This window comes from Bisbaumannia pacifica (genome assembly GCF_007989625.1).
GTDB lineage: Bacteria > Pseudomonadota > Gammaproteobacteria > Pseudomonadales > Halomonadaceae > Bisbaumannia > Bisbaumannia pacifica.
The window spans coordinates 54,097-110,186 of the sequence record NZ_BJUK01000004.1; the positions used below are offsets into that span (position 1 = coordinate 54,097).

The 56,090-nt window shown below is 66.5% G+C and carries 54 protein-coding genes (2 of these 54 only partly in view); 42 read left to right on the top strand and 12 right to left on the bottom strand.

Features of this window, described 5'->3' with window-relative positions:
* From purD to coq7, 5 genes are all read left to right on the top strand, one after another.
* Positions 1 to 501, top strand: the final stretch of a protein-coding gene (purD, locus tag HPA02_RS02445) for a phosphoribosylamine--glycine ligase (RefSeq protein WP_146801488.1). Its footprint begins 795 nt before the window's first position; 501 of the gene's 1,296 nt are visible here — the last part of the coding sequence; the start codon falls outside the window, past its left edge; the stop codon is at positions 499 to 501.
* 43 nt (positions 502 to 544) lie between these two features.
* Entirely contained in the window at positions 545 to 985 is a 441-nt protein-coding gene (locus HPA02_RS02450) for an acyl-CoA thioesterase (RefSeq protein ID WP_146801489.1), read from the top strand.
* A gap of 2 nt (positions 986 to 987) precedes the next feature.
* A complete protein-coding gene (locus HPA02_RS02455) occupies positions 988 to 1,860 on the top strand; it encodes a phosphoribulokinase (RefSeq protein ID WP_146801490.1) in 873 nt (290 codons plus the stop codon).
* Positions 1,861 to 1,885: 25 nt separating this feature from the next.
* The gene (locus tag HPA02_RS02460) at positions 1,886 to 2,227 is read left to right on the top strand and encodes a histidine triad nucleotide-binding protein (protein ID WP_146801491.1); all 342 of its coding nucleotides are present in this window, start codon (positions 1,886 to 1,888) and stop codon (positions 2,225 to 2,227) included.
* 207 nt (positions 2,228 to 2,434) lie between these two features.
* Positions 2,435 to 3,073 (top strand): 2-polyprenyl-3-methyl-6-methoxy-1,4-benzoquinone monooxygenase, encoded by a 639-nt coding sequence (coq7, locus tag HPA02_RS02465; protein ID WP_146801492.1) that lies wholly within the window; start codon positions 2,435 to 2,437, stop codon positions 3,071 to 3,073.
* 83 nt (positions 3,074 to 3,156) lie between these two features.
* Here coq7 and HPA02_RS02470 read toward each other — a convergent pair whose 3' ends face one another.
* The 3 genes from HPA02_RS02470 to HPA02_RS02480 all read right to left on the bottom strand — a co-directional run bounded on the left by HPA02_RS02470 (position 3,157) and on the right by HPA02_RS02480 (position 5,413).
* A complete protein-coding gene (locus tag HPA02_RS02470) occupies positions 3,157 to 3,576 on the bottom strand; it encodes an OsmC family protein (protein ID WP_146801493.1) in 420 nt (139 codons plus the stop codon).
* 60 nt (positions 3,577 to 3,636) lie between these two features.
* Positions 3,637 to 4,308, bottom strand: a complete 672-nt coding sequence (gene murU, locus HPA02_RS02475) for an N-acetylmuramate alpha-1-phosphate uridylyltransferase MurU (protein WP_146801494.1) — start codon at positions 4,306 to 4,308, stop codon at positions 3,637 to 3,639.
* 82 nt (positions 4,309 to 4,390) lie between these two features.
* A complete protein-coding gene (locus HPA02_RS02480; protein ID WP_146801495.1) occupies positions 4,391 to 5,413 on the bottom strand; it encodes an aminoglycoside phosphotransferase family protein in 1,023 nt (340 codons plus the stop codon).
* A 232-nt stretch (positions 5,414 to 5,645) separates the two neighbouring features.
* On the opposite strand from HPA02_RS02480, the gene HPA02_RS02485 reads away from it, so the two are divergent.
* The 8 genes from HPA02_RS02485 (at position 5,646) to HPA02_RS02520 (ending at position 13,791) form a co-directional block, all read left to right on the top strand.
* Positions 5,646 to 8,081 carry an LPS-assembly protein LptD gene (locus HPA02_RS02485; protein ID WP_146801496.1) on the top strand — a complete coding sequence of 812 codons (2,436 nt, stop codon included), beginning with the start codon at positions 5,646 to 5,648 and terminating at the stop codon, positions 8,079 to 8,081.
* Positions 8,082 to 8,153: 72 nt separating this feature from the next.
* On the top strand, positions 8,154 to 9,155 hold the full coding sequence (locus HPA02_RS02490; protein ID WP_146801497.1) for a peptidylprolyl isomerase: 1,002 nt from the start codon (positions 8,154 to 8,156) through the stop codon (positions 9,153 to 9,155).
* Positions 9,156 to 9,162: 7 nt separating this feature from the next.
* Entirely contained in the window at positions 9,163 to 10,209 is a 1,047-nt protein-coding gene (gene pdxA / locus HPA02_RS02495) for a 4-hydroxythreonine-4-phosphate dehydrogenase PdxA (protein WP_146801498.1), read from the top strand.
* Between the two features lie 41 nt (positions 10,210 to 10,250).
* Positions 10,251 to 11,054 carry a 16S rRNA (adenine(1518)-N(6)/adenine(1519)-N(6))-dimethyltransferase RsmA gene (rsmA, locus tag HPA02_RS02500; RefSeq protein ID WP_146801499.1) on the top strand — a complete coding sequence of 268 codons (804 nt, stop codon included), beginning with the start codon at positions 10,251 to 10,253 and terminating at the stop codon, positions 11,052 to 11,054.
* Positions 11,055 to 11,059: 5 nt separating this feature from the next.
* Positions 11,060 to 11,452 carry a Co2+/Mg2+ efflux facilitator ApaG/CorD gene (apaG, locus tag HPA02_RS02505; protein WP_146801561.1) on the top strand — a complete coding sequence of 131 codons (393 nt, stop codon included), beginning with the start codon at positions 11,060 to 11,062 and terminating at the stop codon, positions 11,450 to 11,452.
* 21 nt (positions 11,453 to 11,473) lie between these two features.
* Positions 11,474 to 12,283 carry a symmetrical bis(5'-nucleosyl)-tetraphosphatase gene (locus tag HPA02_RS02510; RefSeq protein ID WP_146801500.1) on the top strand — a complete coding sequence of 270 codons (810 nt, stop codon included), beginning with the start codon at positions 11,474 to 11,476 and terminating at the stop codon, positions 12,281 to 12,283.
* Between the two features lie 27 nt (positions 12,284 to 12,310).
* Positions 12,311 to 12,640, top strand: coding sequence for a thiosulfate sulfurtransferase GlpE (gene glpE / locus HPA02_RS02515; protein ID WP_146801501.1), 330 nt, complete (start codon positions 12,311 to 12,313; stop codon positions 12,638 to 12,640).
* A 2-nt stretch (positions 12,641 to 12,642) separates the two neighbouring features.
* Positions 12,643 to 13,791, top strand: coding sequence for a tRNA nucleotidyltransferase/poly(A) polymerase-related protein (locus HPA02_RS02520; protein WP_276508196.1), 1,149 nt, complete (start codon positions 12,643 to 12,645; stop codon positions 13,789 to 13,791).
* Here the strand turns inward: HPA02_RS02520 and folK are convergent.
* Positions 13,788 to 14,303 (bottom strand): 2-amino-4-hydroxy-6-hydroxymethyldihydropteridine diphosphokinase, encoded by a 516-nt coding sequence (gene folK, locus HPA02_RS02525; RefSeq protein WP_146801502.1) that lies wholly within the window; start codon positions 14,301 to 14,303, stop codon positions 13,788 to 13,790. The two genes, HPA02_RS02520 and folK, sit on opposite strands and share 4 nt — an antisense overlap.
* Positions 14,300 to 14,656, bottom strand: coding sequence for a dihydroneopterin aldolase (gene folB, locus HPA02_RS02530; RefSeq protein ID WP_146801503.1), 357 nt, complete (start codon positions 14,654 to 14,656; stop codon positions 14,300 to 14,302). Before folB ends, folK begins: the two co-directional genes overlap by 4 nt.
* A 98-nt stretch (positions 14,657 to 14,754) precedes the next feature.
* Between folB and plsY the strand changes: the two genes are divergently transcribed.
* Positions 14,755 to 15,345, top strand: a complete 591-nt coding sequence (gene plsY, locus HPA02_RS02535) for a glycerol-3-phosphate 1-O-acyltransferase PlsY (protein WP_146801504.1) — start codon at positions 14,755 to 14,757, stop codon at positions 15,343 to 15,345.
* A gap of 243 nt (positions 15,346 to 15,588) precedes the next feature.
* On the opposite strand, the gene tsaD is transcribed toward plsY, so the two are convergent.
* Positions 15,589 to 16,626 carry a tRNA (adenosine(37)-N6)-threonylcarbamoyltransferase complex transferase subunit TsaD gene (gene tsaD, locus HPA02_RS02540; protein WP_146801563.1) on the bottom strand — a complete coding sequence of 346 codons (1,038 nt, stop codon included), beginning with the start codon at positions 16,624 to 16,626 and terminating at the stop codon, positions 15,589 to 15,591.
* A 260-nt stretch (positions 16,627 to 16,886) separates the two neighbouring features.
* On the opposite strand from tsaD, the gene rpsU reads away from it, so the two are divergent.
* The 3 genes from rpsU to rpoD all read left to right on the top strand — a co-directional run bounded on the left by rpsU (position 16,887) and on the right by rpoD (position 21,101).
* Positions 16,887 to 17,102, top strand: coding sequence for a 30S ribosomal protein S21 (gene rpsU, locus HPA02_RS02545; RefSeq protein ID WP_016416934.1), 216 nt, complete (start codon positions 16,887 to 16,889; stop codon positions 17,100 to 17,102).
* 126 nt (positions 17,103 to 17,228) lie between these two features.
* On the top strand, positions 17,229 to 19,052 hold the full coding sequence (gene dnaG / locus HPA02_RS02550; protein ID WP_146801505.1) for a DNA primase: 1,824 nt from the start codon (positions 17,229 to 17,231) through the stop codon (positions 19,050 to 19,052).
* A gap of 216 nt (positions 19,053 to 19,268) precedes the next feature.
* Positions 19,269 to 21,101, top strand: coding sequence for an RNA polymerase sigma factor RpoD (rpoD, locus tag HPA02_RS02555; RefSeq protein WP_146801506.1), 1,833 nt, complete (start codon positions 19,269 to 19,271; stop codon positions 21,099 to 21,101).
* A 77-nt stretch (positions 21,102 to 21,178) separates the two neighbouring features.
* Here rpoD and HPA02_RS02560 read toward each other — a convergent pair whose 3' ends face one another.
* Positions 21,179 to 21,811 carry a hypothetical protein gene (locus tag HPA02_RS02560; protein ID WP_146801507.1) on the bottom strand — a complete coding sequence of 211 codons (633 nt, stop codon included), beginning with the start codon at positions 21,809 to 21,811 and terminating at the stop codon, positions 21,179 to 21,181.
* Between the two features lie 62 nt (positions 21,812 to 21,873).
* Positions 21,874 to 22,797, bottom strand: a complete 924-nt coding sequence (locus HPA02_RS02565) for a LysR substrate-binding domain-containing protein (RefSeq protein ID WP_146801508.1) — start codon at positions 22,795 to 22,797, stop codon at positions 21,874 to 21,876.
* A 180-nt stretch (positions 22,798 to 22,977) separates the two neighbouring features.
* Here HPA02_RS02565 and HPA02_RS02570 point away from each other — a divergent pair, with 180 nt between their 5' ends.
* The 12 genes from HPA02_RS02570 (at position 22,978) to HPA02_RS02625 (ending at position 35,324) form a co-directional block, all read left to right on the top strand.
* Positions 22,978 to 24,357, top strand: coding sequence for an L-serine ammonia-lyase (locus HPA02_RS02570; protein ID WP_146801509.1), 1,380 nt, complete (start codon positions 22,978 to 22,980; stop codon positions 24,355 to 24,357).
* Between the two features lie 376 nt (positions 24,358 to 24,733).
* Positions 24,734 to 25,504 carry an ABC transporter ATP-binding protein gene (locus HPA02_RS02575; protein WP_146801510.1) on the top strand — a complete coding sequence of 257 codons (771 nt, stop codon included), beginning with the start codon at positions 24,734 to 24,736 and terminating at the stop codon, positions 25,502 to 25,504.
* Positions 25,501 to 26,253: an ABC transporter ATP-binding protein gene (locus HPA02_RS02580; protein WP_244945844.1), complete on the top strand. Its 753-nt coding sequence runs from the start codon at positions 25,501 to 25,503 to the stop codon at positions 26,251 to 26,253. The genes HPA02_RS02575 and HPA02_RS02580 overlap by 4 nt, the downstream gene beginning before the upstream one ends.
* Positions 26,254 to 26,307: 54 nt before the next feature.
* Positions 26,308 to 27,525 (top strand): ABC transporter substrate-binding protein, encoded by a 1,218-nt coding sequence (locus HPA02_RS02585; RefSeq protein WP_146801511.1) that lies wholly within the window; start codon positions 26,308 to 26,310, stop codon positions 27,523 to 27,525.
* A gap of 60 nt (positions 27,526 to 27,585) precedes the next feature.
* Entirely contained in the window at positions 27,586 to 28,473 is an 888-nt protein-coding gene (locus HPA02_RS02590; RefSeq protein ID WP_146801512.1) for a branched-chain amino acid ABC transporter permease, read from the top strand.
* Positions 28,473 to 29,456, top strand: coding sequence for a branched-chain amino acid ABC transporter permease (locus tag HPA02_RS02595; protein WP_146801513.1), 984 nt, complete (start codon positions 28,473 to 28,475; stop codon positions 29,454 to 29,456). Before HPA02_RS02590 ends, HPA02_RS02595 begins: the two co-directional genes overlap by 1 nt.
* Positions 29,457 to 29,954: 498 nt before the next feature.
* Positions 29,955 to 31,004, top strand: coding sequence for a linear amide C-N hydrolase (locus HPA02_RS02600; RefSeq protein WP_186809908.1), 1,050 nt, complete (start codon positions 29,955 to 29,957; stop codon positions 31,002 to 31,004).
* 908 nt (positions 31,005 to 31,912) lie between these two features.
* Positions 31,913 to 32,299, top strand: a complete 387-nt coding sequence (locus HPA02_RS02605; RefSeq protein WP_146801514.1) for a RidA family protein — start codon at positions 31,913 to 31,915, stop codon at positions 32,297 to 32,299.
* A gap of 85 nt (positions 32,300 to 32,384) precedes the next feature.
* Positions 32,385 to 32,996 carry a hypothetical protein gene (locus HPA02_RS02610; protein ID WP_146801515.1) on the top strand — a complete coding sequence of 204 codons (612 nt, stop codon included), beginning with the start codon at positions 32,385 to 32,387 and terminating at the stop codon, positions 32,994 to 32,996.
* Between the two features lie 90 nt (positions 32,997 to 33,086).
* Positions 33,087 to 33,635, top strand: coding sequence for an AbiU2 domain-containing protein (locus tag HPA02_RS02615; protein WP_146801516.1), 549 nt, complete (start codon positions 33,087 to 33,089; stop codon positions 33,633 to 33,635).
* A gap of 109 nt (positions 33,636 to 33,744) precedes the next feature.
* The gene (locus tag HPA02_RS02620) at positions 33,745 to 34,317 is read left to right on the top strand and encodes a hypothetical protein (RefSeq protein WP_146801517.1); all 573 of its coding nucleotides are present in this window, start codon (positions 33,745 to 33,747) and stop codon (positions 34,315 to 34,317) included.
* Positions 34,318 to 34,346: 29 nt separating this feature from the next.
* A complete protein-coding gene (locus HPA02_RS02625; RefSeq protein ID WP_146801518.1) occupies positions 34,347 to 35,324 on the top strand; it encodes a DUF4917 family protein in 978 nt (325 codons plus the stop codon).
* A gap of 115 nt (positions 35,325 to 35,439) precedes the next feature.
* On the opposite strand, the gene HPA02_RS02630 is transcribed toward HPA02_RS02625, so the two are convergent.
* Positions 35,440 to 36,348 (bottom strand): LysR family transcriptional regulator, encoded by a 909-nt coding sequence (locus HPA02_RS02630; protein ID WP_146801519.1) that lies wholly within the window; start codon positions 36,346 to 36,348, stop codon positions 35,440 to 35,442.
* A 169-nt stretch (positions 36,349 to 36,517) separates the two neighbouring features.
* On the opposite strand from HPA02_RS02630, the gene HPA02_RS02635 reads away from it, so the two are divergent.
* From HPA02_RS02635 to HPA02_RS02695, 13 genes are all read left to right on the top strand, one after another.
* Positions 36,518 to 37,627: an S-(hydroxymethyl)glutathione dehydrogenase/class III alcohol dehydrogenase gene (locus HPA02_RS02635; RefSeq protein ID WP_146801520.1), complete on the top strand. Its 1,110-nt coding sequence runs from the start codon at positions 36,518 to 36,520 to the stop codon at positions 37,625 to 37,627.
* A 54-nt stretch (positions 37,628 to 37,681) separates the two neighbouring features.
* A complete protein-coding gene (gene fghA / locus HPA02_RS02640; RefSeq protein ID WP_146801521.1) occupies positions 37,682 to 38,539 on the top strand; it encodes an S-formylglutathione hydrolase in 858 nt (285 codons plus the stop codon).
* Positions 38,540 to 39,032: 493 nt separating this feature from the next.
* Entirely contained in the window at positions 39,033 to 40,154 is a 1,122-nt protein-coding gene (gene gbdR, locus HPA02_RS02645) for a choline metabolism transcriptional regulator GbdR (protein WP_146801522.1), read from the top strand.
* A 104-nt stretch (positions 40,155 to 40,258) separates the two neighbouring features.
* Complete coding sequence (mtgA, locus tag HPA02_RS02650) at positions 40,259 to 40,966, top strand: monofunctional biosynthetic peptidoglycan transglycosylase (RefSeq protein WP_146801523.1); 708 nt, start codon at positions 40,259 to 40,261, stop codon at positions 40,964 to 40,966.
* Between the two features lie 323 nt (positions 40,967 to 41,289).
* Positions 41,290 to 42,267 (top strand): dipeptidase, encoded by a 978-nt coding sequence (locus HPA02_RS02655; RefSeq protein ID WP_146801524.1) that lies wholly within the window; start codon positions 41,290 to 41,292, stop codon positions 42,265 to 42,267.
* A gap of 52 nt (positions 42,268 to 42,319) precedes the next feature.
* The gene (locus HPA02_RS02660; RefSeq protein WP_146801525.1) at positions 42,320 to 42,865 is read left to right on the top strand and encodes a DUF5943 domain-containing protein; all 546 of its coding nucleotides are present in this window, start codon (positions 42,320 to 42,322) and stop codon (positions 42,863 to 42,865) included.
* Positions 42,866 to 42,890: 25 nt separating this feature from the next.
* Positions 42,891 to 44,963 (top strand): dimethylglycine demethylation protein DgcA, encoded by a 2,073-nt coding sequence (dgcA, locus tag HPA02_RS02665; protein ID WP_146801526.1) that lies wholly within the window; start codon positions 42,891 to 42,893, stop codon positions 44,961 to 44,963.
* A gap of 108 nt (positions 44,964 to 45,071) precedes the next feature.
* The gene (locus HPA02_RS02670; RefSeq protein ID WP_146801527.1) at positions 45,072 to 47,045 is read left to right on the top strand and encodes a (Fe-S)-binding protein; all 1,974 of its coding nucleotides are present in this window, start codon (positions 45,072 to 45,074) and stop codon (positions 47,043 to 47,045) included.
* Positions 47,045 to 48,313, top strand: coding sequence for an electron transfer flavoprotein subunit alpha (gene etfA, locus HPA02_RS02675; protein ID WP_146801528.1), 1,269 nt, complete (start codon positions 47,045 to 47,047; stop codon positions 48,311 to 48,313). The genes HPA02_RS02670 and etfA overlap by 1 nt, the downstream gene beginning before the upstream one ends.
* The gene (gene etfB / locus HPA02_RS02680) at positions 48,303 to 49,109 is read left to right on the top strand and encodes an electron transfer flavoprotein subunit beta (RefSeq protein ID WP_146801529.1); all 807 of its coding nucleotides are present in this window, start codon (positions 48,303 to 48,305) and stop codon (positions 49,107 to 49,109) included. The genes etfA and etfB overlap by 11 nt, the downstream gene beginning before the upstream one ends.
* 198 nt (positions 49,110 to 49,307) lie before the next feature.
* Positions 49,308 to 49,694 (top strand): DUF4168 domain-containing protein, encoded by a 387-nt coding sequence (locus HPA02_RS02685; protein WP_146801530.1) that lies wholly within the window; start codon positions 49,308 to 49,310, stop codon positions 49,692 to 49,694.
* A 177-nt stretch (positions 49,695 to 49,871) separates the two neighbouring features.
* On the top strand, positions 49,872 to 51,782 hold the full coding sequence (locus HPA02_RS02690; RefSeq protein WP_146801531.1) for a DUF294 nucleotidyltransferase-like domain-containing protein: 1,911 nt from the start codon (positions 49,872 to 49,874) through the stop codon (positions 51,780 to 51,782).
* Between the two features lie 10 nt (positions 51,783 to 51,792).
* Complete coding sequence (locus HPA02_RS02695; RefSeq protein WP_371832413.1) at positions 51,793 to 52,506, top strand: 3'-5' exonuclease; 714 nt, start codon at positions 51,793 to 51,795, stop codon at positions 52,504 to 52,506.
* A gap of 81 nt (positions 52,507 to 52,587) precedes the next feature.
* On the opposite strand, the gene HPA02_RS02700 is transcribed toward HPA02_RS02695, so the two are convergent.
* The 3 genes from HPA02_RS02700 to HPA02_RS02710 form a co-directional block, all read right to left on the bottom strand.
* Positions 52,588 to 54,258, bottom strand: coding sequence for a BCCT family transporter (locus tag HPA02_RS02700; RefSeq protein ID WP_146801533.1), 1,671 nt, complete (start codon positions 54,256 to 54,258; stop codon positions 52,588 to 52,590).
* A gap of 30 nt (positions 54,259 to 54,288) precedes the next feature.
* A complete protein-coding gene (locus HPA02_RS02705) occupies positions 54,289 to 54,705 on the bottom strand; it encodes a universal stress protein (RefSeq protein ID WP_146801534.1) in 417 nt (138 codons plus the stop codon).
* Between the two features lie 144 nt (positions 54,706 to 54,849).
* Positions 54,850 to 56,090, bottom strand: partial view of a BCCT family transporter gene (locus HPA02_RS02710; protein ID WP_146801535.1) — the 3' portion only. 331 nt of this gene lie beyond the right edge of the window; only the last 1,241 of its 1,572 coding nucleotides appear in the window; the start codon falls outside the window, past its right edge — the gene reads right to left on this strand; it ends in the stop codon at positions 54,850 to 54,852.

The following is a 56,090-nucleotide window of genomic DNA, read 5'->3' on the forward strand; positions in this document are numbered from 1 at the left end:
TACACCGGCTTCCTCTACGCCGGCCTGATGATCGACGCCGATGGCAACCCCAAGGTCATCGAGTACAACTGCCGCTTCGGCGACCCGGAGACCCAGCCGATCATGCTGCGCCTGCGCTCCGACCTGGCCGAGCTGTGCCTGGCCGGCGCCCGGGGCGAGCTGGCCGGCAAGGCCTGCGACTGGGACCCGCGCGCCGCCGTGGGCGTGGTGCTGGCCGCCGAGGGCTACCCCGACAGCTACCGCAAGGGCGATCCCATCGAGGGCCTGGCCGAGGCCGAGGCCACCGGCTGCAAGGTGTTCCACGCCGGCACTCGCCACGACGACCAGGGTCGCGTAGTCACCAGTGGTGGCCGGGTGCTCTGCGTCACCGCCCTCGGCGAGGGCGTCTCCGCCGCCCAGGCCCTGGCCTATCGGGGCGTCGAGGCGATCCGCTGGCAGGGCGTCTTCTGTCGCCGCGATATCGCCCATCGGGCCATCGCCCGGGAGCAGGCCCAGGGCTGATTCCCCGCTCCGACCCAACAATAACCACGAGGGAGCCGCCACCATGGAACGTGTTCGCCTGGAATTTCCCGCCGAGGCCTGGACGCATCGCCACCCGCTGGCGGTGCGTATCACCGACATGAACTATGGCCGCCATCTGGGTCATGACGCCTTGGTATCGTTGCTCCACGAGGCGCGTACCCAGGCCTTCGCGGCCCTCGAGGTGGCGGAGTGGGATATCCACGGCCACCCCAGCGTGGTGGCCGACCTGGCCATCCAGTACCAGGCCGAGGCCCGCTGGCCCGAGCTCCTGGAGGTCCAGACCGCCCTGCCGGTGCCCGATGGCAAGGCCCTGGTGGCCTTCCAGCGGGTGGTGCGCCCCGCCGACGGGGTGCAGGTCGCCCTGGCGCGGCTCAATCTGCTGCTGCTCGATCCCGCCAGCGGCCGTCCGGTGGCGGTGCCCGAGGCGCTGCGTGAGCGCCTGACGCGTCGAGAGGGGGGCTAGGCATGTCCCGTGAATACCCGATCATCGCCGTGACCGGCTCCTCCGGGGCCGGTACCACCACCGTCCGCCGCACCTTCGAGCGCATGTTCGTGCGCGAGGACGTGCATGCCGCCACGGTCGATGGCGACGCCTTCCACCGCTACACCCGGGCCGAGCTGGCGCGCATCTTCCGCGAGGAGCCGGAGCGCAAGGACGAGCTCTCCCACTTCGCCGTGGAGGCCAACCTGCTCGACGAGCTGGAGGCGCTGTTCCTGGAGTACGGCGAGCAGGGCAGCGGTACCTATCGGCACTATATCCATGCCGAAGACAAGCGCATGATCGAGAGCGGCTACCAGGTGGGCACCTTCACCGAGTGGCAGCCGCTGCCCTGTGGCACCGACCTGCTGTTCTACGAGGGGCTGCATGGCGGCCTGGTCACCGCCGATCACGATATCGCTCGCCACGTGGACCTGCTGGTGGGGGTGGCGCCGACCATGAACCTGGAGTGGATCCAGAAGATCGATCGCGACACCAAGCTGCGGGGCTACTCCCAGGAGGCGGTGATCGACACCATCCTGGGGCGCATGAACGACTATGTGCGCTATATTCAGCCGCAGTTCTCGCGCACCCATATCAACTTCCAGCGGGTGCCCACGGTGGATACCTCCAACCCCTTCGAGGTGCAGGATATCCCCACCGATGCCGAGTCCTTCGTGGTGATTCGTTTCCGCGACCCCTCCACGGTGGACTTCCCCTACCTGCTGGCGATGATCCAGGATTCCTTTATGAGCCGGCCCCACACCCTGGTGGTGCCCGGCTCCCGGATGCCGCTGGCCATGGAGCTGATTCTCGCGCCCCTGGTGCGCCACCTGTTGGCCCAGCGGCGCTTCCGCTGATCGACCCCGAGCCCGAGGAGGCCGCATGGATTGCCTGTTCTGCAAGATCATCAACCGCGAGATTCCCGCCGATATCGTCTACGAAGACGAGCATGTGCTCGCCTTCAACGACATCAATCCCCAGGCCCCGACCCATATGCTGATCATTCCCAAGACGCATATCGCCACCCTCAACGATCTCGAGGAGGCGGACCTGGCCCTGGTGGGGCGCCTGCAGTACACCGCCGCCAAGCTGGCCAAGGAGGCCGGCTTCGCCGAGGAGGGCTATCGGGTGCTGATGAACTGCAATGAAAAGGGCGGGCAGACGGTCTACCATATACATATGCACCTGATGGGCGGTCGCCGCTTCACTTGGCCGGCTGGCTAGCCGGCGCCCTGCGACCAAGCGCTCGGGGTTGCCGAGTATCGGGCCCTCTGCGTGTCGCGCCTTCTTGTCGCGTTGCGACGCATCGGTGCATCTTCTCTCGAGCCGGGGTCTGGCCCCGGCTCGATTCGTTTCGTCCAGGGCATGATCCGGGTTGGGGGGCGAAAGGCACTGGGGTAAACTGAGCCCAGTTGTCACGAGGCTTATCCCATGCGTCACCTGACCCCCAGCGACCGCCTGATTCACCAGTTCGATACCGTGCTGCGTACCCTGGTGCCCCATGCCGCCCAGCCCTCGCGCCCCTCGCCGTCGATGGGGGTGGACGACGAGCCCCTGGACGAGCGAGAGCGCGAACGCGCCATCGGCCTGATGCGCATCAACCATACCGGTGAGGTCTGCGCCCAGGCCCTCTACCAGGGCCAGGGGCTGACCGCCAAGCTGCCGGATACCCGCGAGCAGATGGAGCAGGCCGCCCAGGAGGAGATCGATCACCTGGCCTGGTGCGACGAGCGCCTGGAGGAACTGGGCGGACGCACCAGCCTGCTCAACCCGGTCTTCTATGCCGCCTCCTTCGGCCTGGGCGCGGTGGCCGGCGCCGTGGGCGACCGGGTCAGCCTGGGCTTCGTCGCCGCCACCGAGGAGCAGGTGGGCAAGCACCTGGACGAGCACCTGGAGACGCTGCCCGCCGGCGACCGTCGCTCCCGGGCGGTGCTGGCGCAGATGCGCGAGGACGAGGCCCACCACGAGCGCTGGGCCCTGGAGGCCGGCGGCGCCCGCTTCCCGGCTCCGGTCAAGCTGGGCATGCGGCTGATGTCCAAGGTGATGACCAAGAGCGTGTATAAGCTCTAACCCGGAAGCTCGACGCCGGAAGAAAAATCGCCCCCATGGCCATTGCCATGGGGGCGATTTGCTTGGGAAGCCGGTCGCCGACGTTAGTCCTCGACGATGGTATAGGAGTGGCTGATCTCCACGCCGCCCTTGCCGAGCATGATGGAGGCGCTGCAGTACTTGTCGGCGGAGAGTTCCACCGCCCGCTGCACCTGCTTCTCCTTGAGGTTCTTGCCGCTCACCGTGAAGTGCACATGAATCTTGGTGAAGACGCTGGGCACGCTGTCGGCGCGTTCCGCTTCCACCTTGGCCACGCAGTCGTGCACGTCGGCCCGGGACTTCTCGAGGATCTCCAGCACGTCGAAGGAGGTGCAGGCGCCCAGGCCCATCAGCAGCATCTCCATGGGCCGGGGCCCGGTGTTGCGGCCGCCATGGTCGGGGGGACCATCGATCACCACGCTATGGCCACTGCCGCTCTCGGCAACGAATTGACGACCGTCGGTCCACTTGACGCTGGCTTGCATGGGTAGGTTTCCTCAAAGCAGTCGATAAAAGGGCCAGCATAGCAGCTGGCCGGGCAGGGCTCAGCCTCGCAGGGTGCTAAGGCGACGATCCAGGGCCGTCAGGCGCTCGGGGGTGCCCACGTCGACCCAGTCGCCGCGGTGGTGGCTGCCCGCCACCCGTCCCGCCGCCATGGCCCGGCGCAGCAGCGGCGCCAGGGGAAAGGCGCCGGGGGCCTCGTCGGCCACCAGGGCCGGAGCCAGCAGGCTCAACCCGGCGAAGGTCAGGCGTGGCTCGCCGTGTTCCTGTGCCCGACCCCGCGGATCCAGGTGGAAGTCGCCACTCGGGTGATGGTCGGGGTTATCCACCAGCACCAGATGGGCCAGGTCCTCGCCCAGGGGCGGCAGCCGGCGTGGGTCTAGGTCGCACCAGATATCGCCATTAACCAGCAGGAAGGGGGCCTGGCCCAGCAGCGGCAGGGCCTGGCGGATGCCGCCGCCGGTCTCCAGGGGGGCGTCCTCGCGGCTCCAGGCGATGCGCACGCCCAGGGCCGAACCGTCCCCCAGCGCCGCCATGATCTGCTCCGCCCGGTAGCTGACGTTGATCACCACTTCGCTGATGCCGGCCGCCGCCAGGCGCTCCAGGTGATGGACGATCAGCGGCTTGCCGGCCACCGGCAGCAGCGGCTTGGGGCAGTGGTCGGTGAGGGGGCGCATGCGGGTGCCGAGGCCGGCGGCCAGGATCATCGCTTTCATCTGTCGCGCTCCTCCCGGGCCAGGGCGTCTCTTAGTACCGGGGCGAAATCGCCCTCCAGCCAGGCGCTCGGAATCATCGCCGTCATGCCACTCCCTCCCGGGCCAGGGCGGCGCTGAGTGCCGGGGCGAAATCGCCCTCGAGCCAGGCGCGGAAGTCGCCGTGTGCCGGCAGTCCGGCCAGACTGTCGCGCAGGTGATCCAGGAAGTGGGGCAGGCGCGCCAGGTAGCCGGCCTTGTGGTCGCGGTGGGTCAGGCGGCAGAAGATCCCCAGCACCTTGAGGGCGCGCTGGGCGGCCATGGCGTCGACCTGGTGGCGCCAGGTGGCGGCCTCCAGGTCGGCCGGCAGGCGCCCTTCGGCCTGGGCGCGTTCCCGGAAGTCGTCCACGAAGGCGGCGAAGGTCGCGGCGTCGAAGCGCTGGTAGCGGCCCCGTAGCAGCGAGATCAGGTCGTAGCTCGGCGGGCCCGCCACGGCGTCCTGGAAATCGATCAGCGTTAGGGTCTTGCCCTGGACCATCAGGTTCATGGCATCGAAGTCGCGGTGCACCGCCACCCGCAGCTGGGCCAGGGCCGCGTCGATCAGCACCTGGCGCAGGGCCGGCCAGCTCGGCGGCGTGGGCAGCCCCAGCCAGCTTAGGCACCAGTCGGGAAAGAGGTCCAGTTCGCGGCCCAGCAGGGCGGCATCATAGGCCGGCAGCCCCTCGGTCGGGGCGGCCGCCTGCAAGCGGTGCAGCAGCTCGATGGCTCGCTTGTGCCAGGCCAGGGCGGAGGCCTCGTCATCGAAGTAGGCCGACAAGGGGGTATCGCCCAGGTCCTGCAGTTCCAGGAAGCCGGCCTCGAGGTCGACGCCGTAGAGGTGCGGTACCGGCAGGCCGGCGGCCTCCCAGGCCTCGGCGATGGCCACGAAGGGGCGGCTATCCTCCTGGGCGGGCGGGGCATCCATCAGGATCCGCGTCTCGCCGCCCGGGAGGCCGGCGCGGTAGTAGCGGCGAAAGCTGGCATCGCCGGCGGCCAGGGTCGGGTCGCAGGCCTCGAGGGCCAGGCCGTGCCGGGCGGCGAACCAGTGACGAAGGCGATCGAGACGCGGCGCGGAAGCGGCCGGGGGCATAGGAACTCCTTGCTGGCGGGCGCTCGTCCCTGGGACGGCGGGATCGTGGCGGCGAAGTTGACGCCTTGGGGACGGCGCCGCATGCTGGGCGCTGCTTGCGCGAGACGGGGCCGGCGTCGCAACCTCCGAGTCCCCTTGCCGGCTCGCCATGCTGCCGGGCGCCGCCCCGCGCAGCAGAGCCGAAATACGCGCTGTATAATACCGATTTCATTCGCCAAGGACACCGACGACGATGGGCAAGCGACTCACCCGGACTGCCCTGGCCGGCCTGGTCGGCGCCACCTCCCTGTGGGGGCTGGCCCAGGCGGCCCCTCCCGAGCCGCTGGCGGCCAGCCAGCTCGACTGGCACCCCTGGGGGGATCAGCGCCCCGCCGACGCCCTGTGCCGGGGCCGCTACCTGATGCCCGACTATCGGCTGCCCGCTGGCGCCACCCCTGAGGAGGTGGTGGGTAGCTCGGAGCAGGCCAACTATGGCGCCGATGGCGAGGTGATCCTCGGCGGGGAGGTGGTGCTGCGGCGTGGCACCAGCCAGCTGGAGTCGCCGCGGGTGCGGGTCACCGCCGAGCGCGATCTGGCCCTGGCGGACGGCCCCTTGGCGCTGCGCGATGCCGGCCTGCTGGTCCGCGGCGAGGCCGCCGAACTCTCCCTGGTGGACGATGGCGCCAGCATCGACCAGGCCCACTACGTGGCCCACGAGCAGCGCCTGAGGGGCGGCGCCCAGCGCCTTGAACGCCTCGCCGATGGCCGCTTCCGCCTGGCCTCGGCCAGCTTTACCCGCTGCGAGCCCGGCAGCGAACTGTGGCGGCTGGTCACCGGCGACCTGCTGCTGGATCGCGAGAGCGGCTTCGGCACCGCCCGCCATGCGCGCCTGGAACTGGGTCGGGTGCCGGTCTTCTACTGGCCCTGGCTGCGCTTCCCCATCGACGATCGCCGCCATACCGGCTTCCTGTGGCCGGTGCTGAGCGTCTCCGGCGATGGCCTCGACTATGCCCAGCCCTATTACTGGAACATCGCCCCCAACCGTGACGCCACCCTGACCCCGCGCTGGATCAGCGACCGTGGCCTGCTGCTGGGGGGCCAGTACCGCTATCTCTACGCCAGCGATGCCGGCCAGCTCGACGGCGCCTTCCTGAGCGGCGACGACGGCGGCAGTGGCCCGGCGGGCGGCGCCGGGCGGCGCTTCGAGGGCGAGGATCGCTGGTATGTCGATTTCCGCCATCAGGGGCGCGCCTCGGAACGGCTGCGCTATGAGCTGCGCTACGGCGCCGCCAGCGACGGCCGATACTTCGACGATTTCGGCGGCGACTTCGGCGAACGCACCACCACCTATATGCCGCGCCTGGCGCGCCTCGACTACCGCGGGGATGTCTGGCGCCTGGAGGCGCGGGCCCAGGGCTTCCAGCGTCTCGACGAGCCGCTGCTCGATCGCGACAAGCCCTTCTATCGCCTGCCCAGCCTGACCGCCGATGCGCGCTGGCAGCAGGGGGGCTTCTATCAGCAGTGGCACTCCAACCTGACCCACTTCTGGCGCGACGTGGACCCCGGCGCGGTGCCCCTGCGCGAGGCGGCCACCGGCACCCGGCTGCACCTCGCGCCGGCGGTGGGCTGGCGCCTCGACCCGAGCTGGGGCCACCTGGAGCCGCGCCTGGAGTGGCTGCACACCGCCTATGACCTGGATTATGACGGCCTGGCCACGACCCGCGACCGGCGCCCGGATCGCAATGTGCCGGTGGTCTCGGTGGATGGTGGCCTGGTCTTCGAGCGCCCCCTGGCATGGGGCGACAGCGGCTACCGTCAGACCCTGGAGCCGCGCCTCAACTACGCCTATGTGCCGGCCCGGGACCAGCGCGAGCTGCCCGACTTCGACGCCAGCGAGCGTCCCTTCTCCTGGCAGCAGCTGTGGTCCCCCTACCGCTTCTCCGGCGCCGATCGGGTCGGCGACCTCAATCGCCTCTCCTATGGCCTGAGCAGTCGCCTGCTCGAGGACGCCAGCGGCCGCGAGCGCCTCGGCCTGCACCTGGGCCAGGCCCTCTACTTCGAGGATCGCCATATCGACCTGGAGGGGGATCCCGATACCCTGCCGCCGGCAGCGGATTTCCAGCGTCACCACAATGCCACCCGCGATCGCTCGCCCCTGGTGGCCCGCGCCGACTGGCGCCATGGCGCCCGCTGGAGCAGCTACTACGAGCTGCTCTACGACGACCAGCTGGAGCGCACCGAGAAGGCCAGCGCCGGCCTGCAGTATCGTGATCCCCGGGGGCATGTGTTGAACCTCGGCTATCGCTGGGAGCTCCAAGGCTTCGATCCCTCGGTGGAGGTGAGCGATGACGCCTTCCGCGATTTCGACCGCGAGGAGTTCGACGTCTCCTTCGCCTGGCGCGCCAATGCCCGGGTCGACCTGATCGGTCGCCTGCTCTACGACAACACCAACGACCGGACCCTGGATCAGCTCGCCGGGGTGCAGTGGAACGACTGCTGTTACGGCGTGCAGCTGGTATGGCGGGAGTGGGTGGATGACAATGACACCGGGATCCTGGCCGACGACTTCAGCGACCGTGGCGTCTTCCTGCGCTTCGTGCTCAAGGGGCTCGGTGGCGTGGGCGGCGATGCCGGCGGCTATTTCGAACAGGCGATTCCGGGCTATCGGCCGACCGACCTGTCGCTTTAAGCCGCTGCCCGTCGCTAGGGAGCCAGAGACGAGATTGGAATTTCGATGATCAAGACACTCAATGAGGTAGCTATGCGCAGTCGTTTCTCCGCCACCCTGGGCGTGGCGTTGTCGCTGCTGGCCCTGCCCGCAGCGGTCCAGGCCCAGAGCGCGTCCCTGGGGGATTTCCCGGCGCAGTCCGTCGAGCGCCAGGCGCTGGATCGGATCGTGGCGGTGGTCAACCAGGGCGCCATCATGGACAGCGAGCTGGAGGCTCGCCTGGCCCAGGTGCGCGGCCAGTTGGCCGGGCGCGGCATTCAGGCCCCCGGCGAGGCGGCGCTGCGCGAGCAGGTGCTGGAGCGCATGATCGTCGAGGAGATTCAGCTGCAGCGGGCCGAGGAGGCCAACCTCAGCGTCGACGAGACTGAACTCAATCGCGCCGTGCGCAGCGTGGCCCAGAGCAATGGCATGGGCCTCGAGCAGTTCGCCGATGCCCTGGAGGCGGATGGCCTGAGCCTGGCCCAGGTGCGCGAGGACATTCGCCGCGAGCTGCTGCTGCGCGAGCTGGTCCAGCGTGAGGTGGCCAGCCGCATCACCATCAGCGAGCGCGAGGTGGACCGCTTCCTCGAGCAGCAGGGCGAGGCCGGCGACGTGCGCTATCGCCTGGGCCATATCCTGGTGGCCCTGCCCCAGTCGCCGAGCAGCGATCGGGTCCAGGCCGCCCAGCGCGAGGTGCGTCGCCTGGCCGAGGAGCTGGCCGGCGGGGCGGATTTCGCCGCCCTGGCCGCCGCCCACTCCGACGGGGGACAGGCCCTGGAAGGCGGCGACCTGGGCTGGCGCGCCGCCGGCGAGCTGCCCAGCCTGTTCGTCGACGTGGTGCCGGGGCTCGCCGTGGGCGAGGTCAGCGAGCCGCTGCGCAGCCCCAGCGGCTTCCACTTGGTCAAGCTGGTGGAGCGCCAGGGCGGTCAGGGCATGGCCGCCGAGGCGCAGCGTCAGCAGGCCCGGGAGCGGCTCTTCCAGCGCAAGGTCAACGAGGAGATCGAGACCTGGCTGCAGGAGATTCGCGGCCAGGCCTTCGTCGATGTGCGCCTCTGAGGCGGCCATGGGCGAGCCCGTCCTGGCCCTGACCTGCGGCGAGCCCGCCGGCATCGGTCCCGACCTGGCGCTGATGCTGGCCGCCGACCCGGCGCCCCTGCCGAGGCGCCCGGTGGCCATCGGCGACCCGGCCCTGCTCGCCGAGCGCGCCCGCCAGCTGGGCCTGGCGGTGCGGCTCCGCGAGCTGGCGCCCCACGAGGCCCCGGGGCCCCGGGTGGTCGGTGAGCTTGCCGTCTGGCCGGTGCCCCTGGCGGTACCCGTGACCGCGGGGCGGGTCGACCCGGCCAACGCCGACTATGTGCTGGCCTCCCTGGACCTGGCCATCGCCGCCTGTCGGGACGGCCGCGCCCAGGCGATGGTCACCGCCCCTTTGCACAAGGGGGCGATCATCGAGGGCGGGCACCCCGGCTTCACCGGCCATACCGAGTACCTGCGCGACGCCTGCGGCGTCGACGAGGTGGTGATGATGCTGGCCACCGACGCCGCCCTGCATGGCCGGGTGCTGGGTGAGGCCCAGTGCCCGCTGCGGGTGGCCCTGGCCACTACCCACCTGCCCCTGCGCCAGGTGCCCGATGCCATCACCGCCGCCGGGCTGACCCGGGTGCTGCGGCGCCTGGCGGCCGGCCTGCGCCGCGACTTCGGCCTCGCCGCGCCGCGCATCCTGGTCTGCGGCCTCAACCCCCACGCCGGGGAGGACGGCCATCTGGGCCGCGAGGAGATCGAGGTGATCACCCCGACCCTGGAGGCGCTGCGCGGCGAGGGCCTCGACCTGGTGGGACCGCTGCCGGCGGACACCCTCTTCACCCCGCGGCATCTCGAGGGGGCCGACGCGGTGCTGGCCATGTATCATGATCAGGGACTGGCGGTGCTCAAGTACGCCGGTTTCGGCCGCGGCGCCAATATCACCCTGGGCCTGCCGCTGGTGCGCACCTCGGTGGACCACGGCACCGCCCTGGACCTGGCCGGCAGCGGCCGCGCCGACCCCGGCAGCCTGCGGGTGGCCCTGGCCCTGGCGGCGCAGATGGCCGAGGCCCGCGCCCGTCGCCCGGCCTAGCCGACACTCGACTCTTCTTGCAGCAAAGGATCCTAACGCGCATGTCATCTCGACCCCCGATGCATCGGGCCCGTAAACGTTTCGGGCAGAACTTCCTGCGCGATGCCGGCATCATCTCGCGGATCGTCCGCGCCATCGGCCCGCGTTCCGGGGAGCGCCTGCTGGAGATCGGCCCCGGCCAGGGGGCGCTCACCGGCCCCCTGCTGGAGGCCGCCGGCGCCCTGGAGGTGATCGAGCTGGATCGCGACCTGATCCCCGGCCTGCGGGTGCAGTTCTTCAACTACCCCGATTTCGTGATCCACGAAGGCGACGCCCTCAAGTTCGACTTCCGCGCCCTGCGCCGTGAGGGACCGGCGCTGCGGGTGGTGGGTAACCTGCCCTACAACATCTCCACGCCCTTGATCGTGCACCTGCTCGGCGCCGGCGATGCCATCGCCGATATGCACTTCATGCTGCAGAAGGAGGTGGTGGAGCGCCTGGCCGCGAGCCCCGACAGCGCCGACTGGGGTCGCCTCTCGGTGATGGCCCAGTACTACTGCCGCGTCGACTCGCTGTTCGTGGTGCCGCCGGAGGCCTTCGTGCCACGCCCCAAGGTGGATTCGGCCATCGTGCGCCTGACTCCCCACGAGCGCCTGCCGCACCGGGCCCGCGACGAGGCGCTGCTCTTCGACCTGGTGCGCGAGGCCTTCGGCCAGCGACGCAAGACGCTGCGCAACAACCTCAAGGGGCGCATCTCCGCCGAGGCGCTGAGCGAGCTGGGCATCGACCCGGGTCGGCGTCCCCAGACCCTGAGCGTCGAGGAGTTCGTGCGCATCGCCAATTCCCTGGCCGAGGAGGGCGCTTGAAACCCATGGGCGAGAGCGAGTCACTGACCCAGGCCATTCGTATCGACGTGGAGCCCAGCTTCCAGGCGGAGGAGTCGTCGCCGGCGGAACAGCGCTATGTGTTCAGCTACACCATCACCGTGCACAACCACTCCCGGCACAGCGTGCAGCTGCTGGCCCGCCACTGGAAGATCACCCAGGGCAGCGGCCAGGTCCAGGAGGTGCGTGGCAAGGGCGTGGTGGGCAAGCAGCCGCTGATCGGCCCCGGCCAGACCTTTCGCTACACCAGCCGAGCGGTACTGGATGGCCCGGTGGGGGTGATGGAGGGAGCCTATACCTGCATCGAGACCGCCACCCAGACCCACTTCGAGGTGCCCATCGCCCCCTTCCGGTTGGCCGGCCCCAACCAGGTCCACTGATCGACGGCGCCAGGAGCCACCATGACCACCTATGCCATCGGCGACCTTCAGGGCTGTCACGACGAGTTCGTCGCGCTGCTGGAGCGCCTCTCCTTCGACCCGCGCCGTGACCGGCTGTGGCTGGCCGGCGACCTGGTCAATCGCGGCCCGGGCTCGCTGGCCTGCCTGCGCGAGGTGGCCGCCCTGGGCGAGGCCGCCCGGGTGGTGCTGGGCAACCATGATTTGCACCTGCTGGCGGTGGCCCGGGGCGATGCCGGCCTCAAGCGCAGCGATACCCTGGACGCGATCCTCGCAGCCCCGGATCGCGAGGCGCTGCTCGACTGGCTGCAGTCCCGGCCGCTGCTGGTGCGTGGCGGCGAGGACGTCATGAGCCATGCCGGTCTGCCGCCCCACTGGTCGCTGGCCCGGGCCGAGGCCCTGGCCGCCGAGGTGAGCCAGGCCCTGGGGAGCGAGGCCAGCGGCGCCTTCCTGCGCGACATGTACGGCAACCGCCCGGCCTGCTGGCGGGATGACCTGGAGGGCATCGAACGGCTGCGGTTGATCGTCAATACCCTGACCCGCATGCGCTTCATCGATGCCCGGGGCTGCCTCGACTTCTCCGCCAAGGAGGGCCTCGACTCGGCGCCGCCGGGCTTCGCCCCCTGGTTCCAGTACCCGCGCGGCGACGCGCCGCGCATCCTCTTCGGTCACTGGGCGGCCCTGGAGGGCCACACCCCCGGCAGCCGCGTCGATGCCCAGGCCCTGGACACCGGCTGCGTCTGGGGCGGCCACCTCACCGCCCTCGACCTGGCCAGCGGCGAACGCCATAGTGTCCCCAGCCGGCAGCGCTGACCTCTCCCCACGATTTTCGGAGTCACCATGAACCAAGCCCCCTTCGAGCACCTCGACGTGGACACCCTGGCCGGCTGGCTGGCCGACCAGGCCCCCCTGACCCTGGTGGATATCCGCGACCCCCTGAGCTTCTCCCAGGGCCATATCCCCGGCAGCCGCCACCTGGACAACACCAGCGTGGCGGCCTTGCTGGAAGAGGCCCCCAGGGAGCGTCCCCTGGTGGTGGTCTGCTACCACGGCAACTCCAGCCAACAGGCCGCCGCCTGGCTGGGCGGCCAGGGCTATGAGCGGGTCTACAGCCTGGATGGCGGTTTCACCGACTGGGCCGCCCGCCATCCCGAGCGGGTGGCGCGCTAGCCATGGATGCCTTCCTCGAGGGCCTGGAGGTCTACTGCGTGGGCGGCGCGGTGCGCGACGCCCGCCTGGGCTGGCCGGTCACCGACCGCGACTGGGTGGTGGTGGGGGCGACCCCCGAGGCGATGCGCCGGCGCGGTTTCAGGCCGGTGGGCCGCGACTTCCCGGTGTTCCTGCACCCCGAGACCCATGAGGAGTACGCCCTGGCCCGCACCGAGCGCAAGGCCGGTCATGGCTACACCGGCTTCGTGGTGCATGCCAGCCCCGAGGTCACCCTGGAGGAGGACCTGGCGCGCCGCGACCTGACCATCAACGCCATGGCCGAGGCCCCGGACGGCCGCCTGGTGGACCCCTACGGCGGCCTGGCCGATCTCGAGGCGCATAGCCTGCGCCATGTCTCGCCGGCCTTCGTCGAGGACCCGCTGCGGGTGCTGCGCACGGCGCGTTTCCTGGCCCGCTACTGCGGCCTGGGCTTCACCATCGCCGAGGAGACCCGGGCGCTGATGAGCCGACTGGTGGCGGATGGCGAGCTGGCCCACCTGGTGGCGGAACGGGTCTGGGTCGAGACCGAGAAGGCCCTCGGCGAGCCCCATCCCGAGGCCTATTTTCAGGCCCTACGGGCGTGCGGCGCCCTGGCGGTGTGGTGGCCGGAGCTGGCCGCCGATGAGGCGGCCCTGGACGCCGCCCTGGATCGCCTGCCGTGCCTGCCGGAGGATGACGCCGAACTCAGCCTGTGGCGCTGGGCGCGGCTCGTCGAGCACCTGGACGACGACGAACGCGCCCGGCTCGGCGAACGCCTGCGGCTGCCCAAGGCCTATGCGGCCCTGGCCCGCCAGGCGGCGCTGACCCGGGCGCTATGGCAGGCCGCCGAGGCGGGGCCGCTGACGGCGGCACGGGTCCAGGCCTGGCTGGACGGGGTCGACGCCTGGCGCCGCCCGGAGCGGGTGCCGCCGCTGCTGGCACTGGTCAGCCTGGAGCATGCCGAGCTGGCCACCGACCTGTCGCTGGCCTGGCGCCTGGCCGGGCAGGTGGTGCCCAGGGCGCTGATGGAGGAAGGCTTCAAGGGCAAGGCCCTGGGCGAGGCCCTGGCCCGGCGCCGTCAGGAGGCGATCGCCGCGGCCCTGGCCGGCGAAGCGGGGGAGTCGACGGCTTAATCCGGCCAGGAGATCCGCCGGCCCCGCCAGGTAAAGTCCACCGGCCGCAGGCTCTGGTCGCGCTTGTCGAAGGCGGCCCAGAGCTCGTCGTAACGGCGGCCATCCCGCGGATGGCGCGCCGCGGGGAGTAGCTCGGCGAGGGGCCAGAGCACGAAGGCGTGGTGGAGGATCTCGTCCCGGGGCAGGGGCACGCCGTCATGCGTCCCGGTCAGCTCGCCCACCGTCAGCAGGTCGATATCCAGGGTTCGGGGGCTGAACTTGGGGCTGTCCTTGCGCCGCCCATGGGCGAACTCCAGGCGCTTGCACCAGGCCTGCAGCTCGCCCACCGAGGCGTCGCTGTCGAAGGCCACCACCAGGTTGTAGAAGTTGCGGCCATCCTCGAAGCCCACCGGTTCGCTGTCGAAGACCCGCGAGATCTCCAGCTCGCCGAAGGCCTCGGCCAGGGCATCCAGGCAGCGGCGCACATGGTGGTCGCGGTCGATATTGCTGCCGATGCTGGCGGTGACCCTCATGCCCGCTGCCCCCGCTCGATGGTTACGCCCACCGCCGCCGCCTGAGGCACGGCGCCGGGCTTGCGCACGGTCAGCCGCAGCCAGGGGATGCCGAACTCCGCACGCAGGGTAGCGGCCAGGCGCTCGGCGAAGGTCTCCACCAGCTCGAAATCGTGGGCCGCGGCGAAGGCGGCGATGCGCTCGCTGATGGCGGCATAGTCCAGGGTCTGGCTCAGGTCGTCGCCGGCCGCCGCCGGACGGATATCGGTGGCCAGGGCCAGGTCCAGTAGCAGCCGCTGCTGGATGCTGCGTTCCCAGTCGTAGACGCCGATCACGGTGTCCACTGCGAGTGCCTCGATCAGCACGAGATCCATTCCCTACCCCTGCCTTGGTCGTGGTGGTGTGGCAAAGGCTCGATTGTACGCGACTCGCCAGGCAGAATCATGGTGTCGCCTCGCTTCGGGAACCGTTCATGTCGTCCACGACACTGGCCCTGCTGCCCGCCCTGATGGGGCTAGGTTACCTGTGCGGTTCCTGGCTGGGGTCGCTGACCGTCTGCCGCCTGGCCGGGGTGGGGGACCCCCGCTTCGCCGGCTCTCGCAATCCCGGCTTCTCCAATGTGCTGCGCCTGCATGGCATGCCCCTGGCCCTGGCCACCCTGGCCCTGGATGCCGGCAAGGGCATGCCGGTGCTATGGCTCGGCATGGCCCTGGGGCTGGCGCCCTGGGCCCTGGGGCTGGTGGGACTGGCGGTGCTGCTGGGGCACAGCTACCCGCTATGGCACCGCTTTCGCGGTGGCAAGGCGGTGGCCAGCGCCTTCGGCGTGCTGCTGGTGCTGGTGCCGCCGGTGGCGCTGCTCTGCGCCCTGTGCTGGGCCCTGCTGGCCTGGCGGGTACGTACCGCGGCGGTGGCCTCGCTGAGCAGTGCCCTACTGGCGCCCCTGGCCAGCCTGTGGCTGGCGCCGGACTACGCCCTGGTGGTCACCGGCTTCGCCCTGCTGGTGCTGGCCCGCCACTTCTGGAACCTGCGGCGGCTGCGCAGCGGCGAGGAGCCAGGGCTCTAACGCTGGAAGCTGGAGGCCGGACTCCCACAACCCCCTTGGCCACTCAAGCTGACTGTGGGAGCGCGGCTATGCCGCGCGATATCGCCCGCAGGGCGTTGGACGTTACCCAGGGCGACTTCGTCGCCCAATCGCCGAGACGTCGGACCGTCGGCATAGCCAAACTCCCACAATAGCGAGCCGGAAATAGGCTATGTCGAGGCTTCACGCTGTTCTGAGGAGGCTCAGAATTCTAGCCGGCGGGCCTTAGTTGGTTTCAGGTGGGGTCAGGGTATCCATCGGCCAGCGGGGGCGGGCGGCGAAGACGCCAGGCTCGTCGCGTTCGCCGGCGAGCAGGCGCTGGGCGCCTACGTAGGCGATCATGGCGCCGTTATCGGTGCAGAAGCGTCCCCGCGGGTAGTAGGCCCGGGCGTCGCGCTTGGCGCACTCGTGCTCCAGGCGCTCGCGCAGGCGCACATTGGCGCTGACCCCGCCGGCCACCACCAGGCGCTTGAGGCCGGTCTGGTCCAGGGCGCGGCGACACTTGATCACCAGGGTGTCCACCACCGCCTCCTCGAAGGCGCGGGCGATATCGGCGCGGGCCTGATCGTCCAGGGGGCCCTCCGCCTCGAAGGCGCGCAGGGTGGTCAGGGTATGGGTCTTGAGGCCGGAGAAGCTGAAGTCGAGGCCCGGGCGGTCGGTCATGGGCCGTGGGAAGCGCAGTCGCTTGGGGTCGCCCTGTTCCGCCAGCTTGGCCACCCGGGGGCCGCCCGGGTAGTCGAGGCCGAGCATCTTGGCGGCCTTGTCGAAGGCCTCGCCGGCGGCGTCGTCCACCGACTCCCCCAGCAGTTGGTAGCGGCCGATGCCCTGCACCTCCACCAACTGGGTATGGCCGCCGGAGACCAGCAGCGCCACGAAGGGGAAGGCCGGGGGCTCGTCCTCCAGCATGGGGGCCAACAGGTGGCCCTCCATATGGTGCACGCCGAGCACCGGCCGCTCCAGCGCCAGGGCCAGGCCATGGGCGGTGGCGGCACCCACCATCAGGGCGCCGGCCAGCCCCGGGCCGGCGGTATAGGCGATGCCGTCCAGGTCGCCCCGGGTCAGGTTCGCCTCGGCGAGCACCTCGTCGACCAGCGGCAGCAGCTTGCGGGTATGGTCCCGGGACGCCAGCTCCGGCACCACGCCGCCGTAGTCGGCATGCATGGCCACCTGGCTGAAGAGGGCATCGGCCAGCAGGCCGTGCTCGGTATCATAGAGGGCGACGCCGGTCTCGTCGCAGGACGTCTCGATCCCCAGTACACGCATGATGGTCAAAGGCTCGCTGGCTCCAAAGAGGGGAGATATTCTACGCACTTGCCCGCGACGCGTCAGCGTCATTTGCAAAGCCGGGTCACCACGTCTAGAATACTGTGCGCTGTAAGACTGGGTCGTGCACCCGGATTCCCGCTTCCCCACATTTGTCTGCTCACGGTCGTGTCTCGACCGCGTCAGTGTCTGCGACGGAATCGAGTCCTCAGGGTGTGCGTATCATCCGAACTCATGATCCTAAGGTAGGTGAGTGCTTAATGCCTTCTGTCAAAGTACGTGACAACGAGCCGTTCGACGTCGCACTGCGTCGCTTCAAGCGTTCCTGCGAAAAAGCCGGTGTTCTCTCCGAAGTTCGCCGTCGCGAGCACTACGAGAAGCCGACTGCCGAGCGCAAGCGCAAGGCGGCTGCCGCCGTCAAGCGTCACGCCAAGAAGCTGCAGCGCGAGCGCAAGCGTTTCGAACGGCTGTACTGATCCGTACTGGGGGCGATGAGGGCGCCTGGCGCACATCGTCCCGGAGGGATGCCAAGCGGCCGCCATTCGGTGGCCGTTTGTTTTTGCTGGACGACATGACCTGCCGGTCTCTCGGGCGACTCAGCCATGGGACAGATTCCCCAACGCTTTATCGATGATCTCCTGGCCCGCGTCGACGTGGTCGAGGTGGTCGGGGAGCGCGTTCAGCTCAAGAAGGCGGGGCGCAACTTCAGCGGCCTCTGCCCCTTCCATCAGGAGAAGACGCCGTCGTTCACCGTCAGCCAGGACAAGCAGTTCTACCACTGCTTCGGCTGCGGGGCCCACGGTAACGCCCTGCGTTTCCTGATGGAGTACGACAAGCTGCGCTTCCCCGAGGCGGTGGAGCAGCTGGCCGGCCGGCTGGGCATGGAGGTGCCCCGGGAGGGCGCCGACGACCCGCGGGCCCAGGCCCGGGAGCGCAAGCGCCAGGAGGGTGTCAACCTGCTGGAGCTGGCGGCGAGCTTCTTCCGCGAGCGGCTGAAGATGCCCGAAGCCCAGGCGGCCCGCGGCTACCTGGAGCGGCGCGGGCTGTCGCCGGAGGTGCAGGGCGACTTCGGCATCGGCTATGCCCCGGACGCCTGGGAGGGCCTCAAGCGCCACCTGAGCGAGCGCGGCGTGCCCGAGTCGGTGCAGGTCGAGTATGGCCTGCTGGTGCATCGCGAGGAGAGCGGGCGCACCTACGACCGCTTCCGCGACCGGGTGATCTTCCCGATCCGCGACTTCAAGGGGCGCACCATCGCCTTCGGCGGGCGGGTGCTGGGCGACGCCAAGCCCAAGTACCTCAACTCCCCGGAATCGCCGGTGTTCCACAAGGGGCGCGAGCTCTACGGCCTCTACGAGGCGCGCCAGGCCAATCGCCAGCTGGAGCGCCTGGTGATCGTCGAGGGCTATATGGACGTGGTGGCCCTGGCCCAGTTCGGCATCCGCAACGCGGTCGCCACCCTGGGCACCTCCACCAGCGAGGAGCACCTGCAGCGGCTGTTCCGCCTGGTGGGGGAGGTGGTGTTCTGCTTCGATGGCGACCGCGCCGGCCGCCAGGCCGCCAGTCGCGCCCTGGAGACGGTGCTGCCGCTGATGATCGACGGTCGCCAGGCGCGTTTCCTGTTCCTCCCCGAGGGCGAGGACCCGGATACCCTGGTGCGCCGCGAGGGCCCCGAGGCCTTCGAGGATCGCATCACCTGCGCCAGCCCGCTCTCCGAGTTCCTCTTCGAGGAAGCCGGGCGCGGCCGGGACCTGGCCCGGGTGGAGGATCGCGAGCGCTTCGCCACCACGGTGCTCAAGGCCCTGGAGAAGCTCCCCGAGGGGGTGCTCAAGTCGCTGCTGCTGGGCGAGCTGGCCAAACGCACCGGCGTCGAGGCGGGGCGTTTCCAGGCGCTGATGAAGGCGGCGGAACCGGCCCCGGCCGAGGCCCCGCCGCCGCTGCCCGAAGCGCCCCCCGGGGAGTGGGGCGAGCCCGAGCCGGCGGCGACGCCGCGACGCAAGGGGGCGCCGCTCAGCCTGCTGGGGCGTGCCCTGCAGCTGCTGGTGCACGAGCCACCCCTGGTGGCGCGGCTGCCCGAGGAGGGCGGCTGGTGGCCCGCGGATGACCCGGATGCGGCCCTCCTCGGCGAGGTGATTCGCCTGCTGCGGGCCGGCGGTTATCGCAGCGGCCAGGTGCTGCTGGCCCATTTCCATGGGCGCCCCGAGGGGCAACGCCTGGCGGAGCTGGTGCGTCGCGAGCTGCCGATTCCCCGGGAGGTGCGCGGCGAGGAACTGGAGGGGTTGGTGGCGCATTTTCGTCGCCAGCACCAGCAGCGCTCGCCGCAGAGCGAATTCGAGGCCCTGTTGTCAAAGGAACGTAATGGCGAACGGCTCAGTCGAGAAGAGAAACAGCGCCTGAACGAGCTGGTGCTGACACTGAGTCGTCGTTAATCGGGCGGGCAGGACTTGAAAAGTCGCCGGTCACCTCCATCTAGGGGGCAGCCGGGAGTTTCCATCGGGGAACCGTACAACCTAACACACCTGAACGACGGCGCAAATGGAGCGCTGGCGGATTGGCGGGGTCAGACGCTATACTGTTTGGCTTTATGGATTTTCGACGCCTGAGCGTTCGGGTGCTTCATTCTTCTTCGTCGAGATAGGGTATCTATGGCTGGAAATGCGCAGCAACAGTCGCGTCTCAAGGAGCTGATCGCGCGCGGCAAGGAGCAGGGTTACCTGACCTATGCCGAGGTCAACGATCACCTCCCCGAGGATATCGCCGACCCGGATCAAGTGGAAGACATCATCGGCATGATCAACGACATGGGCATCAGCGTCGTTGAAGTCGCGCCGGATGAAGACACCCTGATGATGTCCGACCACTCCACCGATGAGCATGCGGCCGAAGAGGCCGTGGCCGCGCTGGCTGCCGTGGAAAGCGACGTGGGCCGCACCACCGACCCGGTGCGCATGTACATGCGCGAGATGGGCACCGTGGAGCTGCTGACCCGCGAGGGCGAGATCGAGATCGCCAAGCGGATCGAGGAGGGCACCCGCGAGGTGATGTCGGCCCTGGCCTACCTGCCGGGGGCCGTGGAGTCGATCCTCGAGGCCTATGATCTGACCCAGGACGAGGAGGCCCCGGGCCGTCTCTCCGACCTCTTCTCCGGCTTTATCGACCCGGACGAGGGCATCCCCGGCGTGGCCGAGGCCGATGTCCCCGAGGAGGAAGAGAGCGCTTCCGTCGACGACGAAGACGAGGACGCCGAGGAAGAAGAGTCCGGCGGTGGCCCGGATCCCGAGGAGGCGCGTGCCCGCTTCGAGCAGATCCGCGAGCAGAACGCCCTGGTCAAGGCCGCGGTCGAGAAGCACGGTTACGGCTCCGCCGAGGCCCAGGCCGAGCAGGCGCGCCTGGCCGAGCTGTTCTCGCCGATCAAGCTGGTGCCCAAGCACTTCGAGCGCCTGGTGGGTCAGGTGCGCATCAGCGTCGAGCAGGTGCGCGCCCAGGAGAAGGCGATCATGCAGGTGTTCGTCAAGCGCGGCAAGGTGCCCCGCAAGGCGTTCATCAAGTCCTTCCCCGGCAACGAGTCGCGCGCCGAGTGGATGGACGAGTTCCTCGCCGACAACGCCAAGTACGCCGATCGCCTGGAGCCCTTCCGCGGCGACGTGCAGCGCGCCCAGCGCAAGATCTCCTTCGAAGAGGACATGGTCCAGCTGCCGGTGGGCGAGCTCAAGGAGGTCAACCGTCGCCTCTCCATTGGCGAGGCCAAGGCGCGGCGCGCCAAGAAGGAGATGGTCGAGGCCAACCTGCGCCTGGTGATCTCCATCGCTAAGAAGTACACCAATCGTGGCCTGCAGTTCCTGGACCTGATCCAGGAGGGCAACATCGGCCTGATGAAGGCGGTGGACAAGTTCGAATACCGTCGCGGCTACAAGTTCTCCACCTACGCCACCTGGTGGATTCGTCAGGCGATCACCCGCTCCATCGCCGACCAGGCGCGCACCATCCGTATCCCGGTGCACATGATCGAGACCATCAACAAGCTCAACCGGGTCTCCCGGCAGATGCTGCAGGAGATGGGCCGCGAGCCGACCCCGGAAGAGCTCGGCGAGCGCCTCGAGATGCCCGAGGACAAGGTGCGCAAGGTGCTGAAGATCGCCAAGGAGCCGATCTCCATGGAGACGCCCATCGGCGACGATGACGACTCCCACCTGGGCGACTTCATCGAGGACGGCACCATGCTGCTGCCCATCGATTCCGCCACCGGCGAGGGGCTGATCGAGGCCACCCGCAACGTCCTCGGCGGCCTCACCGCCCGCGAGGCCAAGGTGCTGCGCATGCGCTTCGGCATCGACATGAACACCGATCACACCCTCGAGGAGGTCGGCAAGCAGTTCGACGTGACCCGTGAGCGGATCCGTCAGATCGAGGCCAAGGCGCTGCGCAAGCTGCGTCACCCGTCCCGTTCCGAGCCGCTGCGCTCCTTCCTGGACGAGTAAGGCGGCTCACCCCGCCGATAGAAAACGCCCGCGGCCTTGGCCGCGGGCGTTTTCGTTGATGCCGGTGACTGAGGGCCTCAGGCCCGGGTGCGGCGCCAGTGGCGGGCCAGGATCACCAGCTCGATCATGGCGATCAGGATCAGGCCGTATCCGAGCAGCTCCACCACCTCCTCGGCGGCGTCCTTGAAGGTACGCAGGTACTGTTCCTGGAGGATCGCCTCCCAGAAGTCGCTGCGGCCGTAGAGTCGCGAGAAGACATAGGTGGTCAGGAAGCCGGCGGCGAACAGGCCGAAGGAGAGGCTGTTGGCGTAGTCGGCGAACTCCTCGGCGAAGCGGTGGCGCCGCCGCAGCACCCAGTAGAGGCAGGGCAGCATCACCACGGCCGCCAGCAGCTGCCAGGCGCCGTCGAAGACATAGGTGTCGAGCCAGTAGTCCTGCTCGCGGATAAAGGAGCCGAAGGTGAAGGCGAACAGCAGCAGGGTGACATTGGGCAGCAGGCCCAGCCCCTGGCGGGTGTAGAGCAGCAGCAGGGAGGCGCCGAGCAGCAGGCTGCCCTGGGCCAGCTCGGTAAAGCCGCGCTCGGTGAAGCGCCACTCGGGCAGGTGGCTGGCCTCCCAGAAGGCACCCTGGGCGAGCAGGGCCACCAGCAACAGGTAGAGGAAGGCGCGCAGGGCCAGGGACGGCAGGCGGTAGGGGGATGGCGTGGGCATGGCTCGATCCATCGATGAAAAGCCTTAATTATACCTGCGCGGCGAGTATTTGGGCAGGCGGCTCACTCGCCGCGGCCGCGCCGCGCCTCCTCCACTAGCCAGTCATGCACCGCCGCCACCCGGCGGTCGTCCAGGGCCCCCGGCGAGTAGACGATGCCGTACTGCTTGCCGGTGGCGACCCGCTCGGCGAAGGGCGCGATCAGGGCGCCGCGCTTGAGCTCGTCGGTGATCAGGGTGCGCCGGGCGATGGCCACCCCCATGCCGGCGATGGCCGCCTCCATGGTCAGCTGGTTGCGGTTGAAGGTATAGCCGCGGCGCACATTGACATGGGGCGCGGCGATGGCCTCCAGGTAGTGCTCCCACTCCGCGTAGTCGTGGCTGCCCCGCCAGGCGGTGACGTCATGCAGCAGCGGGTAGTAGGCCAGGTCCTCGGGGCGCCGCAGCGGCGGCTTGCCGCGCATCAGCGACGGCGCGCAGACCGGGAAGATCAGCTCGTCCATCAGCGGCGTGATCGAGAAGCCCGGGTAGTGGCCGTCGTTGAGGTCGAGGGCCAGGTCGAAGTCGCCATCGCGCAGCGAGATATTGCTGTCCTCGGCGATCACCTGCACCTCGATGTCCGGGAAGCGCGCCTGCAGCCGGGGCAGGCGCGGCATCAGCCACTTGGCCAGGAAGGAGGGCACGCTGCGCAGGCGCAGGATGCCGCTCATCACCCCCGAGCGCAGCCGCCGTACCTCCTGGCCCACCGCCTGGTAGGCCTCGTCCACCACCGCCGCCAGGCGCCGCCCCTCGTCGGTCAGCTCCAGGCGCCGCGGCAGGCGGCGGAACAGCTTGAAGCCCAGGCGCTCCTCCAGCTGCTTGATCTGCTGACTCACCGCGCCGGTGGTCACGTGCAGCTCCTCGGCGGCGCGGGTGAAGGAGAGGTGGTGGGCGCTGACCGCGAAGACCTTTAGCCAGGCATGGGTCTGGGCATTGAGGTGTCGGCTCATGGTTGAGTTTTACTAAATCCAGGAGAAGATATTTTCGATTGTCTCGCGAATCCATCGCCGTGAACATAGCGCAAACGCCTCGACGAGGCAGCCCATAATGTCCGATGCTTTAGTCAGATTGATGCGTTGCGACGAGATAGTCTGAATGGCGACGGTCGACGTCGCCCGGGGGTAAGCGAGATGTCCATCAGTGTGTTCGACCTCTTCAAGATCGGCGTGGGGCCGTCCAGCTCGCATACCGTGGGGCCCATGCGCGCCGCCTACGACTTCGTCGAGAGCCTGCGCGCCCAGGACCTGCTGGAGCGGGTGGCCCGGGTCGAGGTGCAGCTCTACGGCTCGCTGTCCGCCACCGGCATCGGCCACGGTACCGACCGGGCGGTGATCATGGGGCTGATGGGCGAGCGCCCCGATCGCATCGACCCCAAGATCATCTCGCCCTGCATCGAGGAGCTGCTGGAGTCCCAGAGCCTGCTGCTCGACGGCCGCCTGGCGATCCCCTTCCTGTGGCCCCGCGACATGCAGCTGCTGGAAGAGAACCTGCCCCATCACCCCAACGCCATGCGCCTGATCGCCCACGGCCATAGCGACGAGCTCTACCGCAACACCTACTACTCGGTGGGCGGCGGCTTCGTGGTCGACGAGGCCCAGGCCCAGCAGGGCGACCTGGATACCGACACCACGCCGCTGCCCTACGACTTCAACTCCGCCGCCGAGCTGATGGCGCTGTGCCGCATGCATGACCTGCGCATCAGCGAACTGATGCTCGAGAACGAGAAGGCCTGGCGCGACGAGGCCGAGATCCGTGGCGAGCTGTGGGCCATCTGGCAGGCCATGCAGGAGTGCGTGGACAACGGCCTGGCCGCCGAGGGCATCCTGCCCGGTGGGCTCAACGTCAAGCGCCGCGCCAATGCCCTGCATCGCCGCCTGGAGGCCATGGAGGACAGCTCCAGCCTGATCGCCTCCACCTTCTCCGCCATGGACTGGGTCAACGTCTTCGCCCTGGCGGTGAACGAGGAGAACGCCGCCGGCGGGCGCATGGTCACCGCGCCCACCAATGGCGCGGCGGGGATCATCCCGGCGGTGCTGCACTACTACATGAAGTTCCAGCCCGGCGCCTCCGAGCGCGACGTGGTGGACTTCCTGCTGGCCGCCGGCGCGGTGGGCATCCTGTGCAAGAAGAACGCCTCCATCTCCGGCGCCGAGGTCGGCTGCCAGGGCGAGGTGGGCTCCGCCTGTGCCATGGCCGCCGCCGGCCTGGCCGAGGTGATGGGCGGCTCGGTGGGTCAGGTGGAGAACGCCGCCGAGATCGGCCTTGAGCACAACCTGGGGCTGACCTGCGACCCGGTGGGGGGCCTGGTGCAGGTGCCCTGCATCGAGCGCAACGCCATCGCCTCGGTGAAGGCGATCAACGCCGCCCAGATGGCCCTGCGCGGCGACGGCGAACACTTTATCTCCTTGGACAAGGTGATCCGTACCATGCGCGACACCGGTCGCGACATGCAGGACAAGTACAAGGAGACCTCCCGCGGCGGCCTCGCGGTCAACGCCATCGAATGCTGATGTAACCTTCTCTCTCTCGTATCAACCCTTTGGGCGCTCTCTCGGGCGCCCTTTTTTTGTTGGTCGTCTGAGCATCAGACAGCCAGAGGGAGTCCTTCGGCCTCCAATCGCTCGGCGGAGCCGAGCTCCCACGCGAGGCCTGGTGGCCACGGGTTCTGTGGGAGCGTGGGTTTCCCGCGCGATTGGGCGACGGAGTCGCCCTGGCGATATCGCCCGAAGGCCCCAGCTCTACACCCTTGGTCGAGTTCAACGTTTCGGTGGTTGAACGGCTGGGTCGATCTGTTCTAGCTTACGTTAACGTAAAGTGATGGCGTCCTCCGCCGTCGCTCGCCAACAACAACAAGAGCCGGGCGCAGCAGTGCCCAGAGGACACCCTATGACCCAGGAGTTCATCCTCGAGACTCGGGGGTTGACCAAGGAGTTTCGCGGCTTCACCGCGGTGGACGGCGTCGACCTCAAGGTCCGGGAGGGGCATATCCACGCCCTGATCGGCCCCAATGGCGCCGGCAAGACCACCGTCTTCAACCTGCTCACCAAGTTCCTGCCGCCCACCCGCGGCGAGATCCTCTACCGGGGCGAGGCGATCACCGCCATGAAGGCCAACCAGATCGCCCGCATGGGCCTGGTGCGCTCCTTCCAGATCTCCGCGGTGTTCGGCCATATGACCGCCCTGGAGAACGTGCGCGTCGCCCTGCAGCGGCCCATCGGCACCTCCTTCCATTTCTGGAAATCGGCGAAGAGCCTCGACCACCTCAACGATCGCGCCCTGGCACTGCTCGACGAGGTGGGCCTGGTGGAGTACGCCGACGTGCTCACCGTGGAGATGCCCTATGGGCGCAAGCGCGCCCTGGAGGTGGCCACCACCCTGGCCCTGGAGCCGACCCTGATGCTGCTCGACGAGCCCACCCAGGGCATGGGCGCCGAGGACGTGGACCGCATCGTCGAGCTGATTCGCCGCGTCGCCAAGGGCCGCACCGTGCTGATGGTGGAGCACAACCTCAGCGTGGTCAGCCGGCTGTGCGACCGCATCACCGTGCTGGCCCGGGGCGCCGTGCTGGCCGAGGGCGACTACGCCACGGTCTCCGCCGACCCGCGGGTGCGCGAGGCCTATATGGGCAGCGAAGCCGAAGAGGAGGTCAGCGCATGACGCAACTCGCCGAAACCCTGGAGACCTCCGGCTACCGCGATCATGACGGCGCCGAGATGCTCAGGATCAGCGACCTGCATGCCTTCTACGGCGAGTCGCATATCCTCCACGGCGTCGACCTCGACGTGAAGCGCGGCGAGCTGGTGACCCTGCTGGGCCGCAACGGCGCCGGGCGTAGCACCACCCTCAAGGCGATCATGAGCCTGGTGGGGCGGCGCACCGGCTCCATCGTCATCAACGGCACCGAGACCCTGGCCCTGAAGCCCCACCGCATCCCGCGCCTGGGGGTCGGCTACTGCCCGGAGGAGCGCGGCATCTTCGCCAGCCTCGACGTGGAGGAGAACCTGCTGCTGCCGCCCACGGTGCGCTCCGGGGGCATGAGTCTCGACGAGATCTACGAGATGTTCCCCAACCTCTACGAACGGCGCCGCAGCCAGGGCACCCGCCTCTCCGGCGGCGAGCAACAGATGCTGGCCATGGCGCGCATCCTGCGCACCGGCGCCCGGCTGCTGCTGCTCGACGAGATCACCGAGGGCCTGGCCCCGGTCATCAACCAGGCCCTGGCCGAGGTGCTGCTCAAGCTCAAGGCGCGCGGCATGACCATCGTGCTGGTGGAGCAGAATTTCCGCTTCGCCGCGCCCCTGGCCGACCGCCACTTCGTGATGGAGCACGGTCGCATCATCGAGGAGATCAGCGCCGCCGAACTGCCCGGCCGCCGCGACCACCTCAACCGCCTGTTGGGGGTCTGACCCCCGTCTTATCCGACCAACAACAATAACGGGCCCACGCCCATGGAGAATTGCATGACCCTAACCAAGAAGTGCCTCGCCAGCAGCATCGCCCTCGCCACCGCCCTGGCCGCCGGCGGCGCCCAGGCCGAGATCAGCGACGACGCCGTGCGCATCGGCTACCTGGCGGACATGTCCGGCACCTACCGCGACCTGGCCGGCCCCGGCGGCCTGGCCGCCCTGGAGATGGCGGTGGAGGATTTCGGCGGCAGCGTCAACGGCACGCCCATCGAGGTCTTCAGCGCCGACGACCGCAACAGCGCCGACGTGGGCGCCAACACCGTCCGCGAGTGGGTCGACCAGCGCAACGTCGACATGGTGGCGGGCATGGTCGCCTCCTCGGTGACCATCGCCGTGACCCAGGTGCTGGAGCAGTACGACAAGCTGGGCCTGGTCTCCGGCTCCGCCGCCTCCAGCATCACCAACGAGCACTGCACCCCCAACCATATCCACTGGGTCTACGACACCTACCCGCTGGCCAACGGCACCGCCCGGGCGGTGGTCGACCAGGGCGGCAGCGACTGGTTCATGCTGACCGCCGACTACGCCTTCGGCCACGCCCTGGAGGGCGACGTGGAGAAGGTGGTCACCGAGAACGGCGGCAGCATCGTCGGCCGGGTGCGCCACCCCTTCCCGACCAGCGATTTCTCCTCCTATATCCTCCAGGCCCAGGGCTCCGGGGCGCAGATCGTCGGCCTGGCCAACGCCGGCGCCGACACCGTCAACGCCATCAACACCGCCAGCCAGTTCGGCCTGACCCAGAGCGGCCAGCAGCTCGCCGGCCTGCTGGTGTTCCTCAACGACGTCCATGCCATGGGCCTCGACGCCACCCAGGGCCTGCTGCTGACCACCGGCTGGTACTGGAACATGGACGACCAGGCCCGCGAGTGGTCCGAGCGCTACTACGAGCGAGTCGGGCGCATGCCGACCATGGTCCAGGCGGGCATCTACTCCAGCACCATGCACTACCTCAACGCCGTGGAGGCCACCGGCAGCGACGACACCGCCACCGTCCGCGAGCACATGATGTCGCAGCCGATCCACGACTTCTTCGCCCGCAACGGCCATATCCGCGCCGACGGCCGCATGGTCCACGACATGTACCTGGCCCAGGTAAAGACCCCGGAGCAGTCCGAGGGCGAGTGGGACCTCTACCATATCCTCGCCACCATTCCCGCCAATCAGGCCTACCGCCCGCTGGCCGAGAGCCAGTGCGACCTGGTGCAGAACTAACCACCGGCCCGGCGGCCCCGGCGGGGCCGCCGCCTTCCCGCTGGCGAGGAGATTCCTACCATGACGATGATATTCGGGGTGCCCCTGGCGGTATTCATGGGGCAGCTGCTGCTGGGGCTGATCAACGGCGCCTTCTACGCCCTGCTCAGCCTGGGCCTGGCGGTGATCTTCGGCCTGCTGAAGATCGTCAACTTCGCCCACGGCGCCCAGTACATGCTGGGCGCCTTCGTCGCCCTGCTGGGCTCCCGCTACCTGGGGCTCGACTACTGGCTGGCGCTGCTGCTGGTGCCGCTGGTGGTGGGCGGCTTCGGCATGCTGATCGAGCGGCTGCTGCTGCGCCGCATCGCCCACCTGGACCACCTCTACGGGCTGCTGCTGACCTTCGGCCTGGCGCTGATCTTCGAGGGCGCCCTGATCAACCTGTTCGGCGTCTCCGGGGCCAGCTACCCGATTCCCGAGGCGCTGCAGGGCGGCGTCAACCTGGGCTTTATGTTCCTGCCCATCTACCGCGGCTGGGTGCTGGTGGCGGCCCTGGCGGTGTGCCTGTTCACCTGGTTCATGATCGAGCGCACCCGCCTCGGCGCCTATTTGCGCGCCGGCACCGAGAACCCGGCGCTGATGCAGGCCTTCGGCGTCAACGTGCCGCTGCTGATCACCCTCACCTACGGCTTCGGCGTGGCGCTGGCCGCCTTCGCCGGGGTACTGGCCGCGCCCCTCTACCCGGTGTCGCCGACCATGGGCTCGAGCCTGCTGATCGTGGTCTTCGCGGTGGTGGTGATCGGCGGCATGGGCTCCATCCTCGGCGCCGTGCTCACCGGCCTGGCCATGGGCCTGATCGAGGGGCTCACCAAGGTCTATTACCCCGAGGCCGCCAACACCGTGATCTTCCTGGTGATGATCCTGGTGTTGCTGCTGCGCCCCGCGGGACTCTTCGGTAAGGAGGCATGATGGACACCACCCAGACCCTTTCCCCCACCCGGCAGCGCCAGCGCCGCGCCCAGTGGCGCCGCCAGGCGCTGACCCTGGCGCTGCTGGCCGTGGGCCTCGTGGCCCCCTTCGTCGCCTACCCGGTGTTCCTGATGAAGGTGCTGTGCTTCGCGCTCTTCGCCTGCGCCTTCAACCTGCTGCTCGGCTATGCGGGGCTGCTCTCCTTCGGCCACGCCGCTTTCCTGGCCACCGGCGGCTATGTCACCGGTTACCTGCTGGCCAGCTACCCGGGGCTGACCCCGGAGCTCGGTATCCTCACCGGCACCGCCGCCGCCGTGGCGCTGGGAGCGCTGTTCGGGGTGCTGTCGATCCGTCGCCAGGGCATCTACTTCGCCATGGTGACCCTGGCCCTGGCCCAGCTGATGTTCTTCGTCTTCGTGCAGTCGCCCTTCACCGGCGGCGAGGACGGCCTGCACGGCGTGCCCCGGGGCGAGCTGTTCGGGCTGATCAGCCTCAACAGCAACCTGGCCATGTACTACTTCGTCTTCGCGGTCTTCCTGATCGGCTTCGCCATCATCCAGCGCGCCGTGCACTCGCCCTTCGGCCAGGTGCTCAAGGCGATCCGCGAGAACGAACCCCGGGCGGTGTCGCTGGGCTACAACGTCGACGCCTACAAGCTGCTGGCCTTCGTGCTCTCCGCGGGCCTCGCCGGCCTGGCCGGCTCCACCAAGACGCTGGTCTTCCAGCTCGCCTCGCTGACCGACGCCCACTGGCACATGTCCGGCGAGGTGATCCTGATGACCCTGCTCGGCGGCGTCGGCACCCTGTTCGGCCCCCTGGTCGGCGCCGGCCTGGTGGTCAGCCTCCAGCACCTGCTCGCCCAGTCGCCGCTGGGCAACTGGGTCAGCGTCATCCTCGGCCTGATCTTCGTCGTCTGCGTGCTCAGCTTCCGCAGCGGCATCGTCGGCGAAATCCTCAAGTCCTACCGCAAGAACTTCAAGTAACTCCCCCATGCCTCAAGCTTGGCGCCCCAAGGGCGCCTTTTTTCTGCAACCACCACCGGCCTTCGGGATCGCCACTAGTCTTGGGGGGCTGCTGGTTTCTGTGAGAAGGACTCTGGTTTTGTGGGAGCGCGGATTCCGCGCGAATGACCCGCAGGACACCAGGCCATGGCCACCAGCCTTGGGGGAGGGCTGCTTGGCCTCTGTGGGACCGCCACTGGTGGTGCTTTTGTAGGAGCGCGGATTCCGCGCGATATCGCCCGAAGGGCGATCCTGGCTGCCCAGCCTTTGCACCCCCAATTTCCCTTGCCTACGCTAATTCACGATTACCGCTGAGACAGTCAGGGATGGCAACCAGCCCTCAGGGACTACCGCATGGATCGCGGCCGCCACCGTAAGACGCAGAGTACTGCCACCAACCATGCGGCATGGCCAACGACCGCCGGGGTCGTTGAGGCAGGGAAGCCATCAACATCACGTATCACCAGGAGGAAACGTGACATGAAGCAAAAATGGACTTTGACCGGCGCATTCATGGCCACAGCAGCCGTGCTTATGCCTCTTCAATCCGTCGATGCTTGCACGCGTGTGCTATGGAACGACAACGACCTGGCCGTCGTGGTCGGGCGCACGATGGACTGGCCGGAATCCACGGAGCCGGTGCTGACCGTTATGCCACGGGGCATGGAGCGTGACGGTGGTCGCACCGGTTCCACGGTCACGGTCGAGGAGAACCCGGCGCAGTGGACATCCCAGTACGCGAGCATGGTCACCACGATTTACGGAGTCGGCTCGGTCGATGGCTTCAATGAGCGGGGCCTGGCGGGCCACCTGCTTTACCTGAACGCCGCCGACTTCGGCGAGCGCGATCCTAGCAAGCCGGGCGTGCAGGCGGGGCTGTGGCTGCAGTTCGTGCTCGATAATGCGGCAACCGTGGCCGAGGCCATCGAGGCGCTCGATACGGTGCAGATCGTCATGACCGAGGCCGCGGGCCACAAGTCTTACGTTCACATGGCCATCGAAGACGCCAACGGTGACTCCGCCATCATCGAATATATCGACGGCGAGCCGGTGATCCACCATGGCCAGGAATATCGGATCATGACCAACGACCCGACCTATGACGAGCAGCTGGAATTGCTGGCGCAGCTGGACTTCTCCGACCCCAGCAGTGACACGCCGTTGCCGGGCAACGTCAAGGCCACCGACCGCTTCCAGCGCGCCGCCTACTATTCGGCGATGTTGCCGGAGCCTAGCAATGAGCGTGAAGCGATCGCCGGAATTCTGGCGATTGCACGCAATGTTTCCGTTCCCTTCGGCGCCCCCTACAAGGACTTTGGTATCTACAACACGGAATATCGTACGGCCATCAACCTCACCGACAGGCGCTACTTCTTCGAGCTGACCACCAGCCCCAACGTGATCTGGGCGGAGCTCGACGGCTTCGGCCTGGAGGCCGGTGCGCCGGTGATGACGCTGGACCCGGACGATATCGACCTGGCAGGGGACGTCACGGCCAGCTTCCAACCGGCTGAGAGCGCTCCCTTCTGAGGCAGCTCGCCTGATCGCTGCATTTGAGAGTCCCCATAGGCCGCGCCGCAGGCGCGGCCTATGGGCAATGCCACCAGACTTGGGAAAACCACCACCCCCTACCAATCTCCAATCCCTTTCCACCCCCCAACCTTTGCATCCCCCACCCCCCTTGCTTACTCTTGATACTTAAGGCCGCTGAGAGGGTCAGGAACAACAACAAGCACGCAGGGACTACCGCATGGATGGCGGCCGCCATCATAAGACGCAGGGTAGGGGCGGTAGCGTGCCTGGAGTCTTCGGCACCTCACCAGCCAGCCACCGAGTATGATTGAAACCGGCAAAAGCAGAAGTCGCACGAACTCTGCATATGACGCCAAGCTATAATTAATTTTCTTTGGTGTCAGAAGGTTGGCGTTGAACGGTAGGCTGCATTTGTCGGACGAACGTGCCAGCACGTTGATCCAATCATAGGACGCGGCGCCTAATACCTGTTATAGCGCTCGGCCCACACCAGCAGAAAGAGCAATACTCATAGTCGACCAAGTGCCATCGGCGCTCGTCGGCCGAATGGGAACACAATCAAATCCGTGGTAACTTTGGCCGCAAGTACGTGGCGCTGCTCTGGGCAATCAGTTGACTGGCATTTGGTACCACCCAGCGGTGGGTAGTTGTCCGAAACATCAAGGCCGACCAAAAGGTCTGAGCTTTCGTTCGGTGGCGTGAAAATAAGAAGGATCAATGGAAATGGTCACTACCCCACTCTTTTCCAGCACCCTTGACCGTAATGCTCCGGCGGAGCTCCGCAAAGCGTGCTTTCCTTCCAGGCCGACGCGTCGCGGCCATAACCAAGCGCTGCACCCGGATAAATTACTCGCTTCGCTCCCAATTTACCGGTGAGCGCGGCGTTATACCTCAAGGAGGAGCATATGAGAAAGCTGGTAAGTTCAGGGTCTCCGTTGGAAGAACCGATTGGGTTTTCCAGAGCATGCAGAGTTGGAAACATGATTTCTGTCTCCGGCACGGCACCCATAGAGAATGGTGAAACTACCTGCGTTGGGGATGTTTATGGGCAGACCAAGTATTGCCTGGAACTGTCTATTCGGGCTATTGAAGAGGCTGGAGGAAAACCGACAGATATAATCAGAACTCGCATCATGCTCACTGACATTTCTCGTTGGGAGGAAGCCGCCAAAGCACATGGTGAGCTATTTTCTGCAATAAGGCCCGCGTGTACGTTTGTTGAAGTAAGCCGCTTCATCAATCTGGACTGGCTCGTAGAAACGGAGATCGATTGTGTCTTGGGTCAGGTATAACAAGGCCAGGCACGCGACGCCTAATGCATTGCGGCTTCGCCTCCATTCCGCAGCCGCGCATGCTGGCTGGCGTTAGGTGAAAGACGTGATCGAAAAGAAACTCGACAGCCTTACTAGCTGGCAGAATCTTAAGTCAGCCGCCCGATTGCCTTTCGTAGGCTCCATGTATATCTGGATATTTATTGTGCCAATTGCCGCAAAAGCATTGGAGAGCATCCCAGAGACAGGAGCATTCACCATATTCGGACAAGATATCCGGCTCAACCTGAGTCTGCCTTTCTCATGGGTGGTTTTCTATTTCTCTGCACTGGCTTTCGCCGTTGCAAACGTTCTCTTTAAGGTTAGATGCCCCTCCATTATTCAAGAGAATGACAGTTTCAGTGACTTTGCCGCGTCCAGGAAAGGGATAACTCATCTGGATAAGTATCTCTTCGAGGCTGGAATGAATTGGGAAGGCCTCAGGCAGGCTCTAGAAAGAGCGGATGAGCACTTTCACGGTAATATGCAAATTGAAGTATATGAAGGGAAATCAGAGCCTCTTCAAAGAGAATTCTGGATGGTAATGCGTTACGCGGATCAGTGTTCGAGTCGTACGCGGTATCTGGCTGCATTGAGTTATCTATTTGCATTCGCACTAATTGGGGTCGTTATAGTTCAGAATTTAGCCCTGGTGTTCAAGCTTGGAGTGTTGCCATAGCCATTCACCTAACAATCGCAGGCACCGGGACAAAATTTCCGCTGCGCTACAATTTTGCCCGTGCTGCGGGCGTTATGCATGTGAGAGCATATGTTAACCGAGACCTTAAAAAATGACTTTATCCCATTAAAAGGAGAAATGTATCAGCTGTGTCTAAGCCTATACAGCTATCGCGAAAAATTTGACAATCTCGGGGAGAGGTTTCGAAAAAGCTCGAGGTATTTTCTTCTGGAGGAGGTCACGGCTCTACGTGCTATTTCAAATGAGATAATTATGCACTTATGTAAGCTTGACGAAGACAAGTCCAAAGTCTCTTTTCATGCGGCAAAAAAGGCCATTAATAAACTTCCAGGATTGGATCACGATAAGCGAATTTTAAATGAAGCAATCAAAAGCTTTCGCGATTCTATAAATGCAATAAAGACAAAGCATAGAAATCGATATATTGCACATTTAACAGAAGATGGCTACCCAGAACCGTTTGATCTGCCAGACTTCACAGCAGAGTTTCAAGAGCTGGTTGAAGAGGCTTATAATGTTTTTACCCTCATCTGGGGGGCTGAAGTCCAATTTGGTTTCAAGGTTGGCTCGCAAGAAAGATTTTTGAACTTCAACGAAGAGTTCTTACAAAATGCATAACAAGGCCATTAAATTCGCTCCCTTCAGTCGCCGGACGCTCGCAAGCTCGCGCCGTTTATGGCAGCGTTATGCAAAAAGTACAACAATCTAGCACTAGAGCTAAGCATATATGTCTTCTTACAAAGAAAGATTCGTTTCGGCAATTAACTATACGAAGAAAATAGGCCTGGAGCCTGGTGAAACGCCTATTCCTTGGCGTAAAAAAATTTCAGTCAAAAAAGCAAGGGATGTGCTCTTTCTTTCGCGCGATGTGCTAGACGCATTGGGGATGCGGCAATCGTCTGATCTTGCAATGAATTGTGTGGCAGTACATTTCGAGCTGCAAAGAGCTATTTATCACTATCTTAATATGAAAACCTACATAACAATAGGTGATATATTTTTCTCGGACTATATATATTGCGAAATGTCGCATGAATCGATAGAAAAAGAGATGACGAATCCGGTTCTTGGGGAGCCAATCAAATCCCATGTCTGGCTGACTCTGCCTGATGGTAGCATTTTAGATTGCACCGGAGAGGCACACTTAGATTTGATATTTGGCAGAGAGGAGCACCCTCTCGAAGAATGCCTTTCTTTTATTCCACCTGACAAGAATATTGAGGACGGGTATCGCAGGCCTTTTCTTGTGGGGCCTGAGTTTATGGTTAGAGCCGGTGTATTTACAAATCCAAATGCATAATACGCTGTTATGCCTAAAGGAGGTTCGCCTTGCAGACTTTTCAAGAAGCTATAGATTCAGTTGATGAAGACGCCAAGCCATCAATTGTGCTGGCGAATGGCTTTTCACAGGCCTGGAACGCCAGAATTTTCAACTATGAGAACTTGCTGCAAGCGGCAAACTTCGGTGATCGCGATACGGTAATTCGACCGCTATTCCAAAGCCTAGAAACATATGATTTCGAGGCAGTATCGAAACAGCTAACCGCCGCAGAAACAGTGCTGAGAGCATATGATCCGGACAATGCATTGATTGAAAGCATCGTTTCTGATAGAGATGTTCTTAAAGATTCTTTGATAACAGCAATATCAAACACTCACCCTAATTTACCCAGTGAAATTACGGACGATCAGTATGTGGCTGTCAGGACATTTCTGTCTCAGTTCAATGAGATATTTTCGATTAACTACGACCTTTTGTTTTATTGGGCAAGAAATAAGTACAACTTAGCACCAGAGAATTATAGAACGGATGATGGATTTCGTGCCCAACGTCGCTGGGAAGGTCATGGCACTGACCAAGAAGTATATTTTCTGCATGGTGGGCTTCATATTTACGATACAGGTCGTTATATCAAGAAACACGCTTGTACCGATGATGGCGTCACGATTATTGAGCAAGTAAGAGATAATCTAGAGCATGGAAGTTTCCCATTATTCGTATCTGAGCCCATACATGAGAGAAAAAGGCAGAGGATAGACCACAATCCATACCTGAACTACTGCTTTCAAGCCCTAGGAAACTTGAGGGGCAGCTTGTTTATTCATGGTCACTCCATGGATGAAAACGATAAGCATATATTTGACCAAATAAAATCTAGCAGGGTATCAAAGGTTTTTGTAAGCATCTATGGCGACGAGAATACAGCGGCAAATACTAGGACAAAGGCCAATGCTATGGCATTTCTTCAGGGCTTTGGTAAATCTGTTGAATTCTATCAAGCTGAATCAGCGCCCGTGTGGGCATAACAATCGCAGGCACGGGGACAAAGTTTTCGCTGCGCTTCAACTTTGCCCGTGCTGCGGGCGTTGAGGCTGTAGCAAAAGAGTACAGTGACGGTATTCACCCGACACACTGCCAGCATCACACCTCCACCCTCACCTCCCTCCGCTTCGGCAAACTCCCCGGCAAGTACGCCACCAGGTGATCGACGAACTGCCGCACCTTGGGGGAGAGGTGGCGGTGGCGGGGGTAGACCGCCCAGACGGCGGTGTCCCGGTGGCGGAAGGTGTCCAGCACCGAGATCAGTTCACCGCTGGCCAGGTACTCCTCCACGTAGTAGTCGGGTAACTGGGCCAGGCCCAGCCCCTTGAGGGCGGCGTCCAGCAGGGCGGGGCCGGAGTCGGCCCGCCACTTGCCCTGCACGCGGATCTCCCGGCGCACGCCTTCCACCTCGAACAGCCAGGAGTCGCGGCTGCCGACCAGGCAGCGGTGGTTGCTTAGCTCCGCCAGGCTATGCGGGCGCGAGACCTGCTCGAAGTAGGCCCGGGAGCCCACCACGTATTCGCGGCGTTCGCACAGGCGCCGGGCGATCAGCGTCGAGTCCTTGAGCACCCCCATGCGCACGGCGATATCGTAGCCCTCGTCGATCAGCTCCACCTGGCGGTTGGTGAAGTGCATCTGCACCTCCAGTTGCGGGTGCAGGCGCTGGAAGTCGTTGACCAGGGGCGCCACGAAGCGCTCGCCGAAGGTGGTGGCGGCGGTCAGCTTGAGCACCCCCTTGGGGCGGGCCTGGAAGTCGGTGATCGCTGCCTCGGCCTCGCGGAAGCCATCGAAGAGGTGGCGGCAGTGCTCGTAGTAGAGGGCGCCGGCATCGGTGAGGCGGATCTGCCGGGTGGTGCGGTAGAGCAGTTGGGTGCCCAACTGGTTCTCGAGCTGGCCCACCAGGCGGCTGACATGGGAGTTGGAGACCTGCAGATGGCGCGCCGCCGCCGAGAAGGTGCCCAGGCGCACCACTTCGACGAAGGCTTCGATACGGTCCCAACGTTGCATGACGGACGACCCCTTGGCTGATTGTTGCTCAGTAACAATAATCTTGTGTCGGTGACCCGATTTATCCGCTACCGACCCATCACCTAGACTGCAGGTATTCGGCGCCACCCTAGGTTCAGTACGAAAACTGGCGCCCCTTTACCGTGTCACTCGCTGTCGAGGAACCGCTATGAAATCACGTGCCGCTATTGCCCTGGAAGCCGGCAAGCCGTTGGAATTGGTCGAAATCGACGTGGAGGGCCCGAAGGCCGGCGAGGTGCTGGTGCGCATCGCGGCCACCAGCGTCTGTCATACCGACGCCTTTACCCTTTCCGGCGCCGACCCGGAAGGGCTCTTCCCCTCGGTGCTGGGCCATGAAGGCGCCGGCGTGGTCGAGGCGGTGGGCGAGGGCGTCACCAGCCTGCAGCCGGGCGACCATGTCATCCCGCTCTATACCGCCGAGTGCGGCAAGTGCAAGTTCTGCCTCTCCGGCAAGACCAACCTCTGCCAGTCGGTGCGCGCCACCCAGGGCCAGGGCCTGATGCCGGACGGCACCTCGCGCTTCTCCTTCGAGGGCAAGACCCTGCACCACTACATGGGTTGCTCCACCTTCAGCGAATACACCGTGCTGCCCGAGGTCTCCCTGGCCAAGGTCTCCAAGGAGGCGCCGCTGGACAAGATCTGCCTGCTGGGCTGCGGCGTGACCACCGGCATCGGTGCCGTGCTCAACACCGCCAAGGTCGAGCCGGGTGCCACCGTGGCGGTGTTCGGCCTGGGCGCCATCGGCCTGGCGGTGATCCAGGGCGCGCAGATGGCCAAGGCCAGCCGCATCATCGCCATCGATGTCAACCCGGACAAGTTCGAGCTGGCCCGCCAGTTCGGGGCCACCGACTTCGTCAATCCCAAGGACTACGCCGACCCCATCCAGCAGGTGATCGTCGACCTGACCGACGGCGGCGTCGACTACTCCTTCGAGTGCATCGGCAACGTCAACGTGATGCGCTCGGCCCTGGAGTGCTGCCACAAGGGCTGGGGCGAGTCGATCATCATCGGCGTGGCCGGTGCCGGCGAAGAGATCTCCACCCGTCCGTTCCAGCTGGTCACCGGCCGGGTCTGGAAGGGCTCCGCCTTCGGTGGGGTCAAGGGCCGCAGCGAGCTGCCGGGCTATGTGGACCGCTACATGAACGGTGAACTGAAGATCGACGAGTTCATCACCCACGACATGCCCTTCGAGAAGATCAACGAGGCCTTCGATCTGTTGCACGAGGGCAAGAGCATCCGTAGCGTACTCCACTACTAAGGCGACTTTATTCGAGAGGCGGCCCCGCCACGGCGGGGCCCAAGGAGAGCACGGATGACCATGTCTGAAAGCCTGGAACTGGTGTCGGCCACCAAGAGTTTCGGTGGCTGGATCAAGCGCTACAAGCATCGCTCCCGGGCGCTGGATTGCGAGATGATCTTCGCCATCTACCTGCCGCCCCAGGCGGAGAGCGAGCGGGTGCCGCTGCTGTGGTGGCTGTCGGGGCTGACCTGCACCGACGAGAACTTCATGCAGAAGGCCGGCGCCCAGCGCCTGGCCGCGGAGCTGGGCATCGCCATCGTCTGCCCGGACACCAGCCCGCGAGGCACCGACCTGCCCGGCGAGCACGACAGCTACGACTTCGGCTCCGGCGCCGGCTTCTATGTCAACGCCACCCAGGCGCCGTGGAAGAGCCACTACCGCATGTACGACTATGTGGCCGACGAGCTGCCCTCGGTGGTGCGTCAGCACTTCCCGGTCAATGGTCGCGAGTCGATCAGCGGCCACTCCATGGGCGGCCATGGCGCCTTGATCCTGGCGCTGCGCCACCCGGGGCGCTTCCGCTCGGTGTCGGCCTTCTCGCCCATCGTCAATCCCAGCGCCTGCCCCTGGGGCCAGAAGGCCTTCCAGGGCTACCTGGGCGACGACGCGGGCACCTGGACCCAGTACGACGCCTGCGAGCTGGTGGCCAAGGGCGCCTCGCGCCAGCCGCTGTTCATCGACCAGGGCGAGGCGGATAACTTCCTGGAGGAGCAGCTCAAGCCGGAACGCCTGGAGGCGGTGTGCGCCGAGCACGACCACCCGCTGACCCTGCGTCGCCACCCGGGCTATGACCATAGCTACTTCTTTATCGCCAGCTTTATCGACGACCACCTGCGCTACCACGCGGAGCGGCTGCACAAGAACCGCTGAGTCGTTGTTGCGGGACCTTTTCCCTACCGGCGCCGCCTTGTGCGGCGCTTTTTGTTGGTGCTTCCCAGGGGCGGCGAAGGCGCCTGATAGCTTCTAGATCGCCCTTCGGGCGATATCGCGCGGAATCCGCGCTCCCACAGTGGTGGGTGGGGCAGCTCCCACAATAGCTTGAGTGGCCACTGGGGTTGTGGGAGTTCGGCTGTGCCGAACGATATCGGCCGCAGGACGGTCCCAGTCCGCCTGTGGCGATAGGGTAGCTCCCGCAATGGGAGCGACGCCGACTTATCCAGGTGCGACGTTATTGTCTGAGTGCAATAACCTATTGCTTCCTGATAGCCAAATTTGTCATGTCACTGCGCGACACAGGGGGTACATTTCACGCAAGGCTTGCCTATACGCGACACCGATGGCGCTTTCGGGGCCGCCGCCGACCAAGACGACACAAGCATAAAACGATCGCCATGACGATCGTCGGCTCAGAGGAGACTCGACCATGACCACCAGCACCCCCGTTGCCGCTAGCTCCCCCCAGACCCTGGGGTTCCTGCTGCTCGACAACTTCACCCTGATTTCCCTGGCCTCGGCCATCGAGCCGTTGCGCATGGCCAATCAGCTGGCCGGTCGCGAGCTTTACCGCTGGTACACCCTGAGCCTGGACGGCGCCCCGGTGCGCGCCAGCGATGGCCTCCAGGTGACCCCGGATGCCGCCACCAACATGCCGCTGGCGCTGGACATGGTGATCGTCTGTGGCGGCATCGGCCCCAGCCGCAGCGTGCAGCGCGAGCATATCGCCTGGCTGCAGGGGCAGGCCCGTCAGTCCCGGCGCCTCGGCGCGGTCTGTACCGGTAGCTGGGCCCTGGCCCGCGCCGGCCTGCTCGACGGCTACGAGACCAGCATCCACTGGGAGTGCTTGGCCGCCATGCAGGAGGCCTTCCCGCGGGTGGCCCTGACCACTCGGCTGTTCTCCATCGACCGCGATCGGGCCACCGCCTCCGGCGGCACCGCGCCGCTGGACATGATGCTCAACCTGATCGGTCGCGATCATGGTCGCGAGCTCTCCGCCGGCATCTCCGAGATGTTCATCTACGACCGGGTACGCGGTGAGCAGGACCAGCAGCGAGTGCCCCTCAAGCATGTGCTGGGCACCACCCAGCCCAAGCTGCTGGAGATCGTCGCCCTGATGGAGGCCAACCTGGAGGAGCCCATCGGCCTCGACGAGCTGGCCCACTACGTGGACGTCTCGCGGCGCCAGCTGGAGCGGCTGTTCCAGAAGTACCTGCACTGCTCGCCGTCGCGCTACTACCTCAAGCTGCGCCTGACCCGGGCCCGCCAGCTGCTCAAGCAGACGCCGATGTCGATCATCGAGGTGGCCTCCGCCTGCGGCTTCGTCTCCACCCCGCACTTCTCCAAGTGCTACCGGGAGTACTTCGGTATCCCGCCCCGCGACGAGCGCCTGGGCATCGGCTCCCGGGCGCCGGCCGCCGAGCCGCTGCACACCAAGGCCCTGGCCGGCCTGGCCCAGGGCGACGACGGCCCCGACGCGCCGGTCTCCAGCGCCGTGCTGGCGTTGGCCCAGGCCCAGGGCGAGCCCACCTACGCCAGCGTGCCGCTGTAACGTCTGGCCCTCGGGCCAGGGTGTCGTCGTAACGTTAAGCCGCGTCCCTTATCGGGGCGCGGCTTTGCCGTATACTGGGCGCCCGTTTTTCGATGAGACCCGCCATGCTCGCCGACTGGCTTCGTCGCCTGACCCGTATGCTGCTGCTCGCCCTGCTCGGCTTCGTCGCCGTCTCGGTGCTGCTGGTGCTGCTGTTTCGCGTGGTGCCGGTGTTCGGCTCCATGGTGATGGTCGAGCGCAAGGTGCAGTCGTGGATCGCCGGCGAGCCGATCGCCATCGAACAGCAGTGGCGGCCCTGGGAGGCGCTCTCCGACCACGCCAAGCTGGCGGTGATCGCCGCCGAGGATCAGCGCTTCCCCGCGCATCGCGGCTTCGACCTGGTGGAGCTGCGCCGCGCCTGGGAGGCCAGCCGCAACGGCGGCCGGCTGCGCGGCGCCAGCACCCTGAGCCAGCAGACCGCCAAGAACCTCTTCCTGTGGACCGGGCGGAGCTGGGTGCGCAAGGGGCTGGAGGCCTGGTTCACCCTGCTGATCGAGGCGCTCTGGCCCAAGGAGCGCATCCTCGAGGTCTATCTCAATATCGCCGAGTGGGACAGCGGGGTGTTCGGCCTGGAGGCCGCCGCCCGGCACTATTTCGGCGTCTCCGCGGCCCGGCTCACGCCCCACCAGGCCAGCCTGCTGGCCGCCATCCTGCCCAATCCCCGGGGCCGCGACGCGGCGCGTCCCTCGGCCGAGGTCGCCCAGCGCGCCTCCTGGATCCGCCAGCAGATGCGCAACCTGGGCGGCGCCGCCTACCTGGAACGGCTTTATTAAGACTCCTCCTCCGCTGGAGTCTCTAATTGTGGGAGCTCGGCTGTGCCGAGCGATAGCCAGGGGCGACTGCGTCGCCCAATCGCGCAGAATCTGCGCTTCCACAAAACCTGCGGCCACCCTGCCTATTGTTGGTGTTCCGGCTGTGCCGAGCGATAGCCAAGGCTCCTACAAAACCCGTGGCCACCAGGGCTTCCAATAGACCTTTATCGCGATTGCGACACCCCTGACGTTTTTGGAATTTTGCCGGTCGCTTCCAAGCGCCGGGGGGGAGGGGGGCGGCGCTATGCTGCCGGCAAGTCAACGACACTGCCGGAGTACCTTCCATGACCCCCCGCGAACTGCACGACGACGCCATCGTTATCGACGGCCTGATCATCGCCAAATGGAACCGTGAGCTCTTCGAGGACATGCGTCGCGGCGGCCTCACCGCCGCCAACTGCACCGTCTCGGTGTGGGAGGGCTTCCAGGCCACCGTCGACAATATCGTCAAGTCCAACCAACTGATGGCCGAGTGCAGCGACCTGGTGCGCCCGGTGCGCACCACCGCGGACATCACCCGGGCCAAGGAAGAGGGCAAGACCGGGATCATCTACGGCTTCCAGAATGCCCATGCCTTCGAGGATCAGATCGGCTACGTCGAGATCTTCAAGCAACTGGGCGTGGGCATCGTACAGATGTGCTACAACACCCAGAATCTGGTCGGCACCGGCTGCTACGAGCGCGACGGCGGCCTCTCCGGCTTCGGCCGCGAGATCGTCGCCGAGATGAACCGCGTCGGCATCATGTGCGACCTCTCCCACGTGGGCGCCAAGACCTCCGAGGAGGTGATCCTCGAGTCCAAGAAGCCGGTCTGCTACTCCCACTGCCTGCCCTCCGGCCTCAAGGAGCACCCGCGCAACAAGTCCGACGAGGAGCTGAAGTTCATCGCCGACCACGGCGGCTTCGTCGGCGTGACCATGTTCACCCCCTTCCTGCGCGCCGGCGTCGACGCCACCGTCGACGACTACGTCGAGGCCATCGAGTACGTGATGAATATCGTCGGCGAGGATGCCATCGGCATCGGTACCGACTTCACCCAGGGCCACGACAAGAACTTCTTCGAGTGGCTGACCCACGACAAGGGCTACGCCCGTCGCCTGACCAGCTTCGGCAAGATCATCAATCCCGAGGGCATCCGCACCATCGGCGAGTTCCCCAACCTGACCGAGGCGCTCCTGCGTCGCGGCTTCAGCGAGGCCCAGGTGCGCAAGATCATGGGCGAGAACTGGGTGCGCGTCCTCAAGGACGTCTGGGGCGCCTGATCCCCGTTGCTTCTCTCTATCTCTGAATAACGACAACTCGAGGAATCTTCCCGTGACCAAGATGGCCCCCGAACTGCCCATCGAAGTGGATAGCGAAACCGGCGTCTGGACCACCGATGCCCTGCCCATGCTCTACGTGCCGCGCCACTTCTTTATCAACAACCATGTGGCCGTGGAGGAGGCGCTGGGCGCCGAGAAGTACGCCGAGATCCTCTACCACGCCGGCTACAAGAGCGCCTGGCACTGGTGCGAGAAGGAGGCCGAGATGCACGGCCTCGAGGGCGAGGCGGTGTTCGATCACTACATGAAGCGCCTCTCCCAGCGTGGCTGGGGTCACTTCATCACCGAGGCCATCGACCTCGACGCCGGCACCTGCCGGGTACGCCTGGAGCACAGCGCCTTCGTCTACCAGCTGGGCAAGGTGGGCCGCAAGATCGAGTACATGTTCACCGGCTGGTTCGCCGGCGCCATGGACCAGATCCTCGCCGCCCGCGGCAGCGACCTGCGCACCGTCGCCGAGCAGACCCAGAGCGCCGCCGAAGAGGGCTGCGAGGTGGGCTATTTCGAGACCCAGCCGCTGACCGGCACCGCCCGCTAAGTCCCGGGAACGAGGAGAGAGAACCATGGCATTCGACGCGATCTTCCAGCCGATCGAGATCGGCAAGCTCACCATCCGTAACCGGGTCGTCAGCACCGCCCACGCCGAGGTGCATGCCACCGACGGCGGCATGACCACCGACCGCTACGTCAAGTACTACGAGGAGAAGGCCAAGGGCGGCTGCGGCCTGTGCATCTGCGGCGGCTCCTCGGTGGTCTCCATCGACAGCCCCCAGGGCTGGTGGAGCTCGGTGAACCTCTCCACCGACCGGATCATCCCGCACTTCCAGAATCTCGCCGATGCCGTGCACAAGCACGGCGGCAAGATCATGATCCAGATTACCCATATGGGGCGCCGCTCGCGCTGGGACGGCTACGACTGGTCGACCCTGCTGTCGCCCTCCGGCATCCGCGAGCCGGTGCACCGCTCCACCTGCAAGACCATCGAGGAGGAGGAGATCTGGCGCATCATCGGTGACTTCGCCCAGGCCGCGCGCCGGGCCAAGGAGGGCGGCCTCGACGGCGTCGAGCTGTCCGCCGTGCACCAGCACCTGATCGACCAGTTCTGGAGCCCGCGGGTCAACAAGCGTACCGACCAGTGGGGCGGTAGCTTCGAGAACCGCATGCGTTTCGGCATGGAGGTGCTCAAGGCGGTGCGCGCCGAGGTCGGCGACGACTTCGTGGTGGGCATGCGCATCTGTGGCGACGAGTTCCACCCGGACGGCCTCTCCCATGAGGACATGAAGCAGATCGCCGCCTACTACGACGCCACCGGGCAGCTCGACTTCTTCGGCGTGATCGGCTCCGGCTGCGACACCCACAACACCCTGGCCAACGTCATTCCCAACATGTCCTACCCGCCGGAGCCCTTCCTGCACCTGGCGGCGGGCATCAAGGAAGTGGTCAGCGTGCCGGTGATCCACGCCCAGAATATCAAGGACCCCAACCAGGCGCAGCGTATCCTGGAAGGCGGTTACGTGGACCTGGTGGGCATGACCCGGGCGCATATCGCCGACCCGCACATCATCGCCAAGATCAAGATGGGCCAGATCGACCAGATCAAGCAGTGCGTGGGCGCCAACTACTGCATCGACCGCCAGTACCAGGGCCTGGACGTGCTGTGCATCCAGAACGCCGCCACCTCCCGCGAGTACATGGGCCTGCCGCATATCATCGAGAAGTCCGAGGGGCCCAAGCGCAAGGTGGTGGTGGTCGGCGGTGGCCCCGGTGGCATGGAGGCGGCTCGCGTCGCCGCCGAGCGCGGCCATGACGTCACCCTGTTCGAGGCCGCAGATAGCCTGGGCGGGCAGATCACCATCGCCGCACAGGCCCCGCAGCGTGACCAGATCGCCGGCATCACCCGCTGGTATCAGCTCGAGTTGGCGCGTCTCAACGTCGACCTGCGCCTGGGCACCCGCGCCGACGAGGCGACCCTGCTCGACCTGCGCCCGGATATCGTGGTGCTGGCCACCGGCGGCCAGCCATTCCTCAGCCAGTTCCCGGAGTGGGGCTACTCGGAGAATCCCGAGGAGAGCCTGGTAGTCAGCACCTGGGACGTGCTCTCCGGCAAGGTGGCCCCGGGCAAGAACGTGCTGATCTACGACGCCATCTGCGAGTTCTCCGGCGTCTCGGCGGCGGACTACCTGGCCGACAAGGGCGCCAAGGTGGAGATCGTTACCGACGACATCAAGCCGGGCGCGGCGGTGGGCGGCACCACCTTCCCGACCTACTACCGCAGCCTCTACGAGAAGGAGGTGATCATGACCTCCGACCTGATGCTGCATAAGGTCTACCGGGAGGGCGACGGCCTGGTGGCGGTGCTCGAGAACGAGTACACCGGCGCCCTGGAGGAGCGGGTGGTCGACCAGGTGGTGGTCGAGAACGGCGTGCGTCCCGACGAGGGCCTCTACTACGCCCTCAAGGAGCAGTCTCGCAACAAGGGCCAGCTGGACCTGGAGGCGCTCTACGCCATCCAGCCCCAGCCCTGCCTGAGCGAGGCGGGCGACGGCTTCCTGCTGTTCCGCCTGGGCGACTGCACCGCGCCGCGTAACACCCACGCGGCCATCTACGACGCCCTGCGGATCTGCAAGGACTTCTAACCCCTAGCCGTAAGCCCGAGGCTCGAAGCTGGAAGTCGAAGGTGCCTTGTTGGCCCTCGCTTCCGGCTTCGCGCTACCCGCTTCCAGCTTGTCGATGAGGTGAGCGAGATGCTCGAGACCCTGCTGCCGATACTTATCTTCGCCGCCCTGGGCCTGGCGGTGATCGGCGCCTGGCGGCGTGTTCGCCTGTGGCGCCAGGGGCGGCCCTCCGCCGTGCCGCTGCTCAAGGGCCTGGCCGCCCTGCCGCGCCGCTACCTGGTCGATCTGCACCATGTGGTGGAGCGCGACAAGGTGATGTCCAACACCCACGTGGCCACCGCCGGTGGCTTCGTGGCCGCCGCCGTGCTGATGATCCTGGTGCATGGCTTCGGGCTCGCCCAGGGCGTGCTGGGCTGGCTGCTGCTGGCGGCCAGCGCCACCATGTTCGTGGGCAGCCTGTTCGTGGCCCGGCGCCGGCGCAACCCGCCCGCGCGGCTCTCCAAGGGCCCCTGGATGCGCCTGCCGAAGAGCCTGATGGCCTTCTCCCTGAGCGTCTTCGCCATCACCCTGCCGGCGGTGGGCATCCTGCCCGCCGATTTCGGGCACTGGCTGCTGGCGCTGGCCCTGGCCGCCGTGGTGGTCTGGGGCCTGGGCGAGATGGTCTTCGGCATGACCTGGGGCGGGCCGATGAAGCACGCCTTTGCCGGCGCCCTGCACCTGGCCTTCCACCGCCGTGCCGAGCGCTTCGGCGAGGGCAACCGCTCCACCGGCCTCAAGGCGCTGAACCTGGACGACGAGGCGGCGCCGCTGGGCGTCGAGAAGCCCGCCGACTTCACCTGGAACCAGCTGCTCGGCTTCGACGCCTGCGTGCAGTGCGGGCGTTGCGAGGCGATGTGCCCGGCCTTCGCCGCCGGCCAGCCGCTCAACCCCAAGAAGCTGATCCAGGACATGGTGGTGGGCCTGGCCGGGGGCAGCGATGCCAACTACGCCGGCTCTCCCTACCCCGGCAAGCCGGTGGGCGAGCACCACGGCACGCCCCATGGGCCCATCGTGGCCCGCGAGGGCAAGGCCCTGGTGGACGCCGAGACCCTGTGGTCCTGCACCACCTGCCGCGCCTGCGTGGAAGAGTGCCCGATGATGATCGAGCACGTCGACGCCATCGTCGATATGCGCCGCCACCTGACCCTGGAGCGGGGCCAGACCCCCAACAAGGGCGCCGAGGTGCTCGACAATCTGATCGCCACCGACAACCCCGGCGGCTTCGATCCCGGCTCGCGGCTGCACTGGGCGGCGGACCTCAACCTGCCGCTGATGGCCGACGTCAAGCAGGCCGAAGTGCTGCTGTGGCTGGGCGACGGGGCCTTCGATATGCGCAACCAGCGCACCCTGCGCGCCCTGGTCAAGGTGCTGCGTGCCGCCGAGGTGGAGTTCGCGGTGCTCGGCACCGAGGAGCGCGACAGCGGCGACGTGGCGCGGCGCCTGGGCGACGAGGCGACCTTCCAGTCGCTGGCCAAGCGCAATATCACCACCCTCGCGAAGTACCGCTTCCAGCGCATCGTCACCTGTGACCCCCACAGCTTCCATGTGCTGGGCAACGAGTACGGCGAGCTGGGCGGCCAGTACGAGGTGCGCCACCACAGCACCTTTATCGCCGAGCTGTATGACGCCGGCCGGCTGGCCTTCGCGCCCTGGAAGGGCGGCAGCGTCACCTACCACGATCCGTGTTATCTCGGCCGCTACAACGGCGAGTACGAGGCACCGCGCAACGTGCTCAAGGCGCTGGGCATCGAGGTCAAGGAGATGGAACGCTCCGGCTTCCGCTCGCGCTGCTGCGGCGGTGGCGGCGGGGCGCCGATCACCGATATCCCCGGCGAGCGGCGGATCCCCGATATGCGCATGAACGACGTCAAGGAGAGCGGCGCCGAGCTGGTGGCGGTGGGCTGTCCCCAGTGCACCGCCATGCTCGAGGGCGTGGTGGACGCCACCGCCGAGGTCCGCGATATCGCCGAGCTGGTGGCCGACGCCCTGGTGGCGCGCCCCGCCGTCGAGGCGGTCGATGCGAGCCGCCGCAACGCCGGCAAGACCGCCGAGGAGGTGATCTGATGAGCGAGATTCGTCGTCGCGATCCACGCCGCGAGTGGATCGCCCGTAACCGCCTGCATCCCGAGCACGCCAGCGTGGTCGCCGAGCAGGGCGGCGCCGCCAGCGAGTGGCTGGGCCCCAATGGGGTGATTCGCAAGAATCCCCGCGCCATCGGCTTTATCGGCCCCAATGGCATCAAGCGCATCGACCGCAGCGGCGCCCAGCAGGGCGGTCAGGCGGCGAGCGCGGCGCGCCAGGCGGCCCAGGACAGTCGCCGTAACGTCACCATCGAGGCCCCGGCCTTCCTGGTGGCGGTGGTGCCGGAGCTCTCCGGCGGACGTCTCTCCGCTCACGACAAGGACCTGCTGGGCCTGGCCCGGCGCCTGGCCGATGCCGACCCGGAACGTCCCGGCGCCGTGCTCGCCGTGGTCTTCGGCGAGCACAAGGAGGACGCCTTCGGCGAGGCGGGCATCGACCGCCTGCTGCACCTCGACGACGACGCCTACGCCGGCTTCGCCCCCGAGGCGCGGCTGGCGGCGCTGAGCGCCGTGGAGCGGGAGCTGGCGCCGCGGCACTGGCTGTTGCCCGACTCGCCCCTGGGCGGGGCCGACCTGGGGCGGCGCTTGGCGCTGCGCCTGAGTGAACGCCCCGCCACCGGCGTCTGGCAGATCGAGGCCGACGCCGAGACGCCGCTGGGCTGGCGCTGCACCGCCCGCGGCGCGGCGGAGAGCCTGGATATCCAGCGTCCCCTGCCCAGGGTCGCCCTGGCGCTGGCCGAGTGCGCCGAGCCGGTGGACGAGACCCGTCACGCCGCCGAGCCGCTGTACCTCACGGAGAGCATCCCCAGCGCCTTCTCGCGGATCGAGGACCTGGGGCAGGTGGCGGTGGACCCCGCCGGGGTGGCGCTCGCCGAGGCGGAGTTCATCCTCTCCGGCGGCAACGGCGTCAAGGACTGGGACGGCTTCCATCACGCCGCCAAGGTACTGGGAGCCACCGAGGGGGCGTCGCGGGTCGCTGTCGACGACGGCTTTATGGCGCGCCACCGCCAGGTGGGCGCCACCGGTACCTGGGTCACCGCCCGGGTCTACCTGGCGGTGGGCATCAGCGGGGCCATCCAGCACCTGCAGGGCATCCAGACCTGCGACAAGGTGGTGGCCATCAACCTCGATCCCGGGTGTGACATGATCAAGCGCGCCGACCTGGCGGTGATCGGCGATAGCGCCGAGATCCTCGCCGCCCTGGTGGCCATGGTGGAACAGCAGCGAGGAGGGCAGCGCGATGCGGCCTGAGCAGCAGGGAATCGAGGTGGCGGTACTGGTCTCGGTGGGGCGCCACCCCATCACCGGGCGCGCCCGTCGCGCCGATCAGGATGCCCGGGGCCTGGAGTTGGCCCTGGGTCTGGAGCGCCAGTTGCCCGGCAGCCGGGTCGGCCTGTTGCACGCCGGCCCGCGTAGCGAGGAGAACGAGTCGGCGCTGCGCGGCTACCTGGGGATGGGGCTGGACACCCTGACCCTGCTGGAGCAGGCCGAGGGCAGCGATGCCATCCCGGCCCTGGCCGAGCACCTGGCCGCGGCGCCGCCGCAGTTGGTGATCACCGGCGCCCGGGCGGAGCGCGGCGAGGGCTCGGGGCTCTTGCCCTATGCCCTGGCCGAGCGCCTGGGCTGGCCGCTGGTCAATGGCCTGGCCGCGGTGGAGAAGGTCGAGAATGGCGTGGCGACCCTGCTCCAAGCCCTGCCCCGGGGCCAGCGGCGGCGCCTCAAGGTGCGCCTGCCGGCCATCGTCAGCGTGGATGCGGCGGCCCCGGCGGCGCGCCAGAGCGCCTTCGGCCCGGCCCGCCGGGCCGAGCTCGCGGCGACCCCGGTCCCCGCCGAGCCGGACCGGGAGCTGGCCGAGTGGCAACTGGCCCCGGCCCGCAAGCGCCCCAAGCGCCTGAAGATCGTCAAGGCCGCCTCGGCCCGGGACCGCTTCAAGGCCGCCGCCGCCAAGGCGGAGGGCGGCAGCGGCCAGGTGCTGGAGGGCGTCTCGGCGGAGCAGGGCGCCGAGGCGATCCTCAAGCTGCTCAACGAGGAAGGCGTGCTGCGCTAAGCCGCGACAAGGTCCGGCCTGCCAGGCCCCCGGCGGAACCTCCGCCGGGGGCCTGGCATTTTGGGGTGTCGTCGAATGGCGATAGATGTAAGGTTGATATCACCTTATGTTTCTAGGCGTTACACAAAAGGGCTGAACCTCATGCCGACGATGCCGTCACACTAGGCGCATACATTGTCAGTTCCCCGGAGGTATTGGATGAAACGCATGACCGCCCTGTTTTCCGCCGCACTGCTGAGCGCCGGCCTGATGGCCGCCACCGGGGCCATGGCCCAGGATGACCCGGCCACCCAGGCCGCTCAGCCGCAGGCTCAGGCGGCCCAGAACTTCTCCGACGATCAGCTGCAGCAGTTCGCCGATGCCTCCCAGGAGATTGCCGCCATTTCCCAGGAGTACACCCAGCGCCTGCAGGACGCCGAAGACGAGGCCGCCCAGCAGGAGATCCGCCTGGAGGCCAACGAGCGGATGGTCGAGGAAGTCGAGGCCACGGGCCTCGAGGTGGACACCTTCAATGCCATCGGCCAGGCCATCCAGCAGGACCCCGAGCTGCTGGAGCGGGTGCAGGCGATGGCCGAACAGTCCTGAGTTCGGCCAGCGGGTCGGCTCCGGTCGAGAGCCGCCATCTGCAGTGACGGGGCCGCCTTCGGGCGGCCCCGTCTTGCGTTGGGCGGGCGTCGCTTTCGGAACGCCGGCGGGGGTTTACAGGCTGACGGGGCCAAGGGAGACTGAAAGTCAAAGCGTCGGAGCCGGAGGCCTTGCCCCATGGAAGTGGAACTGCTGGAAGTCCGCGAGCATATGTCGCGTCATGCGCCCTTCGACGGGCTCTCCGACGACCTGCTCGACGAGCTGGCCGGGCGGGTGGAGGTCAGCTACTTCAAGGCCGGCACCGAGATCCTCAGCCTCGATGAGCCCCTCAACGAGCTGCTCTATATTCGCAGCGGCGCCGTGGAGATCTATCGCCGCAACGGCGACCTCTACAACTGCCTGGGCGAGGGCGATATCTTCGGCCAGTTCAGCCTGCTGCGGAATCACCGGGTGCGCTTTCCGGCTACCGCCATCGAAGACACCCTGATCTACTTCGTGCCCGACGAGATCTTCCAGCGCCTCTGCGAGGTGGACGATCACTTCGCCGACTTCGTGGAGCTGGGCCGCTCGCGACTCAAGGCGGTGGTGGAGGAGCAGCACAAGAGCAACGACATGATGATCACCCGGGTGCGCAAGTTGCTCACCCGCAAGCCGCTGCTGGTCGATGTACACGCCAGCGTCCAGGAGGCGGCGCGGCGCATGCACGAGGAGAACGTCTCCTCGGTGCTGGTGATCGCCGACCCCGGCGAAGAGGAGGACCCACGGCGCACCTTCGTCGATCGCCAGGGGGAGTCCCATACCCTGGTGGGCATCCTCACCGACCAGGACATGCGTAACCGGGTGCTGGCGGAGGGGCTCAGCGCCGCCACGCCGCTGGGCGAGGTGGTGACCGAGGCGTTGATCACCATCCAGTCCGACGAGTCGGTGCACGAGGCGATGCTCAGCATGCTGCGCAACAACGTGCACCACCTGCCGGTGCTGCATCGTCGCCGCCCCCTGGGGGTGCTGCACCTCTCGGACATCATCCGCTACGAGACCCATTCCAGCCTCTACCTGGTCAGCAATATCTTCAGCCAGCCCGGCCCCAAGGGGCTGGCGCGGCTGGAGCCGGACGTGCGCGCCGCCTTCGTGCGCATGGTCCACGAAGGGGCCAACTCGCAGATGGTGGGCAGCGCCCTCTCCACCATCGGCCGCAGCTTCACCCGACGCCTGCTCGAGCTGGCCGAGGAAGAGCTGGGGCCGCCGCCGGTGCCCTACTGCTTTATGGCCATGGGCTCCATGGCCCGCAACGAGCAGAGCATCGTCACCGACCAGGACAATGCCCTGGTGCTCGACGACGCCTTCGACCCGGCGCAGCACGACGCCTATTTCCTGGCCCTCGCCCAACGGGTCTCCGATGGCCTGGATGCCTGCGGTTATACCTACTGCAAGGGCGATATCATGGCCACCAACGTCAAGTGGCGACAGCCCCTGGCGGTGTGGAAGCGCTACTTCAGCGACTGGATCGACAACCCCAACCCCGAGCACCTGCTGCATAGCTCGATCTTCTTCGACCTGGACAGCGTCTACGGCGAGGAGGCCTTCGCCGAGCAGCTCCAGGACCTGGTGGCGGAGCACGCGGCGAGGAGCCCGCTGTTCCTCGCTGCCATGGCCCGCAATGCCCTGAATCGCACGCCGCCCCTGGGCTTCTTCCGCACCTTCGTGATGGAGAAGGACGGCAAGCAGAACAACTCCATCAACCTCAAGCGGCGCGGCACCGCGCCCCTGGTGGACCTGATCCGGGTCCATGCCCTGGCCTGCGGCTCCCGGGCCCAGAACTCCTTCGAGCGCCTCGACGATATCGCCAGGACCCAGCTGCTGCCCGCCGGCACCGGCGACAAGATCCGTTACGCCCTGGAATTCATCGCCATGGTGCGCATTCGCCACCAGGTGATCGATATCGAGGAGGAACGCGAGCCGGACAACAATATCGAGCCGGCCAATGTCTCCGATAGCGAGCGGCATAACCTCAAGGAGGCCTTCCAGGTGCTCAGCAACGCCCAGAAGTTCATGAAGTTCCGTTATCCGATTCCGTCCCGGGGTCGCTAGGATGGTCTCGTTGCGCGGGGCCGAACCCGATCGCCAGCGCTGGCCCGAGTACCTGCGGGGGCGGGCCTCGGTGTGCAAGGAGCCGCGCCTGGCCCGCTACTTTGCCGCCGGCACCCTGGACCCCCAGACGCCCATCGGCGACGCCACCCTGGTGGCCCTGGACATGGAGACCACCGGTCTCGACGCCAGTCGCCACGCCATCGTCAGCATCGGCCTGGTGCCCTTCACCCTGAACCGCATCTGCCTGGCCGAGCGGCGCTACTGGGTGGTGCGCCCGCCGCGGCCGCTGAGTCGCGAGTCGGTGGCCCTGCATCGCATCACCCACTCCGAGGTGGCCGAGGCGCCCGACCTGGAGGCGATCTTCGACGACCTGCTGGCGGAGCTCAGCGGGCGCCTGGCGGTGGTGCACTATCGGCATATCGAGCGCCCCTTCCTCAATTCCGCGATCCAGGGCCGGCTGGGGGAGGAGTTCAAGTTTCCGGTGATCGATACCATGTCCCTGGAGGCGCGCATCCATCGCCAGTCGCTGTGGGCGCGCTTCCGCCGCTGGCTGGGGCGCCCGCCGGTCTCCATCCGCCTGCACAACAGCCGCGAGCGCTACGGCCTGCCCCCCTACCAGGGGCACCATGCACTGATCGATGCCCTGGCCACCGCGGAGCTGCTCCAGGCCCAGGTCGCCAATCACTACCGTCCGGAGACGCCGATCGGCAGCCTGTGGAGTTAATCCCCTTTTTCAATAAACCATAAAAAACCAGGGCGGCCCGAAGGCCGCCCTGGTCATGTTGCCGTGCTCGTCGAGCAGCGATCAGCCGCGAGGCTCGCTCATCAGCCCCTTGACGATGGCATAGCAGGCCGCCAGCAGCACCAGGGTGAAGGGCAGGCCGGTGGTGATCACCGCGGTCTGCAGGGCGGTCAGCCCGCCGCCCAGCAGCAGGGCGATGGCGATGGCGCCCTCGATCAGGCACCAGAAGACGCGCTGGGGCTTGGGTGCGTCCACCTTGCCACCGGCGGTGATGGAGTCGATCACCAGGGAGCCGGAGTCGGAGGAGGTGATAAAGAACACCATCACCAGCACGATCCCCACGAAGGAGGTAATGGCGGTGAGCGGCAGCTGGCCGAGCATCTCGAACAGCTGGATCTCCAGGGCGGCGTTCTTGACGCCCTCGAAGCCGTCGGTGACGAACTGGTCGATGGCGGTGCTACCGAAGGCGGTCATCCACAGCACCGAGACCACGGAGGGCACCAGCAGCACGGCGATCAGGAACTCACGCACGCTGCGACCACGCGAGACGCGGGCGATGAACATGCCGACGAACGGTGACCAGGAGATCCACCAGGCCCAGTAGAAGGCGGTCCAGCCCTGGCTGAAGTTGGCGTCCTCGCGGCCGAAGGGCATGGAGAGCGCCGGCAGGTTCACCACATAGGCGACCAGGTTCTCGAAGAAGCCGGTGGCGATCAGCAGGGTCGGGCCGACGACGACCACGAAGGCCAGCAGCAGGAAGGCCAGCACCATGTTGACCTGAGACAGGCGTTGCACGCCCTTGTCGACGCCCAGCATCACCGAGCCCAAGGCCACCAGGGTGATGCCGAGGATCAGCACCACCATGGTGGCGTTGGTGTTGGGGATCCCGAACAGGTAGTCGAGACCGGCGGAGGCCTGGGAGGCGCCAAGGCCCAGGGAGGTGGCCAGGCCGAAGAGGGTGGCGAACACCGCCAGGATATCGATCACATGGCCCGGCCAGCCCCAGACGCGCTCCCCCAGGATCGGGTAGAAGATGGAGCGCATGGTCAGCGGCAGGCCCTTGTTGTAGGAGAACAGGGCCAGGGCCAGGGCCACCACGGCGTAGATCCCCCAGGGGTGCAGGCCCCAGTGGAAGATGGTCGCGGCCATGCCCAGGCTGATGGCGCCCTCGGTATCACCGGCGGCGGCGCCCAGCGGCGACCAGTCGGTGCGCACGCCGTCTTCGCCGATGCTGACGCCGTCCAGGGCGGTGCCGAAATGCGTCAGTGGCTCGGAGACGCCATAGAACATCAGGCCGATGCCCATCCCCGCCGCGAAGAGCATGGCGAACCAGCCCGCGTAGGAGAAGTCGGGAGTGGCATGGGCGCCGCCGATGCGCACCTTGCCCAGGGGCGTGAAGATCAGCGCCACCGACAGCACCACGAAGATATTGGCCGCCAGCAGGAAGAACCAGGAGAGGTTTCCGGTCAGCACGGCGAAGATGGCATCGAAGATCGGCGATACCTGATCCTGTAGGGCCAGGGTGATGATCACGAAGAACAGGATCACCAGGGACGAGACCGTGAAGACCTTGCCGTGGAGATCGAAGTCGATGCCGAACTTGGATGATGTGACGTTATCCTGGCCGATCACGTAGTCGGTATCGATCAGGTTCGCCGGCCCTTCCGGGGCCGGGATGCCTTCGGAGCCTTGGCTCCGTTCCCTGGCATTGGGATCGTTGGAATGTGTAGCCACAGATATTCTCCGTCTTTGGGACTTCGAAACTTAAGCGCGTACCAGGAAGATGGACGCTTGAGTATGGGTCGCGACCTTGCCGCCATGCGCCGGCAGAAGGGCATCCAGGTGGCGGGGCAGGTGAGTGCCCATGACCACCAGGTCGGCGCCGACGTCCTCGATCGCTTGGACCAGGACATCGTCGAGATCGACGGCGGGGTCGTGACTGATCACCACGCGAGCACTGACCGGCTGGCCATGCTCTGTGGTGTGCTGTTTGGCGAAGGCATCGAGTTTTTGTTGGTACTCTTCCGGGGTCCTGGCCAGGCTGCCCGGGGTCGAGGCGGTGACCCCCACATAGCAGACCTCGGCCTGGTAGAAGTTGGCCAGATCGGCCACGACTCGCAGGGTCTTGGCCAACTGGTCGAGGTGGGCCAGGTCCACCGGAACCATGATCTTCTTGTACATCTTGCCCTCCTGGGTCGGCGGCCGTTGTGATTGTTCGTCAGACGCCATGACACCCTAATATTGTGACGCTTTATACAGGGAATGCCAGGGGAGTCGCCAACGCTCCTCCCCCGGCAGGGTATCGATCCTGTGGTTAATGCGGCGTCAGACGGTGGCCAGTCGCTGGTTGCGTTGCTCCTCGCGCAGCCCCAGCGCCAGGCTGAAACACATCACCAGCAGCACCAGGGTGAAGGGCAGGCCGGTGGCCACGGCGCCCGCCTGCAGGGCGCTGAGGGCGGTGCTGCCGCCGCCGTAGAGCAGGACCCCGGCGATCACCCCTTCCAGGGTGGCCCAGAAAACCCGCTGGCTGCGCGGCGCATCGGTCTTGCCGCCGGCGGTGATGTTGTCGATCACCAGGGAACCGGAGTCGGAGGAGGTGATAAAGAACACCAGTACCAGGACGATCGCCAGGCTGGAGGTGAGGGTGGTCATCGGCAGTTGTTCGAGCATATGGAACATCGCCAGGGAGACATCGCCGATGCCATTGGCCAGCTCGCCGACGCCCTCGGCGGATTGACGCAGGGCGGTGCCGCCGAAGGCGCTCATCCAGACGATGGTGACCAGGGTGGGCACCAGCAGCACGGCGGTGAGGAATTCCCGCACGGTACGGCCGCGAGAGACGCGGGCGATAAACATGCCGACGAAGGGCGACCAGGAGATCCACCAGGCCCAGTAGAAGACCGTCCAGCCGTGGTACCAGGTGGTGTCATCGCGACCGATCCAGTTGGAGAGCGGCACGATATGCCCCAGGTAATCCAGGGTGGTGGTGACCAGGCCATTGACGAACAGCAGGGTGCCGCCGGTGAACACCACGAACAGCAGCAGCACCAGGGCGATCACCATATTGATATTGGAAAATAGCTTCACCCCGCCGTCGATGCCGCGCCATACCGAGAACAGCGCCACCACGGTGACCAGCACGATAATCGCGATCTGGGTGCCCAGGGTATTGGGAATATCGAACAGATAGGCCAGGCCGCCGGCGGCCTGGGAGGCGCCGAAGCCCAGGGAGGTGGCCAGGCCGAAGATGGTCGCCAGCACCGCCACGATATCGATGGTGTGGCCGATCCAGCCCCGGGTGTACCGGCCCAGCAGCGGCGTGAAGGCGGAACGCAGGGTCAGCGGCAGGCCGCGGTTATAGGCGAAGAAGGCCAGCGACAGGCCGACCACGCCGTAGATGGCCCAGGGGTGCAGGCCCCAGTGGAACATGGTGGCGCCCATGGCGGCGCTGGCGCCCTCGGCGGTGCCGGCGGCGGCATTCAGCGGCGTGCCGTACCAGTCGGTGTAGTAGGCCACCGGTTCGGCCACGCTCCAGAACATCAGGCCGATGCCCATGCCGGCGGCGA

Coding starts and splice junctions, on each gene's coding strand:
- glpE (WP_146801501.1), top strand. CDS start 12,311: ATGAACCAAGCCCCCTTCGAGCACCTCGACGTGGACACCCTGGCCGGC.
- HPA02_RS02485 (WP_146801496.1), top strand. CDS start 5,646: ATGGGCAAGCGACTCACCCGGACTGCCCTGGCCGGCCTGGTCGGCGCC.
- HPA02_RS02575 (WP_146801510.1), top strand. CDS start 24,734: ATGACCCAGGAGTTCATCCTCGAGACTCGGGGGTTGACCAAGGAGTTT.
- HPA02_RS02600 (WP_186809908.1), top strand. CDS start 29,955: ATGAAGCAAAAATGGACTTTGACCGGCGCATTCATGGCCACAGCAGCC.
- fghA (WP_146801521.1), top strand. CDS start 37,682: ATGACCATGTCTGAAAGCCTGGAACTGGTGTCGGCCACCAAGAGTTTC.
- HPA02_RS02460 (WP_146801491.1), top strand. CDS start 1,886: ATGGATTGCCTGTTCTGCAAGATCATCAACCGCGAGATTCCCGCCGAT.
- murU (WP_146801494.1), bottom strand. CDS start 4,308: ATGAAAGCGATGATCCTGGCCGCCGGCCTCGGCACCCGCATGCGCCCC.
- dnaG (WP_146801505.1), top strand. CDS start 17,229: ATGGGACAGATTCCCCAACGCTTTATCGATGATCTCCTGGCCCGCGTC.
- folB (WP_146801503.1), bottom strand. CDS start 14,656: ATGGATCTCGTGCTGATCGAGGCACTCGCAGTGGACACCGTGATCGGC.
- HPA02_RS02455 (WP_146801490.1), top strand. CDS start 988: ATGTCCCGTGAATACCCGATCATCGCCGTGACCGGCTCCTCCGGGGCC.
- apaG (WP_146801561.1), top strand. CDS start 11,060: ATGGGCGAGAGCGAGTCACTGACCCAGGCCATTCGTATCGACGTGGAG.
- HPA02_RS02450 (WP_146801489.1), top strand. CDS start 545: ATGGAACGTGTTCGCCTGGAATTTCCCGCCGAGGCCTGGACGCATCGC.
- rsmA (WP_146801499.1), top strand. CDS start 10,251: ATGTCATCTCGACCCCCGATGCATCGGGCCCGTAAACGTTTCGGGCAG.
- HPA02_RS02510 (WP_146801500.1), top strand. CDS start 11,474: ATGACCACCTATGCCATCGGCGACCTTCAGGGCTGTCACGACGAGTTC.
- plsY (WP_146801504.1), top strand. CDS start 14,755: ATGTCGTCCACGACACTGGCCCTGCTGCCCGCCCTGATGGGGCTAGGT.
- HPA02_RS02580 (WP_244945844.1), top strand. CDS start 25,501: ATGACGCAACTCGCCGAAACCCTGGAGACCTCCGGCTACCGCGATCAT.
- HPA02_RS02595 (WP_146801513.1), top strand. CDS start 28,473: ATGGACACCACCCAGACCCTTTCCCCCACCCGGCAGCGCCAGCGCCGC.
- HPA02_RS02655 (WP_146801524.1), top strand. CDS start 41,290: ATGACCCCCCGCGAACTGCACGACGACGCCATCGTTATCGACGGCCTG.
- HPA02_RS02570 (WP_146801509.1), top strand. CDS start 22,978: ATGTCCATCAGTGTGTTCGACCTCTTCAAGATCGGCGTGGGGCCGTCC.
- tsaD (WP_146801563.1), bottom strand. CDS start 16,626: ATGCGTGTACTGGGGATCGAGACGTCCTGCGACGAGACCGGCGTCGCC.
- mtgA (WP_146801523.1), top strand. CDS start 40,259: ATGCTCGCCGACTGGCTTCGTCGCCTGACCCGTATGCTGCTGCTCGCC.
- dgcA (WP_146801526.1), top strand. CDS start 42,891: ATGGCATTCGACGCGATCTTCCAGCCGATCGAGATCGGCAAGCTCACC.
- HPA02_RS02615 (WP_146801516.1), top strand. CDS start 33,087: ATGTTAACCGAGACCTTAAAAAATGACTTTATCCCATTAAAAGGAGAA.
- HPA02_RS02565 (WP_146801508.1), bottom strand. CDS start 22,797: ATGAGCCGACACCTCAATGCCCAGACCCATGCCTGGCTAAAGGTCTTC.
- HPA02_RS02590 (WP_146801512.1), top strand. CDS start 27,586: ATGACGATGATATTCGGGGTGCCCCTGGCGGTATTCATGGGGCAGCTG.
- etfA (WP_146801528.1), top strand. CDS start 47,045: ATGAGCGAGATTCGTCGTCGCGATCCACGCCGCGAGTGGATCGCCCGT.
- HPA02_RS02585 (WP_146801511.1), top strand. CDS start 26,308: ATGACCCTAACCAAGAAGTGCCTCGCCAGCAGCATCGCCCTCGCCACC.
- rpsU (WP_016416934.1), top strand. CDS start 16,887: ATGCCTTCTGTCAAAGTACGTGACAACGAGCCGTTCGACGTCGCACTG.
- HPA02_RS02685 (WP_146801530.1), top strand. CDS start 49,308: ATGAAACGCATGACCGCCCTGTTTTCCGCCGCACTGCTGAGCGCCGGC.
- HPA02_RS02620 (WP_146801517.1), top strand. CDS start 33,745: ATGTCTTCTTACAAAGAAAGATTCGTTTCGGCAATTAACTATACGAAG.
- HPA02_RS02470 (WP_146801493.1), bottom strand. CDS start 3,576: ATGCAAGCCAGCGTCAAGTGGACCGACGGTCGTCAATTCGTTGCCGAG.
- HPA02_RS02520 (WP_276508196.1), top strand. CDS start 12,643: ATGGATGCCTTCCTCGAGGGCCTGGAGGTCTACTGCGTGGGCGGCGCG.
- HPA02_RS02670 (WP_146801527.1), top strand. CDS start 45,072: ATGCTCGAGACCCTGCTGCCGATACTTATCTTCGCCGCCCTGGGCCTG.
- HPA02_RS02560 (WP_146801507.1), bottom strand. CDS start 21,811: ATGCCCACGCCATCCCCCTACCGCCTGCCGTCCCTGGCCCTGCGCGCC.
- etfB (WP_146801529.1), top strand. CDS start 48,303: ATGCGGCCTGAGCAGCAGGGAATCGAGGTGGCGGTACTGGTCTCGGTG.
- HPA02_RS02630 (WP_146801519.1), bottom strand. CDS start 36,348: ATGCAACGTTGGGACCGTATCGAAGCCTTCGTCGAAGTGGTGCGCCTG.
- HPA02_RS02690 (WP_146801531.1), top strand. CDS start 49,872: ATGGAAGTGGAACTGCTGGAAGTCCGCGAGCATATGTCGCGTCATGCG.
- coq7 (WP_146801492.1), top strand. CDS start 2,435: ATGCGTCACCTGACCCCCAGCGACCGCCTGATTCACCAGTTCGATACC.
- HPA02_RS02705 (WP_146801534.1), bottom strand. CDS start 54,705: ATGTACAAGAAGATCATGGTTCCGGTGGACCTGGCCCACCTCGACCAG.
- HPA02_RS02490 (WP_146801497.1), top strand. CDS start 8,154: ATGCGCAGTCGTTTCTCCGCCACCCTGGGCGTGGCGTTGTCGCTGCTG.
- folK (WP_146801502.1), bottom strand. CDS start 14,303: ATGAGGGTCACCGCCAGCATCGGCAGCAATATCGACCGCGACCACCAT.
- gbdR (WP_146801522.1), top strand. CDS start 39,033: ATGACCACCAGCACCCCCGTTGCCGCTAGCTCCCCCCAGACCCTGGGG.
- pdxA (WP_146801498.1), top strand. CDS start 9,163: ATGGGCGAGCCCGTCCTGGCCCTGACCTGCGGCGAGCCCGCCGGCATC.
- rpoD (WP_146801506.1), top strand. CDS start 19,269: ATGGCTGGAAATGCGCAGCAACAGTCGCGTCTCAAGGAGCTGATCGCG.
- HPA02_RS02635 (WP_146801520.1), top strand. CDS start 36,518: ATGAAATCACGTGCCGCTATTGCCCTGGAAGCCGGCAAGCCGTTGGAA.
- HPA02_RS02605 (WP_146801514.1), top strand. CDS start 31,913: ATGAGAAAGCTGGTAAGTTCAGGGTCTCCGTTGGAAGAACCGATTGGG.
- HPA02_RS02480 (WP_146801495.1), bottom strand. CDS start 5,413: ATGCCCCCGGCCGCTTCCGCGCCGCGTCTCGATCGCCTTCGTCACTGG.